Consider the following 56,322-nt stretch of genomic DNA (forward strand, 5'->3'; position numbering starts at 1 on the left):
CCCTGAGTTCGCTGAATGTCTTCAGTGAACTCAGGGGCCAGCGCAGCCTGCGGCAGCGGCTACGGGAGCGCGGTGTGGCTTAGAAGGTCATCTCGATCACATCATCCGGCACAATCAGCTTGCCGGCGGTCTTGGCGATAATTTCCTCGACGCTGATGCCCGGCGCGCGCTCGCGCAGGATGAACGCGCCGTTCTCGATCTCCAGGTACGCAAGGTCGGTCAGCACCTTGCGAATGCAGCCCGCGCCGGTCAGCGGCAGGCTGCACTGGGGCAGCAGCTTGGACTCGCCGTCCTTGGAGGCGTGGGTCATGGTGACGATGATGTTGTCGGCGCCGGCCACCAGGTCCATGGCGCCGCCCATGCCTTTCACCAGCTTGCCGGGGATCATCCACGAGGCGATGTTGCCCTGCACGTCCACCTCGAAGGCACCCAGCACGGTAAGGTCGACGTGGCCGCCACGAATCATGGCGAAGGATTCGGCCGAGTTGAAAATGGACGCGCCCGCCCGGGCGGTGACGGTCTGCTTGCCGGCGTTGATCATGTCGGCGTCTATGGTTTGCTCGGTAGGAAACTCGCCCATGCCCAGCAGGCCGTTTTCCGATTGCAGCATCACGTCGATGTCGTCGGGGACGTAGTTGGCCACCAGGGTCGGAATGCCGATACCCAGGTTCACGTAGTAGCCATCCTTGAGTTCGCGGGCCACACGCTGGGCCATTTGTTCGCGGGTCAGTGCCATGTGCAAAACCTCTTGTTGTTCTGGGCCGGGCCTCAGGCCTTGACGGTGCGCTTTTCGATGCGTTTTTCGAAGGTGCCGAGAATCACCCGGTCGACGTAGATGCCGGGGGTGTGAATCTGGCTGGGCGGCAGCTCGCCAGGGGCGACGATTTCCTCGACCTCGACCACGGTGATCTTGCCGGCGGCAGCGGCCAGCGGGTTGAAGTTCTGCGCGGTGTGGCGGTAGATGACGTTGCCGAAGTGGTCGGCCTTCCAGCCCTTGACGATGGCGAAGTCGCCGGTGATGGCCTCTTCAAGAATGTACTTGCGGCCGTTGAACTCGCGCACTTCCTTGCCGTCGGCCACCGGGGTGCCGTAGCCGGTGGCGGTGTAGAACGCCGGGATGCCAGCACCGCCAGCGCGCATTTTTTCCGCCAGGGTGCCTTGGGGGGTGAGTTCCACTTCCAGCTCGCCGTCCAGCAGCTGGCGTTCGAACAGGGCGTTCTCGCCCACGTACGAGGCGATCATCTTGCGGATCTGCCGGTCTTCCAGCAGCACGCCCAGGCCAAAGCCATCGACGCCGCAGTTGTTGGACACCACGGTCAGCCCGCGCACGCCCATGCGCTTGATCTGCGCAATCAGGTTTTCGGGAATGCCGCACAGGCCGAAGCCGCCGGACAGTACCGTCATGTTGTCGGTGAGGCCGGCGAGGGCCTCTTCCCAGGTTGCTACTCGCTTGTCGAGCCCAGCCATATCGATCCGCCTTGTTTTAATTATTGGACTAACGCCAGCTTAGCCCAGGAGCGTGTTTGGCCCATCTTCTCGCCAACGGAGTTATTTGTTAATTTTGTTTTTCTGATGGATTGATTGAGTTTGCAAAACAATGAACATCAAGCAGCTTCGCGCGTTCCTGGCCGTGGCCCAGGCCTTGAGCTTCGCCCAGGCCGGCGAGCGCCTGCACCTGTCGCAGCCAGCCCTGAGCCTGACCATCAAGGGCCTGGAGGAAGACCTGGGCGGTGCGCTGTTGATCCGCACCACCCGCAGCGTGGCCCTGACCCCCGAGGGCGAGACCCTGCTGCCCCTGGCGCGGCAGCTGCTGGCCGACTGGGACAACGCCGAGGAACTGCTGCGCCAGCACTTCACCCTGCAGACCGGCAAGGTCTCGATCGCGGCCATGCCCTCCTTCGCCGGCAACCGCCTGCCTGCTGCGCTGAAGACCTTCCGCGACCGCCACCCAAGGGTGAACGTGGCCGTGCACGACGTGATCAACGAGCAGGTGCTGGAAATGGTGCGCCACCGCCGCGTGGAGTTGGGCATCGGTTTCGAGCCCGAATCCACCCGTTCGCTGGTATTCACGCCGTTCTACCTGGACCGCTTCGTGGCAGTGGTGGCGGCCGATTCGCCCCTGGCCCAGCGTGACAAGCTCAGCTGGAGCGAGCTGTTGCAGGAGGACTTCGTCACCCTGCAACGTCCTTCGGCGGTACGCCTGATGCTGGAGCAGGACCTGGCCGATACCCACGGCAAGCTGTCTGTGGCCTTCGAAAGCCACCAACTGAGCACCGTCGGCCGCATGGTCGCCAGCGGCCTGGGCGTGAGCGCGGTGCCGTCGCTGTGCATCGAACAGATGGAGGAACTGGGCGCGCGTTGCGTGGCCCTGGATGAGCCGCGCATCGAGCGGCGCATCGGCCTGATGCGCCTGGCTGATCACAAGCTGTCGGCGGCGGCGCAGGCGTTGCAGGAAGTGCTGATTGAAACGTCCGCCCAACAGCAACCCACGCCATGACGGCTTCCACACGGATACCGCGGTGCTCCCGGACGCAGCCTTCGGCAGCTGCTACGCGAATCCTCCGTAGCAGCGGCCGCCAGGCCGCGTCAGGGAGTACCGTGCATCGACAGGCATACCGCGTAAGGACGCCGCCTGCGGCAGCTGCTACGGGGTGGGGGTGGTTTGGGGGATCAGCGGCAGGTCTTCTGCGACGTTGTATTGGCGGGGCAGGTTGACGGGGTGGTAGTCGCCGCTTTCCAGGCGCTGCAGGACTGAGCGGTGCAGCACCGCGCCCTCGGCGATGTAGCGCGGCCGTGGCTGGCCGAACGGCGGCATGCTGCCGATGGTGAACACGTGCTTGTGCAGCGTGTAGCTCCAGGCCCGGCGTGGCAGCCATTCGGCCAGCGGCCATGGCCAGGTCATGGAGTCGTGCAACTGCCCGGGGCCGCCGGCGTCCAGCAGTTGCAGTTCGCGGGCGCAGCCGTCGGGGTCCAGCGCCAGGCCCAGGGCCCGCGCCTCGCCCAGCATCCAGCGCAAGGCCAGCAACGCCGGGCCCGATTCGTCCACCGCGTAGCCACCGCCCACGTCGCTGTGTACCCCGGCGAACCACACCTGGCGCACGTCGGTGCCCTGCCCCGGGCGCTTCTGCCACAGGTTGGGGCGGAAGAAACAACGACGCTCGTCGATGGACAGCGCATGACGGACGTTCTCCACCATGGCGTTGCTGGCGGTGTACGGCAGCACCAGCGGGTCGTAGATCCAGCCCTCGGACTTGACCGTGTCGAACAGCCCCAGCAGGTGCACCTTCACCGGCCGGCCAAAGGTGGCCTTGAACGCGTCCTGCAGCTTGAAGTCCGGCTGCTTGTCGCTGTTGCGCGCCTGCAACATGGCCCAGGCATAGTCGAACAGATGCGCCTCGTGGCCGCGCACCAGGCCCACGGCGTCGATCAGCGCCGCCAGCGCGCGCACGGCGTAGGCGCCCCGGGAAAAGCCGAACAGGTAGAGCTGGTCGCCCTCGCGATAATGCCGGGCGAGAAAGCGATAGGCGCCGCCCACGGTCTCCTTCAAACCCCAGCCGAACGCCAGGCCGCACAGCCGCGAGGGCAGTTTCTGCCACTCGAACAGCGTCTCGCGCAGGCCGAAAGTGCCCACGCCCTGGTCGTAATAGGACATGACCCGGGCGGGATCATCGGGCAGGCAGCGGATCATCCGCAGTATATTGGTAGGTTGCAGGCTGAAGCGGTTGTTGGTGCCGTCCAGGCAGACCACGAGCTGTCGACCCATGCCGTTTCCTTGTGTTGAATGTTATTTCCCTAGCGTCGTCAGACTATAAGCCATCCATGTTTCAGGGAGTAGCCATGCGCCATCATCGACTCGCAGACACCTCCGTTTCCCTCATCGGCCAGGGCACCTGGCGCATGGGCGAAGACCCCGGCGCCAGGCGCCAGGAGGTCGCCGCCCTGCAACTGGGCATCGACCTGGGCATGAGCCTGATCGACACGGCTGAAATGTACGGCGAAGGCGGCGCCGAACAGGTCGTGGGCCAAGCCATCGCCGGGCGCCGCGAGCAAGTGTTCCTGGTCAGCAAGGTATACCCGCACAACGCCAGCCGCAGCGGCGTGGCGGCTGCCTGCGAGCGCAGCCTCAAGCGCCTGGGCACCGAGCACATCGACCTGTACCTGCTGCACTGGCGCGGCCAGTACCCGCTGGCGGAAACCGTGGAAGCCTTCGAACGCCTGCGCGAACAGGGCAAGATCGGCCGCTGGGGCGTGTCCAATTTCGACGTCGACGACCTGGAAGAGCTGGACGACGAGCGCTGCGCCACCAACCAGGTGCTGTACAACCCCGAGGCCCGCGGCATCGAATTCGACCTGCTGCCCTGGAGCCAGGCCCGCAGCCTGCCGACCATGGCCTACTGCCCCATCGCCCAGGGCGGCAAGCTGCTGCGCCATGCGGCGTTGCAGGCCATCGCCGACAAACATGGCATCACCGCCGCCCAGGCCTGCCTGGCGTGGGTGCTGCGCGAGGACGGGGTGCTTGCCATTCCCAAGGCCGTGCACCCCGACCATGTGCGGCAGAATGCAGCGGCAACCGCTATCCAACTGGATGATGAAGACCTCAAACAGCTGGATCTGGCCTGCCCACCCCCCAAGCGCAAGCAGCATCTTGCAATGGTTTGACGGCGAAATTTCCCTGCTGGCGGTCGGCCAGCGCGCTTTTCAAAGGCCGGCCCGCTGGCGGATAATGCGCCCCCATTGCACCCAGTCGCAGGCTCTGCATGGGCTCACCGTTCGAGGAAATATGGTTTCTGTCACCGTCACCGCCAAACAGCTGGAAGTCACCCGCATCGTCGACGTGCTGTCGCGCGCCATCGCCCAGCAACGCCTGCGCCCCGGCACGCGGCTGGTAGAGGCGCAGATCGTCGAGACCCTGCAGGCCAACCGCAACCACGTGCAGGTGGCCTTGCAGCGCCTGGCCATGCAGCACATCGTCACCATCGAGACCAACCGCGGCGCCATCGTCTCGCAGCCTTCGGCCCAGGAAGCACGGGAAGTGTTCGCCGCCCGTCGAGCCATCGAGCGCGCCATCGTCGAGGCCATCACCCCCGACGCCCTGGCCGCCAACGCCGACACCATCGCCGCGCAAATGCAAGCCGAACACCAGGCCTCGGCCAGCGGCGACCGCCGCGAGACCGTGCGTGTGCGCAGCGAATTCCACCTGATGCTGGCCGACCTGTGCGGCAATCGTTTGCTGCGTGAAATGCTCGGCAACCTGATCGTGCGCAGCTCGCTGATCGTCTCGCTGTACCAGCGCCTGGAAACCTCCTCCTGCCGCTGCGACGACCACCAGGCCATCCTCGATGCCCTGCAGTCGGGCAACAGCGACAACGCCATCCGCGCCACGCTGGACCACCTGGTCGACCTGGAAGGCCAACTGGACCTGGATGAACAGAGCGCGCCGGATGTGAACCTACGTGAAGCACTGGCCGACTTGTAGAAGAGGCCCTGCTCTACATACGCTGAAAGACAAAAATCCAATCACGATCGAGGATTTTTGCAACCCTTGGCATCGCAGTCCGGTTGAGCAGGGAAGCTCCTGACGCCGGACGACGAAACGGCTCGCCCTGATTTGTCCTGCTGTGCGCCGGCGATAAGTCCACCCAAAAACACGATATACGCCATGCTGAGATATTGCTGAACCAAATTGACCGGGGCACTGAACATGATTGAGCTAATTCCCTTCGAAGCATCTCGTTACCTTACTGATGAACACACCATGGCCGAATTTCTCAGCGCTGCGCTGGAGGATGAGAACCCTGATGTTTTTCTCAGGGCGCTCCAGGAAGTTGCCAAGGCACGAGGCACGAGCCAACTGGCTGCGGATGCCGGGCTTAACCGTGAAAGCCTTTACAAAGCGCTCGCCCCCGGGGCGAAACCACGCTACGACACCGTGCTGAAGGTTATCAACGCCTTGGGGCTGAAACTGTCGGCCCATCACCCTTGATCAAGTACCCATAGCATCCGCCGGGCGCCCATCCGCCAGGCGCGCCGCCTCGGTCTGCAGGCACGCGGTAAACGCCTCCACCAGCACCGACGCCGGGCGGTACTGGGGCTGGATCAGGCTGACGCTGAACGGCGCCGCCACCGCCAGCGGCCGCAGCACCAGGCCGCGGGCCGCCTCGTCCAGCGCGGTCAGCGGGTTGACGATGGCCACCCCCAGCCCCTGGCGCACCATGGCGCACACCGAGGCGGCGGTGCTGGTCTCGATCACCCCGTGCCGCTGCACGTTGGCGCGGCGGAACTGTTCGTCGAGCATCTTGCGGTACAGGTCCAGCCCGGACAGGTTGATGAACGCCTGGCCGTCGAAATCGCTCAGTTCCAGGCGCGCCTTCGCCGCCAGCCCATGGCCGGCCGGCAGCACTGCCACCATCTCGGCGCAAAACAGTTCGAAACCCCGGGTGCCGCGCGGCGGGTGGCGGCTTTCGATCAGGCCCAGGTCGTAGCGCTGGCCGCTGAGCGACTCTTCCAGCGCCGGTGACTCCTGGGCGGTGATGCTCACCGCCACGGCGGGGTACTGGCGGCTGAACGCCAGGCACGCCGCCGGCAGCAGCACCTGGGCGAACATCGGCAGGCAGGTGATGTTCAACTGGCCCTGGTCGAAACGGCGGATCGACTCGGCAACGCTGGCGATCTGCTCCAGCCCGACGTAGGCGCGCTGCACCTCCTCGAACAGCATCAGGCCCTGGGCCGTGGGCGTCAGCCGGCCGCGCTCGCGCACGAACAACGGCATGCCCAGCAGGCTTTCCAGCCGCGCCAGCTCGCGGCTGACCGTGGGCTGGGAGCTGAGCAGCAACTGCGCGGCGCCGGTGACGCTGCCGGCGTTCATCACCGCGCGGAACACTTCGATATGACGCAGGGATATGTCCATCGCAAAGACTCGAAATCAAACCTAAGCCATATCAAAACTGAATGGACAGAGAAAAAACAGATATTTTATTGAATAGAGATAATTGCGCATGATGGCCACCTTTCCCCTTCACGGCCACACCACCATGTTCGATCGCATCCTGCCCCTCGTTCAGCAACACGCCACGCCTTTCTGGACCTACGACGCCGCCATCATCCGCCAGCGCATCAGCCAGCTGCAGGGCTTCGACGTAATCCGCTTCGCCCAGAAGGCCTGCTCCAACGTGCACATCCTCAAGCTGATGCGCGAACAGGGCGTGCAGGTGGACGCGGTGTCGCTGGGCGAGATCGAGCGTGCGCTGCTGGCCGGCTACAGCCCCCAGGGCGAGCCGGCGGGCGTGGTGTTCACCTGCGACCTGCTGGACCGCGCCACCCTGGCGCGCATCATCGAGCTGGACGTGGAGGTCAACTGCGGCTCCATCGACATGCTGCGCCAACTGGGCCAGCAGCACCCCGGCCACCGCGTATGGATTCGCCTGAACCCCGGCTTCGGCCACGGCCACAGCCAGAAGACCAACACCGGCGGCGAGAACAGCAAGCACGGCGTGTGGCACAGCCAGCTGGGCGAAGCCCTGGCCGTGGTGCGCCAGTACGACCTGCAACTGGTGGGCCTGCACATGCACATCGGCTCGGGCGTGGACTACGCGCACCTGGAAGAAGTGTGCACGGCCATGGCCGACGCGGTGATCGGCATGGGCCACGACCTGGAGGCCATCTCGGCCGGCGGCGGCCTGTCGGTGCCCTACAAGGATGACCAGCAGCCGGTGGACACCGAGCGCTACGCCGCCATCTGGGACGCCGCCCGCCAGCGCGTGGCCGCCCACCTTGGCCACCCGGTGCGCCTGGAAATCGAGCCGGGGCGTTTCCTGGTGGCCGAGTCCGGCACCCTGGTGACCGAAGTACGCGCCATCAAGGACATGGGCAGCCAGCATTTCGTGCTCGTGGACGCCGGCTTCAATGACCTGATGCGCCCGTCCATGTACGGCAGCTACCACGGTTTCACCCTGCTGGACCGTGACGGCCAGCCACGCACCGGCGAGCTGCGCCCCACCGTGGTGGCCGGCCCGCTGTGCGAGTCCGGCGACGTCTTCACCCAGCACGAAGGCGGCCTGGTAGCCCCGCGCCCGCTGCCGCGCGCCGAGGTGGGCGACCTGCTGGTGATCCACACCACTGGCGCCTACGGCGCGTCGATGTCGTCGAACTACAACAGCCGCCCGCTGATTCCCGAGGTGCTGCTGGACGGTGACCAGGTACAGCTGATTCGCCGCCGCCAGACGCTACAAGAGCTCTTCGCCCTAGAGCTTGGCGCCTGACCCGTAGCAGCGGCCACAGGCCGCGTCCCAGGCCCCGCGATTCAGCTGGTACGCCGCGTGACGCAGCCTTCGGCAGCTGCTACGGGGGTTTCATGAAACTTCCCTCATGATCGCCACCCACTATTGTCGGGAGCAAACCCCAAGCGTATGCTGCGCGCGTTTTCAATCACCGCGGAGACCCCACGTGGGCACTTGTTCGAGCGACAGTAGTCGGCCGGTCATCGATACCGGCATTTTCTCGGCGAGATAACGCGCAGCTTCCCTGCCGTGTCTCGCCTTGACGCGAGAGACGGCAATCCTGCCGGCGCCCCCCATGCGGGGCGCCGCAGCCTTCCCTTCTCCACAGACTCCCCTGCCCCGGCCTGCAACGTTGCAGCCAGGACAGCGCACGTGCCTGCGCGATGGTCTCCCCACTGCCAACTGGGGAAAGCAGCGCCATGAATTTCACCCTGCTCAAAGAATTTTTCGCAGGCTTCCTGCGGACTCGCCACATCGCCCGGCATTTCCGCCGCCTGGCGCTGTTCGAAAGCCTGAATGACGCCAACGTCAGCCGCGAGATACCCCCCACCCTGGCCCACAGCCTGGTGGCGGCCGCGGGCGGTGACAGCCAGGCCCTGCTGGAACGCCTGGGCAGCCACGCCGATGGCCTCAGCGAAGCCCAGGCCCAGGACACCTGCGCCCGCGTGGGCCTCAACGAGGTGGAGCACGAGCAGCCGCTGGCCTGGCACGTGCACCTGTGGCAGTGCTACAAGAACCCCTTCAACCTGCTGCTGACCCTGCTGGCCATCGTCTCGTTCATCACCGAAGACATGAAGGCCACCCTGGTGATCGGCAGCATGGTCGTGCTCTCGACCCTGCTGCGGTTCTGGCAGGAGGCGCGCTCGAACAAGGCCGCCGACGCCCTCAAGGCCATGGTCAGCAACACCGCCACCGTGCGCCGCCGCAACGCCGACGGGCACCTGCGCGTGGAACTGCCGATCAAGCAACTGGTGCCCGGCGACGTGGTGATCTTCAGCGCCGGCGACATGATCCCCGCCGACTGCCGCCTGCTCAGCGCCAAGGACCTGTTCGTCAGCCAGGCCGCCATGACCGGCGAATCCATGCCCGTGGAGAAGTTCGTGCAGCTGCGCGACCCGGCCACGCGCAACCCCATGGAACTGGACAACATCCTGTTCATGGGCACCAACGTGGTGTCCGGCGCCGCCAGCGCGGTGGTGGTCGCCACCGGCAACGGCACCTACTTCGGCGCCCTGGCGCAACGGGTCGGCGCCACCGACCGTGCGCCCACGGCGTTCCAGACCGGCGTCAACAAGATCAGCTGGCTGCTGATCCGCTTCATGCTGGTGATGGCGCCGCTGGTGCTGTTCATCAACGGCTTCACCAAGGGTGACTGGATGGAAGCGGTGCTGTTCGCGCTGTCCATCGCCGTGGGCCTGACCCCGGAAATGCTGCCCATGATCGTCACCTCGACCCTGGCCAAGGGCGCGGTGTTCCTGTCGCGCAAGAAGGTCATCGTCAAGCGCCTGGACGCCATCCAGAACTTCGGCGCCATGGACGTGCTGTGCACCGACAAGACCGGCACCCTGACCCAGGACAAGATCTTCCTTGCCCGCCACGTCGACGTGTGGGGCCAGGAGTCCGATGAGGTGCTGGAGATGGCCTACCTCAACAGCTACTACCAGACCGGCCTGAAGAACCTGCTGGACGTGGCCGTGCTGGAACACGTGGACGTGCAGCGCGACCTGCAGGTGGCCACGGCTTTCCGCAAGGTCGACGAGATTCCGTTCGACTTCAATCGCCGGCGCATGTCGGTGGTGGTGGCCGAGCACGACCAGCACCACGTGCTGATCTGCAAGGGCGCGGTGGAAGAGATTCTCTCGGTGTGCCACCAGGTGCGCCACGGCGACCAGGTCGAGCCGCTGTCCGACAGCCTGCTGGCGCGCATCCGCCAGGTCACCGCCGAGCTCAACGCCGAAGGCCTGCGCGTGGTGGCCGTGGCCGCCAGCGAGCGCCCGCCTACCCAGGAAAACTATGGCATCCATGACGAACGCGAGCTGACCCTGATCGGCTACGTGGCCTTCCTCGACCCGCCCAAGGAGAGCACCGCGCCCGCGCTCAAGGCCCTGGCCGCCCACGGCGTGGCGGTGAAAGTGCTGACCGGCGACAACGAGCTGGTCACCGCCAAGATCTGCCGCGAGGTGGGCCTGGCCCAGCAAGGCCTGCTGATGGGCAACGACATCGAGGACATGAGCGACGCGCAATTGGCGGTGGCCGTGGAAACCACCAACGTCTTCGCCAAGCTGACGCCTGCGCACAAGGAACGCATCGTGCGCCTGCTCAAGGCCAACGGCCACGTGGTCGGCTTCATGGGCGACGGCATCAATGACGCCCCGGCGCTGCGCACTGCCGACATCGGCATTTCGGTGGACAGCGCCGTGGACATCGCCAAGGAAGCGGCCGACATCATCCTGCTGAAAAAGAGCCTGATGGTGCTGGAAGAAGGCGTGCTGGAAGGCCGTCGCACCTTCGCCAACATGCTCAAGTACATCAAGATGACCGCCAGCTCCAACTTCGGCAACGTCTTCTCGGTGCTGGTGGCCAGTGCGTTCATCCCCTTCCTGCCGATGCTGCCGATGCACCTGCTGGTGCAGAACCTGCTGTACGACATTTCGCAGATCGCCGTGCCGTTCGACAACGTCGACGACGAGATGCTGATGAAGCCGCAGCGCTGGCAGCCGGGCGAGGTAGGCCGCTTCATGCTGTTCTTCGGGCCGATCAGCTCGGTGTTCGACATCACCACCTTCGCGCTGATGTGGTACGTGTTCGGCGCCAACAGCCCTGAACACCAGACCCTGTTCCAGTCCGGCTGGTTCATCGTCGGCCTGCTGACACAGACCCTGGTAGTGCACATGATCCGCACGCCGAAAGTGCCATTCCTGCAAAGCCGCGCGGCCATGCCGTTGATGGTGATGACCGGGGTGATCATGGCCATCGGCATCTTCCTGCCCATGGGCCCGCTGGCGCACTACTTCAAGCTGCAGGCACTGCCGCCGCTGTACTTCGCGTTCCTGCCGGTGATTCTGGTGGCGTACGTGGCGCTGACCCAGGCCATGAAGCGGTTCTACATCCGCCGCTTCGGCTGGCAGTAATGTAGCCTGCGGCAGCGGCTACAGTTCAGTTGCCGGAAAAGCGCTCGCGGCTGTTGGTGAGGTGCAGCACCATCGCCGCCCGCGCGGCGTCCGGGTCCTGCTTGCGGATGGCGTTGAGGATGGCCTCGTGCTCCTGGTTGGCCAGGTAGCCCAGGCGCGCGAAGTCGGCGTCGCCGCGCTCATCGCCCTTGACCCGTGTGCGCGGGATCATGGTGTCGCCCAGGTGCTGCATGATCTCGGTGAAATAGGTGTTGCCGGTGGCCTCGGCGATCAGCTGGTGGAAGCGCTTGTCCTCTTCCACGCAGCTGTCGTTGTTGGCCAGCGAGGCCTGGTAGTCGTCCAGCGCCTGGCGCATGCGCCGCAGCTGTTCATCACTGCGGCGCACGGCCGCCAGGGCCACGGCCTGCACCTCCAGGCCCATGCGCAGCTCAAGAATGCCGCGCACGCTGGCGGCGGTGTCCAGGCTCAGGCGCAGCCCCAGTTGCGATTCGCGCTCCAGCACGAAGGTGCCGATGCCGTGGCGGGTTTCCACCAGCCCCGACGCCTGCAGCTTGGAGATAGCCTCGCGGACCACCGTGCGGCTGACCCCGTGCTCGCGCACGATGGTCGGTTCGGACGGCAGCTTGTCGCCAGGGCGGAATTGCCCCAGCAGGATCTGCTGGCGCAGCACCTCGACCAGGTCGTGGGCCAGGCTGGTGGCGCGCTTGCGCGTGGGGGCGTTGCTTGGGTCGTGCATGCCAACACATTCCGCGAAATAGTCAGCCCCAAGCTTACCACCGAACCCCCGTAGCAGCTGCCGCAGGCTGCGTCCGCCCCACGCGGTGTATCAGCCATAGGCCATGGCGTCCAGGACGCGGCCTGCGGCCGCTGCTACGGGTTCAGTAGCGCCGCGTAGGCCAGGGCCATCAGTGACCAGGCCAGCAGCGGGTGGAACACCAGCCGCCACGCCCGCGCCTGTGGGTCGAAGCCCACCCCGTGCACGTAGCCGGCGGCAATGCCCCACAACATCAACATCAGCACGCCGTGGCTGTACTGCCCGCGGCTGTCGAGCAGCAGCACCGGGTGCAGCAGCAGGATCAGGCTCAACGGCAGCACCAGTGCCAACGACAGCCAGCGGCTGGCGGGCCGGCGCAGCGGCCCCAGGGTTTCAGCGTGCACCGCTGCCCTCCTCGTCCAGCGCACCGGACGCCTCCAGCCACAACGCATTGATGATGCCGAAGCTGCACGCCAGCAGCACTCCCAGAATCCAGGCGAAATACCACATGTGTTCAATCCTCAGTAAAGGCCGTGGGGGTTGTCGTTGATGTGCGCGGTGGTGACGGTGCCCCACATTTTCGCGTAGCACCACAGCGTGTAGCACAGGATCAGCGGCACGAAGATCGACGCCGCCACCAGCATGATGACCAGCGTGGTATGGCTCGACACCGCGTCCCACACGGTCAGGCTGGACGCCGGGTCCAGGCTGGACGGCATCACGAACGGGAACAGGGCGAAACCGGCCGTGCACAGGGTGCCGACGATGGCCAGGCTGCTGCCCAGGAAGGCGATGCGTGGCCGGTCGCCCAGCGCCGCGATCAGCGCCAACAGGCCGCCGAATACCCCCAGCAGCGGCGCGATGGCCGTGATTGGGTAGGTCACGTAATTGCCCAGCCAGCCGGGGTTGCCCGCTGCAACGGTCTTGGCCAAGGGATTCAGCGCCACGTTGGGGTCGAAGCTGGAACTGATCACCAGGCCATTGATACCGCCGGTCGCAAGCCAGGCGCCGACGCCCAGGAACGCTGCCAGGTAGACGAAGGCCAACCCTTGCGAGACCTTGCGCGCCCGCTGGGCCATGACGCCCTCGGTGCGCATCATCAGCCAGGTGCCGCCGTGCAGGCACAGCATGCTCAGGCTGACCACCCCCGCCAGCAGCGCGAAGGGGCTCAGCAGTTGCCAGAACGAACCGTGGTAGCTGCTGCGCAGGCTGTCATCGAACTGGAACGGCAGGCCGAGCAACAGGTTGCCGAACGCCACGCCAAACACCAGCGACGGCACCAGCGCGCCAATGCACAGCGCCCAGTCCCAGCCCCGGCGCCAGCGGGTGTTTTCAAGTTTGCTGCGGTAGTCGAAGCCCACCGGCCGCACGAACAGCGCGAACAGCACCAGCAGCAGCGCCCAGTACAGCCCGGAGAACGCCGCCGAATACACCAGCGGCCAGGCGGCGAACAGCGCGCCACCGGCGGTGATCAGCCACACCTGGTTGCCGTCCCAGTGCGGCGCGATGGTGTTGATCACCACCCGCCGTTCCTGGTCGTTGCGGCCTACCAAGGGCATCAGCGCCGCGGCGCCCAGGTCGAAGCCGTCGGTCAGGGCGAAGCCGATCAGCAGCACGCCCACCAGCACCCACCAGACCAGCTTGAGGTTTTCATAGTCGAACATCACACGGCTCCTTGCAGCACGGGCGAATGGGCGGCGGCAGGTGCAGCGGCGGCGCCGTTTTCAAAGTGATACCGGCCGGTGTGCAGGCTGCTCGGGCCCAGGCGGGCGAACTTGATCATCAGGTACATCTCGATCACCAGCAGCACGCTGTAGAACGCCACCAGCGCCAGCAGCGAGCCCCACACGTCGCTTGCCGACAGGCTCGAGGCCGACAGGTGCACCGGCAGCACCTCGCCGATTGACCACGGCTGGCGACCGTGCTCGGCCACGTACCAACCGGTCTGCGTGCCCACCCACGGCAGCGGCAGGCTCAGCAGCGCCCAGCGCAGCAGCCAGCGCTTGCGGGTTTCGTTCTTGCGCGCCGAGGCCCAGAACGCACACACGAACAGCAACAGCATCAGGAAGCCGCTGAGCACCATCAGCCGGAAGGTCCAGAAGATCGAGGCCACGCCGGGAATGGAATCCAGCGCCGCCTGCTTGATCTGCGCCTCGCTGGCGTCCACCACCTGGTCGGTGTATTTCTTCAGCAGCAGGCCGTAGCCCAGGTCTTTTTTCACCGCGTTGAAGGCAGCCAGGGCCTGGTCGCTGTGGTCGCCGCCGCGCAGCCGTCCCAGCGCCTCGTAGGCAAGCATGCCGTTGCGGATGCGGCCTTCGTGCTCGGCCACCAGGTCCTTGATGCCGGTGACCTGCTTGTCCACCGAACGGGTGGCGATGATGCCCATCACGTAAGGGATTTTCACCGCGTAGTCGGTGCGCTGCTCGGCCTGGTTGGGCAGGCCGAACAGGGTGAAGGCGGCGGGCGCGGGCTCGGTGTCCCACTCGGCCTCGATGGCGGCCAGCTTGGTCTTCTGCACGTCGCCGATCTCGTAGCCGGACTCGTCGCCCAGCACGATCACCGACAGGATCGAGGCCATGCCGAACGCTGCGGCAATGGCGAACGAGCGCCGGGCGAAGCCGATGTCGCGGCCCTTGAGCAGGTACCAGCTGGAAATCGCCAGCACGAAGATCGAGCCGGTGACGTAGCCCGAAGCCACGGTGTGCACGAACTTCACCTGCGCCACCGGGTTGAGCAACAGCTGGCTGAAGCTGGCCAGCTCCATGCGCATGGTGACGAAGTTGAACTCGGCACCCACCGGGTTCTGCATCCAGCCGTTGGCGATCAGAATCCACAGCGCCGACAGGTTCGAGCCAATCGCCACCAGCCAGGTGACGCCCAGGTGCTGCACCCGGCTCAGGCGGTCCCAGCCAAAGAAGAACAGGCCGATGAAGGTCGACTCCAGGAAGAACGCCATCATGCCTTCGATGGCCAGCGGCGCGCCGAAGATGTCGCCCACGTAGTGGCTGTAATAGGCCCAGTTGGTGCCGAACTGGAACTCCATGGTCAGCCCGGTGGTGACGCCCAGGGCGAAGTTGATGCCGAACAGCTTGCCCCAGAAACGGGTCATGTCCTTGTACACCTGCTTGCCCGTCATCACGTAGACGGACTCCATGATGGCCAGCAGGAAGGTCATGCCGATGGTCAGGGGCACGAACAGGAAGTGATACAGCGCGGTCATCGCGAACTGCAGCCGGGATAGGTCGACGACTGATTCGGAAATCATTTCGGACTCTTCTCAAGGGGGGCGGAGGGGGTGCCGAACAGGTGTCGGCCAAGGTTCGTGCCGTCGTCCTTGACGTCAGCCGCCGGGCCAAACCACACCAGGCGGATCCCCACCAGCAGCACCAGCTTGAGCACCAGCACCAGGGTTATTTCCCGGGCCAGCGGCTTGTTCAGAAAGGCGAAATGAGCGGTCATGGCGGCTACTCGGTGGAGGTGCGCCATTCTTGTAGCGGGGCTGGTTGGCGAAATTGATCCAGATCAATTTCAAATGGCCATCACTGTGTGGCAAAGCGCCACACCACTTGTCAGCAACTCATCATACAAGTACGCGCTGTAGCCGCTGCCGTCAGGCTGCGCTGGCCCTGTTGGTCGCTGTAGATTTCCAGTGGTTGGAAGGGCCAGCGCAGCCTGGCGGCAGCGGCTACAAGCGAAGCGGGTTTTAGATCGGTTTCGTTGCCGCGACCGCGCTGGTTAGATCAACTCATTCCACGAAACCAATTGCTTCAATTCACCAGCACTTGTACGATGACTGTCAACAGGGACCACCCTGTCACCTACCCGCATAAAAATAATCAGTGGGAGATTTTGAATTGTGAGCAATTCAACGCAGTCCTCTGCCGTCGTCGACGGCGATCCGCTCCTGGCGCGCGCCGTCGCCAAAGTGAAGAGCCATGTGCTCCCACTCTTCGTCCTGATGTTCATCGTCAACTACATCGACCGGGTCAACATTGGCTTCGTGCGTACGCACATGGAGCACGACCTGGGCATCGGTGCCGCGGCCTATGGCCTGGGCGCCGGGTTGTTCTTCATCGGCTACGCGCTGTTCGAAGTACCCTCCAACATTTTGCTGCAGAAAGTCGGCGCCCGCGTGTGGCTGACGCGCATCATGTTCACCTGGGGCATCGTCGCCACGATGATGGCGTTCGTGCAGAACGAAACCCAGTTCTACATCCTGCGGGTGTTGCTGGGCGTGGCCGAAGCCGGCTTCTTCCCCGGCGTGCTGTACTACTTCACCCGCTGGCTGCCCGGCGCCGAACGCGGCAAGGCCATCGCCATTTTCCTCAGTGGTTCGGCCGCGGCCTCGCTGATCTCCGGCCCGCTGTCCGGCGCACTGCTGCAGCTGGACGGCCTGGGCCTGCACGGCTGGCAGTGGATGTTCGCCATCGAAGGCATGGTCTCGGTGCTGCTGGGCTTCTTCGTGTGGTTCTGGCTGGACTCCAAGCCCCATGACGCCAAGTGGCTGAGCCGCGAGGAGCAGGACAGCCTGGTGGCCGCCATCGACCAGGAACAGAAGGACCGCGAGGCGCTGCAAACGGTCAAGCCCACCCTGGGCAAGCTGCTCAAGGACGGCCAGATCCTGATCTTCTGCGTGCTGTACTTCTGCATCCAGCTGACCATCTACGCCGCCACCTTCTGGCTGCCCAGCATCATCAAGAAAATGGGTGACCTCAGCGACCTGCAGGTGGGCTTCTTCAACTCCATCCCCTGGCTGATCTCGATCATTGCCATGTACGGCTTCGCCGCGCTGTCGGGCAAGTTCCGCTTCCAGCAGGCCTGGGTGGCCACCGCGCTGCTGATCGCCGCCGCCGGCATGTTCCTGTCCACCACCGGCGGGCCGGTGTTTGCCTTCGTCGCCGTGTGCTTCGCGGCCATCGGCTTCAAGTCTGCTTCATCGCTGTTCTGGCCCATTCCCCAGGCGTACCTGGACGTGCGCATCGCCGCCGCGGTCATCGCCCTGATCAACTCCCTGGGCAACCTGGGCGGTTTTGTCGCCCCGGCCACCTTCGGCCTGCTGGAGCAGAGCACCGGCTCGATCCAGGGCGGCCTGTACGGCCTGACCGCCACCTCGATCCTGGCCGCGGTGCTGGTGTTCTTCGCCCGCACCCAGCCCAAAGCCCCGACCGCCACCCCAAGCGCGCCGCTGCACGGCACCGCGCTGGGCAAGGCCCACTGATTTCCCGAGCACACAGGAACCCGACATGAGCACTCAACGCACCCCCGTCGTCACCCAACTGCAAGTGATCCCCGTGGCCGGCCACGACAGCATGCTGATGAACCTCAGCGGCGCCCACGGCCCGTACTTCACCCGCAACATCGTGATTCTCACCGACAGCAGCGGCAACGTTGGCGTGGGCGAAGTACCGGGCGGCGAACGCATCCGCGAAACCCTGGAAGACGCCCGCAGCTTGGTAGTAGGCCAGCCCATCGGCCAGTACCAGCGCGTGCTCAACCAGATGCGCACCACCTTCGCCGCCCGCGACGCCGCCGGCCGTGGCCTGCAGACCTTCGACCTGCGCATCACCATCCACGCCGTCACCGCCATGGAGGCCGCCCTGCTCGACCTGCTGGGCCAATTCCTGGAAGTGCCGGTGGCCGCCCTGCTGGGTGAAGGCCAGCAGCGCGACGCGGTGAAAATGCTCGGCTACCTGTTCTACGTCGGTGACCGCAGCGCCACCAGCCTGGCCTACCGCAGCGAGCCCGACGCCAGCGACGAGTGGAGCCGCCTGCGCCACGAAAAGGCCATGACCCCCGAAGCCGTGGTGCGCCTGGCCGAAGCCGCCAAGGCCAAGTACGGTTTCAACGACTTCAAGCTCAAGGGCGGCGTGCTGCGCGGCGAAGAGGAAATCGAAGCCGTCACCGCCCTGGCCGAACGCTTCCCCGACGCGCGCATCACCCTGGACCCCAACGGCGCCTGGTCGCTGAAGGAAGCCATCGCCCTGTGCCGCGACCAGCACAAGGTGCTGGCCTACGCCGAAGACCCCTGCGGCGCCGAAAACGGCTACTCGGGCCGCGAAGTGATGGCCGAGTTCCGCCGCGCCACCGGCCTGCCCACCGCCACCAACATGATCGCCACCGACTGGCGCGAAATGGGCCACGCCATCCAGCTGCAATCGGTGGACATCCCCCTGGCCGACCCGCACTTCTGGACCATGCAGGGCTCGGTGCGCGTGGCGCAGATGTGCAACGAATGGGGCCTGACCTGGGGCTCGCACTCCAACAACCACTTCGACATTTCCCTGGCCATGTTCACCCAGGTGGCGGCCGCCGCCCCCGGCGACATCACCGCCATCGACACCCACTGGATCTGGCAGGACGGCCAGCGCCTGACCAAGGCGCCGCTGCAGATCGAAGGCGGCTTCGTCAAGGTCCCGGCCAAGCCGGGCCTGGGCGTGGACATCGACATGGACGCCGTGGCCAAGGCCCACGAACTCTACAAAGGCATGGGCCTGGGCGCACGGGACGACAGCGTGGCCATGCAGTTCCTGATTCCGGGCTGGAAGTTCGATAACAAGAAGCCGTGCATGGTGCGTTGATAGCGTGGTGTTCCGGACGCGGCCTTTGGCCGCTGCTACGCAGGTCAAGGCCGCGTCCGTTCCCCCCTCAATCCTCAACCCCCTGCTCCGGCACCCCTCGCTCCCCCTCCACCACATACCCGGTATCGATACTCACCACCACCGACATCCCCGGCCGCAGGCGTTGCGCCTCCGGCTGGTCCTTGTCGACGGTGATGCGCACCGGGATGCGCTGGGCGATCTTGACGAAGTTGCCGGTGGCGTTGTCGGCCTGCAGCAGGCTGAATTCCGAGCCGGTGGCCGGCGAGATGCGCTGCACGTGGCCGCGCAGGCGCAGGTGGTTGAGGGCGTCGACGGTGAAGGTGGCGGGCTGGCCGATGCGCACGTTGGCCATCTGGGTTTCCTTCATGTTGGCGATGACCCAGAGGTTGTCCGGCACCAGGGCCATGAGTTGGGCGCCGGAGTTGACGTAGGCCCCCAGGCGCACGCTGATCTGCCCCAGCTGGCCGTCGCGCGGCGCGGTGATGCGGGTGTTGGCGTAGTCGATGCGCGCCAGTTCCACGGCAGCCTCAGCGCTGCTGACGGCGGCTTCCAGGGAGGCGCGGTTGACGATGACGGTCTGCAGGTCCTGTTTCGAGATTTCCAGCGCGGCCTTGGCCTGGGCCAGGGAGGCGATGGCCGCGGCGTTGGCGGCGCGGGTCACGTCCAACTGGCTGCGGGACACCGAGCCATCGCTGATCAGGTCTTCGTTGCGGCGCAGGTCGGCGGCGCTCTTGCGCGCCTGGGCGTCGCTGTCGCCGATGGCGGCCTGGCGCTGGTCGATGGTGGCTTCGGCGCTGCGCCGCTGTTGCAAGTTGTTGGCCAGGGAGGCCTTGGCCTGGTCCAGCTGCGCCAGGGACTGGTCGACCTTCTGCTTGTAGATGCGGTCGTCGAGGCGCACCAGCAGGTCGCCGGTCTTGACGAACTGGAAGTCCTGCACCGGCACCTCGAACACGTAGCCGCTCAGCTGCGGGCCGATGATGGTGGTCTGGCCGCGCACCAGGGCGTCCTCGGTGCTCTCGATCTTGCTGCTGAACGGCGGCAGTTCCCAGGCGTACAGCACGATCAGCACGCCAACGATGGCGACGCTGGCGAACATCAGCGAGGAAATCACCCGCACCCGCAGCGAGCGTGGCGCCGTGGCCGGCGGGGCCACGCCCTCGGGGGTGGAGGCGATGGCGTTGGTGGTCGTGGTGGTCGGTTCGGTCATGAAGGGGGCGCGCCGCTGGCAGGTACGGAAGGCGGCGCCGGTGGGGCCGCCTGGGTGGTGGTGGTCAGCAGCCACAGGCTGCGGATGAAGATCCAGAGCATGGTCAGCACCGCGACGCCGGCGATGAACATGAACACGTCGTTGTAGGCGAGGATGTTGGCCTCGCGGGTGGCCACGGTGGACAACGCGCGGTAGCCCAGGTTGGTGCGCGCCGAGGGGTCGGCCACGGTGGAAGCATAGCTGGCCGCGCTGCTTTGCACGCGGGCCACCACCAACGGGTCCATCAAGGTGAGCTGCTCGACGATGACGCTGGAATGGAATTTCTCCCGCACGATCTGGTAGGTGCCCAGCAGCGCCGCGCCGATCAGGCTGCCCAGGTTATTGCAGATACCGAACAGCACGGAGAAGCTGATCAGGTTGCGCGGGTTGGTGATGACGTTGCGGGTGCCCAGGGCCATGGTCGGGCCGACGAAGAAGGTGCCGCCGAAGGCCAGCAGGAACTGGCTGAAGTACATGTTCCAAGGCCGCGTGAGGTTGTTGGAGAACGAATCCATGTACGACCCGGTGGCCATCAGCGCCAGGGACACGATCAGCGGCATGAACAGGTGCTCGGGGCGGATGGTCCAGGCGCTGACCGCCAGCCCCGCCACCGCGCCCACCAGCATCACGAAATACAGGCTGCGCATCTGCTCCTGGCTCATGTTCAGCGCCTGCAGGAAGCCCACCGCGCCGGTGGACTGTTCCGAAGCCACCATGCGGATCAGGATCACCCCCAGCGCCAGGCGGATGGCCACGCCGCTGCCCAGCCAGCGGGTCATGAGCATGGGGTTGCTGCGGTTATGCTCGATGGCAAGGCCGGTGAAGATCAGCACGATGGCCGCCGCCGAGGCCCAGCCGATCCATGGCGCGGCCAGCCACCAGTCGATGCGCCCCAGGGACAGCACCGCGCACAGCAGGGCGAAGCCGGTGGCGAGGATGCCGAAGGTGAGGAAGTCCAGCGGCTCGAAGGTCTTGAAGCGGTCGCCGGGGGGCAGCTTGAGCATGAACACGCAGCCCAGGGCGGTCAGCGCCAGGCCCAGTTCGAACAGGTAGAGCCCGCGCCATTCGGCGATCTGCAGCAGGTCTTCGGAGAACACCCGGGCCAGGGGCAAGGCCAGCTGCGATGAGCCCAGCCCCAGCACCAGGGCCTTGAGCCGCCATTTCGCCGGGAAGGCCTGGGTCATGTAATACAGGCCCAGGGAGCTGAGCGCCGCCCCCACCATGCCGTGGGCCGCGCGCACGGCAATGGCCGAGTCGAGGTCGTTGACGAACAGGTGGGCGAAGGTCACCAGGGCGTACAGCACCAGGAAGCCTTCGGTGAACGCGCGCAGGCCAAACTGCTGGCGGAACTTCACCAGCACCAGGTTCATGGAGATGTTGGTCATGACGTAGGCGGCGGGCAGCCAGGCCATTTCCGCCTGGGTGGCGCCCAGGGCGCCCTGCAGGAATTGCAGGTTGGCGGTGACCAGCGCGTTGCCCAGGCCGCCGGTGATGGCCACCAGCAGCCCGACCGCGCCGAAGGCCAGGCGCTTGGGCGTGGAATGCAGCGGCGTCGACGGTGAACCGGGCAGCGTCGGCTTTTCGTGGGGCAGCCATTGGTGGGGGGCGTAGCGGTCCATTGGCACCTGTTGGAGTCGGAAAAACGTTGACCCTATGAGGGTACCAGTAAATCCGACTGCAACGGGTTGCGCCAGTTCGCAGGCTCACCATGCAAATCCGTAGCCGCTACCGTCAGGCTGCGCTGGCCCCGGAGCACGCTGAAGATTTCCAGCGAGGCCAAGGGCCAGCGCAGCCTGGCGACAGCGGCTACGGGGTCAGCCGATACATACCTTGCCATCGAACAGCAACCGCGCCGTGCGCACCAGGCCACAGCTGATCACCTGGCCGTTATCGGTGTGCACCGCCACGGTGAACTCACCGGTGGGATGTTCCACCGCCAGGCGCTTGTGGGCGCCTGCGGGCACCACGCCAAGGCCATCGGCCACTGAGCCGGGGTACAGGCACGCCGTGGCGACGCTGACTGCGCCGAACACGCCGATGGACGCATGGCACTTGTGCGGGATGAAGCTGCGGCTGCTGATGGCCCCGCCCTGTTGCGGCGCCGCCACCAGGCACATTTTCGGCACGGTGCGCGCGCTGACGTCGCCCAGGTTCATGGCTGGGCCCGCCTGCAGGCGGATGGCCTCGATGCGCGCCTTCAATTGCGTGTCGGCGTCCAGCTCGGCGCGGCTTTCGTAGCCCGTGCGGCCCAGGTCGGCGGCGCGGATCAGCACCACCGGCATGCCGTTGTCGATGCAGGTTACCGCCACGCCGTCGAAGGTATCGACGACGTTGCCGGTGGGAAACAGCTCGCCACAGCTGGAGCCGGCAATGTCGTCGAAGTCGATGACAATGGCCGCCGAGGTGCCCGGCACGCCGTCGATACGGGTGTCACCGGCGTAGGCCACTTCGCCGCCCGGAGTCTGCACCTGGGCGGTGGCGGTCTGGCCGGTGTTCTCCATGAAGATGCGCACGGCGGTGACGTCGCCGGTGGCCTTGACCAGGCCGCGCTCCAGGGCAAAGGGGCCAACGCCGGCGAGGATGTTGCCGCAGTTCTGGCCGTAGTCCACCCGCGGTTCATCCACCACCACCTGGGCAAACAGGTAGTCGACGTCAACGCCGGGCCGCGTCGAAGGCTTGATGATCGCCACCTTGCTGGTCAGCGAGTCGCCGCCGCCAATGCCATCGATCTGCCGGGCATCGGGCGAACCCATGGCCGCCAGCAGCAGGCGGTCGCGGGCGGCGCTGTCGGCGGGCAGGTCGCTGGCCAGGAAGTAGGCACCCTTGGAGGTGCCGCCACGAATCATCAGGCAAGGAATTCGACGCTGGGCCACGGTGTCAGTCCTCCAGTTCGCTGGCGTCGTCCACGTAGCGCAGGCCCTTCTCGGCCAGGCGTGGGCGCATGTTGTAGATGTCCAGGCCCAGCTCGCCGCTGGCCAGGCGCAGGCGCTTGGCCTCTTCCAGGTCGGCGCGCTTGCGGGCGGCCTCGACCACGGCCGGCAGCTCGGCGCGACGCACCACCACCACGCCGTCGTCGTCGGCCAGCACCACGTCGCCCGGCTCTACCAACTGGCCGGCGCAGATCACCGGGATGTTAACCGAACCCAGGGTCTCCTTGATGGTGCCCTGGGCATGCACGGCCTTGGACCACACGTGGAAGCCCATGTCGCGTAGGGTGTGGGTGTCGCGCACGCCGGCTTCAAGGATCAGGCCGCGCACACCGCGGGCTTGCAAGGAAGTGGCCAGCAGGTCGCCAAAGTAACCGTCGGTGCAGGGCGAGCTGGGCGCCACCACCAGGATGTCACCGGCCTGGCACTGCTCCACGGCGACGTGGAACATCCAGTTGTCGCCAGGGGCCACCAGCACGGTAACCGCCGAGCCGCTGATGGCCACGCCTTGCTGGATGGGGCGCATGAACGGCGCCAGCAGGCCCTTGCGGCCCTGGGCTTCGTGCACGGTGGCCACGCCGTACTGGCGCAGCTCGTCGATCAGGGCGCTGTCAGCACGCTGGATATTACGGACTACGACGCCGGTCTTTCCTACGAGGCTCATCCCAGGTTCTCCGTCACGCGAGGGAAGATGCTCTGGTAGCCCTCGCCGTAGATGATGTCTTTCTTCGCGGTGATGCCGATGTTGCGCTTGGCCTGCACGCCACGTTGCAGGGCAACGCGGGTGTAGTACTCCCACAGGTGTTCCTGGCCGGCCATGCACTGAATGGCGGCGTACTTCTGGTCCCACACCTCGGTGATGTCCAGCAGCACGTCGGGCTTCCACTCGCACTGCTCGGGCTGGTGCGGCTCGAAGCTGTATACCGGCGGTGCGCCGACAATCTTCTCGCCCGGTTTGTAGCCTTCGGCCTGGGCGATGATGCGCGCTTCCTGGGCCAGGTGGGTAGCCAGCGGGTGGTCGTAGTTGTAGGGGTCCTTGAGCGAGTGGCTGAGCACAAACTCCGGCTGCACGCGGCGGAACACGTCGGCCAGGCGGAACAGGGTGTCGGTGTCGGCGCGCATCGGGTAGTCGCCGATGTCGAAGAACTCGACGGTGGCGCCCAGCACCTCGGCGGCGGCCTCGGCTTCCTGGCGACGGCCGGCCTTGACGATTTCCTCGGTCATGCCCGGGCCCTTGCGCCACATTTTCGCCGACTCGCCACGCTCGCCGAACGACAGGCAGACGATGTGCACGTCGTAGCCTTGCTTGGCGTGCAGGGCGATGGCACCGCCGGCGCGCCAGACGAAGTCGGCGGAGTGGGCGCTGACCACCAGGGCGGTCTTGTTGGTGTTGGCAGACATGGTGGGCTCCTGTGTTGGGAATGGCTTCATCCTGTCACCCGGCCTTGGCGGGGAATATTGCCTTCGGTTACGCTAGGTATACTTTTTATTTATCGGGACCTGCGCCATGGTCGACGAACTGCCCAACCTGCTGCAGGTCCGCGCCTTTGTGCGCGTGGCCGAACACGGCAGTATCTCCCGCGCCTCGACCCTGATGTTCCGCGCCCAATCGGTGGTCACCCGGGCCATTCGCGACCTGGAAGTGCGCCTGGACGTGCCGCTGTTCGAGCGCCACGCCAGCGGCATGCTCCTGACCGACCAGGGCAAGCGCGTGCTGGCCCGGGCACGGCGCACCCTGGCGGAGCTGGAGAGCGTGCCGGCGCTGCTGGGCAACGTCGCCGGCCATGCCGCCGAGCCGCTGTACCTGCTCAACGCGCGGCGCCTGGAACTGTTCATCGCCCTGTGCCAGACCCGCCACATGCAGACCGTGGCCAGCCTCTACGGCCTGACCCAGCCGGCGGTGAGCGCGGCGTTGAAGGTGCTGGAGGGCGGCAGCGGCTGCCTGCTGTTCGAACGCTCGTCCCGCGGCCTGCAACCGACCCGCGCCGCCAGCGAGATCCTCGCGCCGCTGCGCCGCGCCCTGAACGAGCTGCGCCACATCGACGCCGACCTGGCCGCCCTGCGCGGTTCGCTGCAGGGCACGGTCAACGTCGGTGCCCTGCCCTTGGGCCGCAACCGCCTGCTGCCAGCCGCCATCGTCGCGCTGACCGCCCAGCACCCGGGCGTGCGGGTGGCCACCAATGAAAGCCCGTTCGAGCTGCTGGCGTCGGAGTTGCGTGCGGGGGATGTGGATTTTGTCTTCGGCGCCCTGCGCCCGGCGGACTTCGCCAGCGACCTGCACGGCGAGGCGCTGCTGACCGAGGCCATGGTGCTGCTGGCCCGCCGCGATCACCCGCTGCAAGGCCAGGCCATCGGCCCGGCCGACCTGCAGAGCATGCGCTGGGTGCTGCCGCGCGCCGGCAGCCCGGCTCGCGGCCTGCTGAACAACCAGTTCGCCGCCTGGGGCTTTGCCGCGCCATTGCCGGTGGTGGAAAGCGCTGACCTGGCGATCATCCGCGGCCTGCTGCTGGGCTCGGACATGATCGCCGCGGTGTCAGCCCACCAGTTGGGCCACGAGATCGACAGCGGCGAGCTGCAGCCCCTGGACCTGGCGCTGCCGCTCACCGCCCGCCCCATCGGCCTCACCTATCGCAGCGCCGGCCTGCATGCGCCAGCGGCCCAGGCGTTGATGGAGCAGATTCGCGCCGAGGTGGCTCAGCGCTTGCCGGCCACCGAGTAAAGCACCTGCTGGTTGCGGGTCTTCTGGAAGTCTTCCAGCGACAGGCCACGGAAGGCTGCGTAGATGTGCAGGTTGGACACCCCCACCACCGCGCCCAGCTTCTCCAGCAGGAAGAAGATCACGCCGTACTGCAGCAGCCCCAGCCAGTCGCGGCGGCGCACCAGCTCGCGCTCTTCCTCGCTCAACTGGGCGTCTGCGAACAACGCCTCGGGGTCGGCGAGGAAACGCTCGCGGAACGCCGGCACGATCAAGCCGTGCAGGAAGCGGTTTAAGCGGTAGCCCTTGTGGCTGCGCTCCAGGGTGAAGGGGTAGGTGCCAGGCAGGTTTTCCACGCCCTTGAGCTGATGGTCGATGTGCTCGCGGTGGCGCGCCAGCACGTCCACCGGCACCTCGCGGGCCTGGTTTTCCAGGACCAGGGTGGCGATGCCGGTCATCGATGGCAGGTAGTAGCCCTCGTGGCGCTTGATGACGTTGGACGACAGCGCGCCGCGCATGATCAGCCAGGTGATCACCTCCGAGCCTTCCATGCCGCCCAGCTCGGCGTATTCGGCCAGGGTGATGTCGGTGAGGCGCTGCGGGTCGTTCACCAGCAGGTCGAGGAATTGCGCATCCCATTCCGGGTTATTGAAGCCGCAACGCTCGCCGTGCACCTGGTGCGACACGCCGCCGGTGGCCACCACGGCGACCTTGATGTCCTCGGGGAAGCTTTCGATGGCGCGGCGCAGGGCCTGGCCCAGCTTGTAGCAGCGCTTGGCGCTGGGGATGGGGAACTGCAGCACGCCTACGTGCAGCGGCACCACTTTCACCGGCCACTCGGTGTCGAACGGCAGCAGCGCCGACATGGGCGAGAACAGGCCGTGGTCCACGGGTTTGTCGCGGAAGAACGACATGTCGAATTCATCGGCCATCAGGCTGCGGCCGATGTGCCGCGACAGCTCGGCATGCCCGCCAATGGCCGGGATGGCGCGCTTGCCACCGCCTTCGTCGGCCACTTCGTAGCGCTCGTCCACGCCCAGGCAGAAGGCCGAGTAATGGTCGAAGAAGAACGAGGTCACATGGTCGTTGAATATGTAGAACAACACATCGGGCTGTTTCTCTTCGAGCCAGGCCTTGATCGGCTCGAAATCCTTGAAAATCGGCGCCCACGCCGCTTCTTCCTGCTTGTTGTTGTCTACGGCAAAACCGATGGTAGGCGTGTGGGAAACGGCGAGACCGCCAATGATGCGCGCCATGCAAACCTCTGCTCGCTGGAAATGAAATTCTTGTGATGAGGCAGGCTAACCCAGGCCCCGGCCAGCGTCGTCTGTGTAATGGTTATAGAGGGGTCGTTTTTGTTTATCGCCCTGGCGCATGGTGACTATTAACGCAAACGCTCTGGCCTGCGGCTTTGCTAACGCTTAGCCTTGGCAGCAGCAGACGCAGCCTTCGGCAGCTGCTACGGGTTTTCGTAGCAGCGGCCAAAGGCCGCGTCCCCGCTAATCCCCAGACATCGCCGCCGAGCCCCGCCCCATGACCAGCCTCACCGAGCCCGTGCACATGAAGCACCCCACGATGACCCGCGCCATGGTGGCGCTGTTCGCCTTCTGCTGCGGCGCCATCGTCGCCAACATCTACTACGCGCAGCCGATCATCGAGCTGATCGCCCCGGACATCGGCCTGTCGGCCCACGGCGCCAGCCTGATCGTGTCGCTGACGCAGATCGGCTACGCCGCCGGCATCTTCTTCCTGGTGCCGCTGGCCGACCTGCTGGAAAACCGCAAGCTGATGCTCGCCACCACCCTGCTCGCCACGCTCAGCCTGATCGGCGCGGCGCTGAGCCAGCAGCCCAGTGTATTTCTGGTGGTGTCGCTGCTGATCGGCTTCAGTTCGGTGTCGGTGCAGATGCTGATTCCGCTGGCCGCGCACATGGCCGACGAAAGCTCGCGCGGCCGCGTGGTGGGCAGCATCATGGGTGGCCTGCTGGTGGGTATCCTGCTGGCGCGGCCGCTGTCCAGCGTGATCGCCGACCACTTCGGCTGGCGCGCGGTGTTCTACGTCGCCGCCGTGGTAATGGTCGCGATCACCCTGGTGATGGCGCGTACCATCCCCCACCGCCAACCCGACCACAGCGCCAGCTACGGCCAGTTGCTGGCCTCGCTGGGCACCCTGGTGCGCCGCCATCGGCTGCTGCGCCAGCGCTCGCTGTACCAGGGCATGATGTTCGCCACCTTTAGCCTGTTCTGGACCGCCGTGCCGCTGGAGCTGTCGCGGGTGCACGGCCTGAGCCAGAGCCAGATCGCCATCTTCGCCCTGGTGGGGGCCATCGGCGCCATTGCCGCGCCGATCGCCGGGCGCCTGGCCGATGCCGGCCACACCCTCCGCGCCTCGCTGGTGGCCATGGTGCTGGCACCGCTGAGCTTCACCACCGCCCTGCTGCTGCCCGGCCATGCCGTGGTGGCCCTGGCCCTGACCGGGGTACTGCTGGACTTCGCCGTGCAGATGAACATGGTGCTGGGCCAACGCATCATCTACAGCCTGGACGCCAGCAGCCGCGCCCGTCTGAACGCGCTGTATGTGACCAGCATCTTCGTCGGCGGCGCGGTGGGCTCGGCCATCGCCAGCAGCCTGTACGAGGCCGGCGGCTGGGCGTTGATCGTCAAGGTGGGGTGTGCGATTCCACTGGTGGGCCTGGTGGCCTTCCTGTGGAACAGCCGGCTCAAGGCAGCAAAATGACCTTCTGGCTGCTGCCGCCGTTGACGTCGGCGTAGGCGGCCAGGCCGTCGGCCAGCGGCACTTCCAGCAGGTCCACGGGCAACGGCAGGGTGCCGTTGTCGAAGTGCTGGCCGAACTGTTCGAGCATGCGCGCACAGGCGGCGCAGTTGTACAGCAGGCTGTTGACGCCCACCAGCACGCCGCCCTTGCGGTACAGGCCCAGCGCCGAGAACTCCACCAGGCCGTTGACCGGCGCGGCAATGATGGCGATGCGGCCGAAGGTGGCCAGGGCGCCGACCGCGGCCGGCAGCCAGAAGCCGGTGGTGTCGAAGATCACCTCGGCGCCGCCGGGGAACACCGCCTCCACCTGGGCCGCCAGGGTCTCGGCCTGGTCCAGCAGAATCACCTCATAGCCCTGGGCCTGCAGCGCCTTGGCCTGCTCCGGGCGACGCACGGCCGCCAGCACCTGGGCGCCGCGCACCCGGGCCAGGGCCATGGCCGCCGTGCCCACCGCGCCGTTGGCGCCCAGCACCAGGAAGCGCGTGCCCTGGGTCACCTGGCTGCGTTCCACCGCATCCCAGGCCGTGGTGTAGGGCACGCCCAGGCTGGCGGCCTGGGTGAAGCTCAAGGCCTTGGGTTTCAGCGCCACGCCGTCGGCAGGCACGGTGAGGTACTGGGCGTGGCTGCCGTCGTGCTTGAAACCCAGGTCGCTGCCGGTGCCCCACACGTCCTGCCCCAGCAGGTGCTGCGGGCCTTCGATGACCACGCCGGCGAAATCGCGGCCCGGCACCCGGGGCAGCGTGGTGTAGGGGAAACGCCCGAGCACGTTCTTGACGTCGCTGGGGTTCAGGCCGGCGGCCTTGACCTGCACCAGCACCTGGCCCTGGACGGGCACCGGGGTGGGCAGTTCGACGACGTTCAGGTTGGCCAGATCACCGGTGCGGTTGAATTGCAGCGCTTTCATGGGGAACTCCCTGGGGTTGATGCCCGGCAGTCTATGGCCGACGCGGCCGGGGTGTCGGTCAAGCGCTTCATCCTGTCGGCCATCTTGGTGCTCATCGCGGATCATCTTCGTGCTTGCGGGCCAGCGCAGCCGTCGGCAGCGGCTACAAGCGGTGTAGCCGCTGCCTAAGGCTGCCGAGGCCGCCCCACCCCCCGAAAAGTTCAGGGGGGCGGGTAGAGGGAGGGCGCCACGCCCAGGGCGCGCTTGAACATGTCGCTGAAGCTGCTGGGCGAATAGCCCATGGCGCGGGCGATGGTGCTCACCGGCACGCCCTGGATCAGCTCGGCCGCCGCCGTCGCCAGCTGCACCTGCCGGCGCCATTCGGCAAAGCCCATGCCCAGGCTGGCCTGGAACAGCCGCGCCAGGGTGCGCACGCTGGCGCCGGCGCTGGCGGCGTGCTGCTCGAAGGAAACCTCCAGCGACGGCTGGGCCATTACTGCCTGGCACAGGTTCATCAGCCGCCGGTCGGAGGAATCGGGCAGCGGCACGCGCATGGCGCTGCGGCGGGCCTTGTGCAGCTCCAGCACCGCCAGTTGCGCCAGCGCCTGGTAATACTCGCCCTGGCGCTCCGCTTCATGGCCCACCAGGGTCAGGATCAGCTCGCGCAACAGGCTGCCCACCTCCAGCACCTGCACATGGCGGTCGAGGGTGGCGGCAATGGCCGGGCGCAAGTAGATATTGCGCATCTGCAGGTCGGTGACCACGCGAATGCCGTGGGGCACCCCGGGCGGCAGCCACACCGCGCGCTGCGGCGGCACCACCAGCGCCTCGGTTGGGGTTTCCACCCACATCACCCCGCTGACGGCGTACAGCAACTGCCCCCACACATGCTCGTGAGGCTCCACGAACAGCCCGCGCGGGTAGGTGCGCGCCAGCGGCTGCACGGGAATTTCGGTGTTGCTGAGGTCGGGCGGGGTGGCGATGGCCATGGCAGTGCTGACGCAAGAAGACAAGGCACCTAGGTTAACCAACCGCCCTGGCGGCGGCCAGTAGCCCTTCGGCGGGTAGCTTCGCAGATGAAAAATTCTTAACCTTTCCAGGTAGATAGTGCGACAGCCCGCCGCAGAGCGGCCGACTGGCCGATCATCGAACCGGTTCGTACATTTTGGCTTGACCCTGGGTAGCGGCTTCAATAGCCTGCCGGGCAACAACTACAAAGACGAGAATCACCCCATGCCTGATAACAACTCGGGCGCAGTGACGATCGCCGCCGCGACTCGTTCCGCTGCTGCCTCTGCCGTGCGCCCCAGCCGTGCCCGCTTTGTAATTTTGACCTTGCTGGCGGTCGGTACCATCATCAACTACCTGGACCGCAGCATCCTCGGGATTGCCGCCCCGACCATGACCGGCGAACTGGGCATCGACCCGGCGCTGATGGGCGTGATGTTCTCCGCCTTCGCCTGGAGCTACGTGCTGGCCCAGGTGCCTGGCGGCGCCCTGCTCGACCGCTTCGGCAGCGGCAAGACCTACTTCGTCGCCGCCAGCGCCTGGTCGCTGACCACCCTGCTGCATGGCCTGGTGAGCGGCTTCGCCTCGCTGATCGGCCTGCGCCTGCTGCTGGGCGTGAGTGAAGCCACCTGTTTCCCCACCAACAGCCGCGTGGTCGCCACCTGGTTCCCGCAGCAGGAGCGCGCCCGCGCCACCAGCATCTACACCGTGGGCGAGTACATCGGCCTGGCGTTCCTCAGCCCGCTGCTGTTCATGCTGCTGGCCCACTATGGCTGGCGCTCGTTGTTCGTGCTGACCGGCATCATCGGCCTGGTGTTCGCCCTGGTGTGGAAGATTCGCTACCGCGAGCCGCACGAGTGCACCAGCGTCAACCAGGCAGAACTGGACTACATCGAGGCCGGTGGCGGCCTGGCGCCGAAAGAGCAGAAGAAAACCCCGTTCTCGTGGGCCAGCCTGCGCAAGCTGCTGGGCTACCGGCAGATCTGGGGCGCCTGCCTGGGCCAGTTTGCCGGTAACTCCACTCTGGTGTTCTTCCTGACCTGGTTCCCCACCTACCTGTCCACCGAGCGCCACATGGGCTGGATGAAGATGGGCTTCTTCGCCGTGCTGCCGTTCATTGCCGCCGGCTGCGGTGTGATGCTGGGCGGCTGGTTCTCCGACCGCCTGATCCAGCGCACCGGCAACGCCAGCCTGGGCCGCAAACTGCCGATCATCGCCGGCCTGCTGATGGCCAGCAGCATCGTGTTGGCCAACTTCGTGCAAAGCGACCAGGCGGTGATCGCCATTCTGTCCATCGCTTTCTTTGGCCAGGGCATGGTCGGCCTGGGCTGGACGGTGATCTCTGACATCGCCCCGAAAAAACTCATCGGCCTGAGCGCCGGGGTGTTCAACCTGGTGACTGGCATCGCGGGCATCAGCACCCCGCTGGTGATCGGTTTCATCGTGTCCAGCAGCGGTTCGTTCACCGGCGCGCTGTGGTTCATTGGTGGGGTGGCGTTGGCAGGTGCGCTGGCGTACCTGTTCCTGCTGGGTGAAGTGAAACGCCTGGAAGTCTAACCCCCACACCGCTTGCGTAGCCGCTGCCGACAGGCTGCGCTGGCCCTGACGTACACTGGAGATGTCCGGCGTAGGTGATGGCCAGCGCAGCCTGCGGCAGCGGCTACGCATTTCAGCGTCGTAGGGTTAACTGCGGCCCATGTGCTGGACGATGTAATCGACGAAGCTGCGCAGCTTCGGCGACCGGTAGCGCTCCTGGGGGTAGACCAGGTGCATCGGCCGCACCGGCAGGTGCCAGTCCGCCAGCAACGGCAGCAGCCGGCCATCGTCCAGTTCCTCGCGCACCAGCGCATCGGGCAGCATCACGATGCCCAGCCCCGACAACGCCGCGCGCTTCAACGCCGGGGCGCTGTTGACGGCGATGCGCCCGCTGACATCCACCGTTACCTCGCCATCTGCCCCGGTCAACCGCCAATGCTTCTGCGTCCAGCGCCATTCGGTGCCGGCCGGGTAGGCGAACGCCAGGCAATCGTGCTCGGCCAGTGCCTGCACCGTTGTCGGCACGCCGCGCCGGGCCAGGTACGTTGGGGCTGCGCACAGGGTCAGGCCGTAGTCGTGCAGCGGCCGCGCCACCAGGCTGGAGTTCTCCAGGGTGCCCAGGCGAATGGCGGCGTCGAAGCCCTCCTCCACCAGGTCCACCAGCCGGTCAGTCAGCACCACGTCGAGGTTCACCGCCGGGTTGGCGGCCAGGTAGCCGGCCAGGCAGGGCATCAGGCATTCGGCGCCGAAAGTCGGCGGCGCGGTGACCCGCAAGGTGCCGTGGGGCACGGCCTGCACCTCCTCGGCCAACTGCTCGGCGGCGCTGACCTGGCCGAGTATGTCCAGGCAACGCTGGTAGTAGGCGCTGCCAAACTCGGTGAGGCTCTGGCGCCGGGTGGTGCGGCGCAGCAGGCTGACGCCCAGGCGTTGCTCCAGCGCGCGCAAATGGTTGCCCACCATGGTGGTGGACATGCCGCACGCTTCGGCGGCGGCGGTCATGCTCCCGCCCTCCACCACTTGGACGAATACGCCCATGGCCTGAAACAGGTCCATTAGCCACTCCTGCTTTAAAGTTCTTTCAGTGTAGAGCCGTTTATCCCGCCTTGCTGGATAAACATACTGAGCTGGCCCACTACAAGGAGACGGCCCCCATGAATGCCCCCCAAGCCCTGCCCGGCAACCACCCCAGTCTGATGAACAACTACCAGCCGCTGCCCATCAGTTTCACCCGCGGTGAAGGTTGCCGGCTGTGGGACAGCGAGGGCCGCGAGTACCTCGACGCCCTGGCCGGCGTGGCAGTGACCTCGGTGGGCCACAGCCACCCGCGCATCGTCGAGGCCATTCGCGAGCAGGCCGGCCTGCTGCTGCACACCTCCAACCTGTACCGCATCGACTGGCAGGTGCAGCTGGCGCAGCAGCTGACGGCGCTGGCCGGCATGCAGCGGGCGTTCTTCTGCAACTCCGGCGCCGAGGCCAACGAAACCGCGCTGAAGCTGGCGCGGCTGCATGCCCAGCGCAAGGGCATCCGCCAGCCGCTGGTGGTGGTGATGGAGAACAGTTTCCATGGCCGCACCTTCGCCACCCTGTCGGCCAGCGACAGCCCCAGCTGCCAGGCCGGCTTCGCGCCGCTGATGGACGGTTTCATCAAGGTGCCGTTCGGCGACGTGCTGGCCATCCAGGCCCTGGCGCAGAGCCACGGCCAACGCATTGCCGCCGTGCTGGTGGAACCGGTACAGGGCGAAAGCGGCGTGCAGGTGGCGCCCGGTGGCTACCTGGCGGCGTTACGGGCCCTGTGCGATGAACAGCACTGGCTGCTGATGCTGGACGAGATCCAGACCGGCCTGGGCCGCACCGGCCGCTGGTTCGCCGGCCAGCATGAAGGCGTGGTGCCGGACGTGATGACCCTGGCCAAGGCCCTGGGCAACGGCGTGCCCATCGGCGCCTGCCTGGCCGCTGGCCCCGCCGCCGAGCTGTTCGGCCCTGGTAGCCACGGCAGCACCTTCGGCGGCAACCCGCTGGCCTGCCGGGTGGCGTGCACGGTGCTGGAGATCATGGAACAGGAAGGCCTGGTGGCGAACGCCGAGCGCCAGGGGCGGCTGATGCTGGACGAACTGCGCACGGCGTTGAAGGGCCACCCCCAGGTGCTGGCGGTGCGCGGCCACGGCTTGATGATCGGTATCGACCTGGCATTCCCGGCGCGCCACCTGGCGGAGCTGGCGGCGCGTGAGCACGGCGTGCTGATCAACATCGCCCGCGGCCAGACCATCCGCCTGCTGCCGCCCCTGACCCTGGACGACGCCACTCGCCAGGCCATGGTCGCGCGGCTGCTGGGATTGCTGGAATCAGTGCGGTGAATGCCCCGGCGGGCCGATCAGTTCGCGGACCTTGGCCACCACGTCATCGATCTTGAACGGCTTGTCGAACACGGCGGCGAACAGTTGCGGGGTAGCACGGCCAATGCTGCCCTGGGCACCGCTCATCAGCAGGATGGGCATGTCCTTGTACAGCGCGTGCTCGCGGATCTTGCGGGCCATTTCCAGACCGTCCATCACCGGCATCATGAAGTCGGTGATCACCAGCGCCGGCCGCTCGCGCTCCAGCACTTCCAGGCCCTTGCGGCCATTGGCTGCCTTGACGACCTCATAGCCCTCATCCTCGAACGCCAGTTCAAGGATGTTGGCAATCATGAATTCGTCGTCGACGATCAGGATAGTGCTCATGTCAGCTCGACCGGGGCGTCTTCAAGGCTTGCTGACCGCCGAGGCGCTTCCGGATAACACTGCCTCTGCATGCTTGAACGCCTTCTTCAGATCGATGCCGCTTTCGTCGATGACCAGCTCCAACAGCGACGGGTCATAAACGCTGTCCCTTACTTTAAGGATGGACAGCAAGCGTTTTAGTTCAGCTTCATATTCCACGAACCGCAGCAGCAGGATGTTGTCGACGATGCTCGACAGGTCCGGCGTCGGCGACGTGATCTCGGGGCCGAACAAACCGCGGATCTCCCAGGTCACGAACACGGTCACGCCGCGGGCGCGCAGCTCGCCCATCAGGGCGCTGAAAAACTCGGTGAGGCGCGCCTGGTTGGTGGCGCAGCGGGTCATGCCGCCCAGGCTGTCGATCAGCACGCGCTTGATGCGGTGCTCGTCCACCTGCTTGAGCAGGCGTGCGCCCAGGCCGTCCACCAGCCCTTCGGTGGTGGGCTGCCAGGCCACGAACAGCGCGCCGGCGTCCTGCATGGCCTGGAAGTCGTAGCCCAGGGCCTTGGCCTTGATGGCCAGGCGTTGCGGCGACTCGTAGAAGCCGAAATGCAACGCCGGCTCGACGTGGCTGCCGGCGCCCAGGAAGTGAATGCCCAGGGAGGTCTTGCCGATGCCCGAGGGGCCCATGGCCAGGGTCACCGAGGAGCGCGGCAGGCCGCCGCCGATCAGTTTGTCCAGCGCCGGCACGCCGCTTGGAAGGCGCGTCAGGTCGGCGCTGTCGGGGCGCGACGGGTGGCTGTAGAGGCTTTCCAGGCGCGGGTACACCACCAGGCCGTCGTCGGTGATCTCGCATTCGTGCAGGCCCGACAGCGCGCCGCTGCCGCGGGTCTTGCGCAGCTGGATGCGGCGCACCGAACGGGTGCCGAACAGCTCTTCGCCCAGTTCGATGACGCCGTCGACCATGGTGTGCTCGGGGCTGCCGTCGTCCAGCCGCGAGCTGGTGAGGAACAGCACGGTGCAGCCGGCGAAGGCGGCGTGGCCCTGCAGTTCGGAGATGAATTTCTTCGTGTCGATCTGCGACTCGGCCTTGGAGCGCGCGTTGAGCAGGCCGTCGACGATCAGCACCGTGGCCTTCTGCCGGCTGATCTCGCGGCGCAGCAGCTTGACCACCTCGTCCAGGCCTTCGTTTTCCAGGGTGTCGAAGGCGCTGACGAACTGGATCTCGTTGCCGATGCGGCCAGCGTCGAAGAACCGCAGGGTCGACAGGTACTGGAAGAGCCGCTCGTGGGACTCGGCCAGCAGCGTGGCCACCAATACTCGCCCGCCATTGCGCACGTGGTTGAAGCCCAGCTGGTTGGCCAGGATGGTCTTGCCCGACCCCGGTCGCCCCTGGACGATATAGGACGAACCTGCGACCAGCCCGCCCTTCAACAGAAGGTCGAGCCCTTCAATACCGCTTTCAAGGCGTTTTAGCTGTTCCAAGATCCGGCCTGCCTTTCATGAATAATCGCCGAGATAGACTGCCCCGTGTACGGAACGTTTAATCTCTTGATGGATAAGGAATTCTATACCGCATCGCGAGCATGCAGAAAAGTTTATCTCAGCCTTCTGTAGCAGCGGCCGCCAGGCCGCGTCCCAGGCCCATCGACAGGGTCAATCGCGCTATCGAAACAAGCGATTAGACGTGCAGGCGTTGAGCCATTAGCTTTCGCGGCAATCAATGTCGCAAATCGTCGCAGGGCCAGGATGGCGCAGCGTAAGACAGCGCACCCTTTTTCCACCTGGCTCGCGAGTACCTTCCATGTCCTTGAACACCCCCCAGCAGATCGCCGAGATGGCCATCGAAACCGGCACCAAGAAAGCCCAGGCCTCGCTGCCCGCGATCCTGGTGCTGGGCTTCCTGGCCGGCGCCTTCATCGCCCTGGGCTTTTTGCTCGACATCCACGTCAGCACCATGATCCCCGGCGCCTGGTCGTCCCTGGGCAACCTGCTCGGCGCCGCCGTGTTCCCGCTGGGCCTGATTTTGGTGATCCTGGGTGGCGGCGAACTGCTGACCGGCAACATGATGACCCTGCCCATGGCCCTGTTCAGCGGCAAGATCAGCCTGGCCGCGCTGCTGCGCAACTGGCTGCTGGTGACCGTGGCCAACCTGCTGGGCGCGCTGTTCGTGGCCTACTGCTTCGGCCACGTGCTGGGCCTGACCGAAGGCCCGTTCCTGGCCAAGACCCTGGCGATTGCCAACGCCAAGGCCAGCGCCGACTTCACCCACGCGTTCGTCTCGGGCATCGGCTGCAACTGGATGGTGTGCCTGGCGGTGTGGCTGTCGTACGCCAGCAAGGAAGTCACCGGCAAGATCCTGGGCATGTGGTTCCCGGTGATGGGCTTCGTGGCCATCGGCTTCCAGCACGTGGTGGCGAACATGTTCGTGATCCCGGCGGCCATCTTCGCCGGTGCCCTGGACTGGAGCCAGTGCGCCAACAACCTGGTGGCGGTGTTCCTCGGCAACGCCGTGGGTGGCGCGGTGTTCGTGGGCCTGGCGTACTTCGTGGCGTTCGGCAAGCAGGCCGAGGCCGCTGCTACCCCGGTAGCTGAAGCCCACCGCTGAGGCAGGACGCGCGCCTGGGGGGAATCGCGTAACGGCCACCACCCGCCGTCCACACGGCGGGCCGCAGCCTTGCGGCAGCAGCTACATTTGTTGCAACGTGCCATGGCCTGATGGATCGGCGTTGGCTGAGGTGTTACAAAGACGTTTTCGTTACTGCCGCGCATCCCCCCATGAACATCGATGACAGCATGATCACCCGGGCGATCTTCGCCCTGCTCTCCCAACGCGCCCCCGAAGACTCCATCTGCCCCAGCGACGTCGCCCGCGTGCTCAGCGCCGACGAGGCGCTGTGGCGCGCGTTGATGCCGGACATCCGCCGGGTGGCCTCGTGCCTGGCCCAAGCTGACGTTTTGCGCATCACTCAAGGCGAAGCCACCCTGGCCCCGGACCGCATCGGCAGCGGCCCCATACGGCTGCGCCGCGGTCGACTGATGCGCTGAGTGATAACATCCGCGCATCAATACATCAGAAATATGCAGTTATCATTTCAAAATATTTCCGCGACCATCGTCCCCCTACAAAAAACCCATGTGCCCCGTTGCACGTGTCATAAAAATGATGGGAGATGCACATGCAGTCCTCACCCCAGGGCGCGTCCGCGTCCGCTCGCGCCAAAGCCGGCGCGGTATTCCGTGTTACCTCGGGCAATTTCCTCGAACAGTTCGATTTCTTCCTGTTCGGGTTCTACGCCACCCACATCGCCGCCGCCTTCTTCCCCGCCAGCAGTGAATTCGCTTCGCTGATGATGACCTTCGCCGTGTTCGGCGCAGGCTTCCTGATGCGGCCCTTGGGCGCAGTGATCCTTGGCGCCTACATCGACGACGTCGGCCGCCGCAAGGGCCTGATCGTGACCCTGTCGATCATGGCCAGCGGCACGATATTGATCGTGCTGGTGCCCGGCTACGAGACCATCGGCCTGCTGGCCCCCGCCCTGGTGTTGCTGGGCCGCCTGCTGCAAGGCTTCTCGGCCGGCGCCGAGCTTGGCGGCGTGTCGGTGTACCTGGCGGAAATGGCCACCCCCGGCAAGAAAGGCTTCTACACCAGCTGGCAGTCGGCCAGCCAGCAGGTCGCCATCGTCGTGGCTGCCGCGCTGGGCTACGGCCTGAACCAGTGGATGAGCGGTGACGACATCGCCGCCTGGGGCTGGCGCATTCCGTTCGCCGTGGGCTGCATGATCGTGCCGTTCATCTTCCTGCTGCGTCGCAAGCTGGAAGAGACCGAAGAGTTCAGCGCCCGCCGTCACCGCCCGGCCATGCGCGAGGTGTACAACACCCTGGTGGCCAACTGGACCATCGTGGTGGCCGGCATGCTGATGGTGGCCATGACCACCACCGCCTTCTACCTGATCACCGTGTACGCGCCCACCTTCGGCAAGAGCGTGCTCAACCTGAGCACCGCCGACGCGCTGATGGTGACCCTGCTGGTGGGTGTGTCGAACTTCATCTGGCTGCCTATCGGCGGCGCGCTGTCCGACCGTATCGGCCGCAAGCCGATGCTGATCGCCATGACCGTGCTGGCCATCGCCACCTCGTACCCGGCGTTGTCGTTCCTGGCCCAGGCGCCGAGCTTCGCGCACATGCTGGAAACCCTGCTGTGGCTGTCGTTCATGTACGGCATGTACAACGGCGCGATGATCCCGGCGCTGACCGAAATCATGCCGGTGGAAGTGCGCGTGGCCGGTTTCTCCCTGGCCTACAGCCTGGCCACCGCAGTGTTCGGCGGCTTTACCCCGGCCATCTCCACCGCGCTGATCCACAGCAGCGGCGACAAGGCCGCACCCGGCTACTGGATGAGCTTCGCCGCCCTGTGCGCCCTGTGCGCCACCCTGTACCTGTACCGCCGCGGCAGCGCCCAGCTGCGCGCCGCCGTGTGAGGGGCGTGGCCATGAAGAAATTGCTCAACAGCCTGGCCGCCCTGACCCTGGGGCTGGCCGCCGCGGGCCTGGCCCAGGCCCAGGACCTGACCGTGATGACCTCGGGCGGCTTCACTGCCGCCTACAAGATCCTCGGCCCGCAGTTCGCCGCGGCCCATGGCGACCAGCTGAACACCGTGCTGGGCCCGTCCATGGGCAAGGCCGCCGAGGCCATCCCCAACCGCCTGGCACGCGGTGAGCAGGCCGACGTGGTGATCATGGTCGGCTACGCCCTGGACGACCTGATCAAGCAGGGCAAGGTGCTGCCCGCCTCGCGGGTGGAGCTGGCCGACTCGCGCATCGGCCTGGTGGTGAAAGCCGGCGAGCCGAAGCCGGACATCAGCAGCGTCGCCGCCTTCAAGCAGGCGTTGCTGCAGGCCAGGTCCGTGGGTTATTCCGATAGCGCCAGCGGCGTCTACGTACAGGACCAGCTGTTCAAGCGCCTGGGCATCGAAGCCCAGCTCAAGCCCAAGGCGAAGATGATCGAGCGCATTCCGGTGGCCGGTGAAGTGGCCAAGGGCGAGCCGCAACTGGGCCTGCAACAGGTCAGCGAGCTGTTGCCCATCGCCGGCGTGACCTACGTGGGCAAGATCCCCGAGCCGTTGCAGTCGGTGACGCGCTTCGCCGCCGGCATCCCGGTGGGCGCCGCGCACCCGGCCGAGGCCAAGGCCCTGCTCGACTACATGGCTTCGGCCCAGGCGCAGTCGGTGGTTACCGGCACCGGCCTGGACTCAGTGCCTCACTGATCTTCCAGGGGTTTCTTGAACTCCCTGATCAACTGCTCCAGTTCCAGCGCCGCCGGGGTCAACAGCCGGCCCCGGCGACGGATCAACCCCACGCTGCGCAACACCTCGGGCTCCACCAGCGGGATGCTGGTCATCCACTGGTGCTCGCCCAGCGGCAAGGCCATGGACGGCACCGCCGCAATCCCCAACCCCGCCTCCACCAGCCCAAGCATGGTCGTCACATGGCGGGTCTCGCAGATGCTCGGCCGCGCCGGGCGGATGTGCAGCAACGCCTGGTCCAGCACGAAGCGGTTGCCGGAGGTCTTGTCCACCGAGATGTAGTCGTGCTGGAAATACTCTTCCCAGCTCAGCTGCTTGCGCCCGGCCAGGGGGTGGTCGCGGCGGCAGGCGGCCACGTAGTGCTCCTGCACCAGCAGTTCGAATTCCAGCTCCGGCGGCAGGTTGCCGGTGAAGCTCAGGCCCAGGTCGGCCTCGCCGCTGAGCACGGCCTGCTGCACGTCGTTGGCGCTGGCGTCGAGCACCTTCACGCGAATGCGCGGGTAGAGCTTGTGGTAGCGGGCCACCACCTTGGGCATGAAGTAATAGGCGGCCGACGGCACGCAGGCCACGGTGACGTTGCCCAGGCGCGTGGAGGCCACTTCGCTGATGCCCAGCAGGGCGATGTCCAGGTCATTGAGCAGGCGTTCGGCGCTGGGGGCGAAGGCGCGGCCGACCATGGTCAGGTTGACGCGGCGAGTGGTGCGGTCGAACAGCCGCACGTTGAGCGCGCTTTCCAGCTTTTCGATGCGCCGGCTCAACGCCGGCTGGGAGATGCTGATGGCCTCGGCGGCCTTGCGAAAACTGCCCTTCTCCACCACTGCGCGAAAGGCCTGCAGGTCGTTCAGGTCGAAATTGATGCTCATCCCGGTCACTCATGCCGAATTTTATTTATCCGATCAGCTTAATGCATGAATGAGCAAGATTGATGCTGGACCATAGTCGAAAGACCGTTCGTCGCCGGCGATGCACCAACACTGAAGCAGCGCAATCCACTGTAGGGAGCGGTGGTTCTCATCGCATGACTAACAATAACGACGGAGAATTCCCATGGACGCATTCAAAGCAGGCACGCTTGCCCTGGCCATTGCTCTGACCGGCGCACTTGCCGGCACGGCCTTCGCTGCCACCTCCAACGACTTTGTCAACGCGGCGGCGTCAGGCGGCATCACCGAGGTCGAGGCCGGGCGCCTGGCCCTGGAAAAAAGCAGCTCAGCCGACGTGAAGACCTTTGCCAACCAGATGATCAAGGACCACGGGGCGGCCAACGAAAAACTCACGGCCCTGGCGCAGAAGCTCGACATCGAAGTACCGGACAGTGCCACGCTGACCCAGCAGGCCAAGCAGAAAGTGCTGGAGATGCGCGATGACTCCTTCGACAAGGCCTACGCCGCCAACCAGGTCAAAGCCCACGAAGACACTGTGGCGCTGTTCAAGAAAGAAGCCGCGTCCTCCGACAAGCCGGAGTTGAAAGCCTTTGCGGAAAAAACCCTGCCTACGCTTGAAGAACACCTGAAAATGGCCAAGGCGCTGCAAGCCAAGCATCAGTAAAACCCGGTGCGCACGGCCGTGGATTTCCCACGGCCCTGCGCCAGCGTTTACCATGAGCGCTTTATGCCCTGCCAAAAGTCTTTCATGAACGCCGACGCCCTCGCTATATTGCAGCAACACCTCAGCACCGCCCTGCAACACCCGCCTGCCGAAACCCGCCGCCTGTTCCACGGCCGCGGCCGCTGCTGGCCGGGCCTGGAGCAGATCACCGTGGACTGGCTGCAAGGTGTGCTGCTGGTGTCGCTGTTCCGCGAACCCGCCGCCGACGAGCTGGCTGCGCTGAAGCCAGTGCTGCTGGCACTGGCCCAGGCCACCCCACAGGTGCACAGCCTGATCCTGCAACACCGCTACCTGCCCGACAGCGCCGCCGAGTGGCTGCTGGGCGAGCCGGTGGAGCAATGGTTCATCGACGAGGACGGCCTGCGCTACCAGCTGGACCTGGGCCGCAAGCAGAACATCGGGCTGTTCCTGGACATGCGCTACGGCCGCCAATGGGTGCGCGAGCACGCCGCCGGCAAGCGCGTGCTGAACCTGTTCGCCTACACCTGCGGCTTCTCGCTGACGGCCATCGCCGGCGGCGCCGAGCACGTGGTGAACCTGGACATGGCCCGCGCCGCCCTGAGCCGCGGCCGTGACAACCACCGCCTGAACGGCCACGACCTGGAACGCGTGAGCTTCCTGGGCCACGAGCTGTTCAAATCCTGGGGCAAGGTCAAGCGTGGCGGCCCCTATGACCTGGTGATCATCGACCCGCCGTCGTTCCAGCGCGGCAGCTTCGTGCTCACCCAGGACTACCGCAAGGTGCTGCGCAAGCTGCCCGAGCTGCTGACCGAACAGGGCGTGGTGCTGGCCTGCGTCAATGACCCGGCCATCGGCTCCGACTTCCTGATCCAGAGCATGGCCGAGGAAGCGCCGCAGCTGACCTTCCAGCACCGTCTGGAAAACCCGCCGGAATTCCCCGACGCCGAGGCCGAAGGCGGCCTCAAGGCGCTGGTATTTACCAGCGCATGAACCCCGCATGACTGCGTAGCCGCTGCCGCAGGCTGCACTGGCCCTTGCCCACGCTGAAAATCTCCAGCGTACGCCAGGGCCAGCGCAGCCTTGCGGCAGCGGCTACAGGGTTTGATCAGGGAAGGTGAACGGCAGGTTGCTCTCTTGGGCAATGCCACTTACCCTCTGCGGGCTTTTTCATGCGTGCAGCAGGAAGCCGGTGCAACTCCGGCGCGGTCGCGCCACTGTGTTCGGGCCTCCCGAAAGCCAGACCTTGCTGCCCGCCATTTCTTTCGCCCAACGGACGCGCCATCCCGGGAGCCGCTGCATGCTGTTACGCCGCCTTGCCTTTGCCTGCCTGTGTTTATCCGCCGCCTCGGCTTTTGCCGCCGCGCCGGCCAGCCACTACCCGCTGACCGTGCAGAACTGCGGCCACAGCGTGCGCATCGACGCCCCACCGCAACGGGCGGTCAGCCTCGGCCAGGCCAGCACCGAATTGCTGCTGTCCCTGGGCCTGGGCCCGCGCATGGTCGGCACCGGCGTGTGGTTCGGGCCGCTGCCGCCGTCGCTGGCCGCTGCCGGCGCCAAGGTGCCACGCCTGGCCGACAACGCCCCCAGCTTCGAAGCCGTGGCCAAGACCGCGCCGGATATCGTCGTGGCGCAGTACACCTACCACATCGGCCCCCAGGGCGAGGTGGCGACGCCCGAGCAGTTGCTGAAGCTGGGTATCCCCTCCTACGTGTCGCCCAGCGACTGCGACGGCAAGGGCGTGACCGCCACCTCCAACGCCGATGGCAGCCGCAGCCAGCTGTATTCCCTGGCCCTGGTGGACAAGGAAATCAGCGAACTGGCAGCTATCTTCGACGTGCCCGCCGCCGGCCAGGCCCTCAGCGCACACCTGCATGAACGCGTGGCGGCCGCCGTGAAACTGGCCAACGCCACCGCGCACCCACCGCTGTCGGTACTGTACTGGTTCTCCAGCACGCGCCTGGAAGGCGACCCGTGGGTGGCCGGCAAGCACGGCGCGCCGGGCTATATCTCCCAAGTGCTGGGCCTGCGCAACGTCATCGACAGCGATGAGGAATGGCCCGGGGTGAGCTGGGAGAGTATCGCCGCCCGCGACCCCGACGTGATCGTGCTGGCGCGCATGCAGCGCCGCCTCTACCCCGCCGACGACGTCGAGAAGAAGCTGGCCTTCCTGCGCAACGACCCGGTGACCCGCGAACTCAAGGCGGTGCGCAACGGCCGCCTGATCGTGGTCGACGCCAACACCCTTAACCCGTCCATGGGTGTGGTCGACGCCATCGAACAGATCGCCAAGGGCCTGGCCGACACGGGCAAGGCGCCTTGATGCCACTGGAAAGTTCCGGCCTCCGCCGTTGGGCCCTGGCCCTGCTGGCGCTGTTCAGCCTGGGCCTGTCGATTGCCCTGGCGGTGTCCCTGGGCGAGCTGGACATTCCCCTGGTCGTGACCCTCAAGGCGCTGCTCAACGGCCTGGGGCTGGGCGCCTATGACGTGCCGCGGATCCAGCAGGGCATCATCTGGGAATACCGCCTGAGCCGCGCGCTGGTAGCCGCCTGCTGCGGCGCTGGCCTGTCGCTGTGCGGCGCGGTGTTGCAGGCGCTGCTGCGCAATGCCTTGGCCGATCCGTATGTGCTGGGCATCAGCGCCGGTGCCTCCACCGGCGCGGTGTTGGTGATGCTGCTGGGCCTGGGCGGCGGCTTGATTGGAATCTCCCTGGGGGCTTTCCTCGGTGCCGCACTGGCGTTCGGCCTGGTGGTGTTGCTGGCCACCGGCATTCGCGGCGGCCCGGCCCAGGTGATATTGGCCGGCGTGGCCGGCGCGCAGCTGTTCAACGCCCTGACCGCCTGGATCGTCTCCACCTCGGCCAACGCCGAACAGGCGCGCAGCGTGATGTTCTGGCTGCTGGGCAGCCTGGGCGGCGTGCGCTGGGCGGACGTGGGCCTGGCGGCGGCGGTGGTGGGCGCCGGCCTGCTGGTGTGCCTGTACTGCGCACGCACCCTGGATGCCTTCGTGTTCGGCGACGACGCCGCCGCCAGCCTTGGCGTGCCGGTGGCGGGCCTGCGCTGGTTGCTGTTCGGGGTGACGGCGCTGATCACCGCCACCCTGGTGAGCATCGTCGGCGCCGTGGGTTTCGTCGGCCTGGTGGTGCCGCACATCGCCCGCCTGCTGGTGGGCCCGCGCCACGTACGGCTGCTGCTGGCCTGCGTGCTGATCGGCGCCAACTTCATGGTGCTGGCCGACATCGCCTCACGGTTGATCGTGCCCGGCCAGGTGCTGCCCATTGGCGTGGTCACCGCCCTGGTCGGCGCGCCGGTGTTCGCCGCCCTGCTCTACCGCAACCGGGCAGCGCCATGAGCCTGCGCGCCGACAACGTCGGCTGGAGCGTCGACGGCCAGGTGATCATCGACGGCATCAGCCTGGACCTGCCCGCCCAGGGCACCCTGGGCCTGATTGGCCCCAACGGCTCCGGCAAGTCGACCCTGCTACGCCTGCTGGCCGGCCTGCGCACGCCCAGCCAGGGCAGCGTCAGCCTCGACGGCCGCCCGCTGGCGCAATGGCCGCGCAAGGCTGTGGCCCGGCGCGTGGCGCTGGTGGAACAGCACGCCGGCACCGAGGTGAACATTCGCGTGCAGGACATCGTGCGCCTGGGCCGCACCCCGCACCGCGGCGCGCTGTCGGCCTGGACCCAGGAGGACCAGGCCATCGTCGAGCAGGCCCTGGCGCGCACCGGCCTGGGCGCGCTGCGGCTGCGCAGCTGGCACAGCCTGTCGGGTGGCGAACGCCAGCGCACGCAGATCGCCCGCGCCCTGGCCCAGGGCCCCAGCGAACTGCTGCTGGACGAGCCCACCAATCACCTGGATATCCAACACCAGCTGCAGCTGCTACAACTGATTCAGGGCCTGCCAGTGACCTGCGTGATGGCCCTGCATGACCTGAACCTGGCCGCGATGTTCTGCGACCGCCTGGTGCTGCTGCAACAGGGCCGGGTGGTGGCCAGCGGCAGCCCCGAACAGGTCCTCACCGCCGAGCGGGTCGCCCAGGTTTACGGCGTGCGCTGCGTGGTCAGCCCCTCCGCCCACCATGGCCGCCCGCACATTCAATACCTGCCCTGAGGCATGGCCCATGAAAACCGTCCTGGTCATCGGCATCGGTGCCGGCAACCCTGACCACCTGACCTTGCAGGCGCTGAAGGCGCTGAACCGCGTCGACGTGTTCCTGCTGTTCGACAAGGGCCCGGCCAAGCACGGGCTCAACGACCTGCGCCGTGACCTGTGCACGCGCCTGGCCACCGAGCGGCCCTGGCGCATGGTGGAAGCCGACAACCCGCCGCGCGGGCCTGACGGCGACAGCTATGCGGGTGCGGTGCGGCAGCTGAACGACGACAAGCAGCGGCTGATCGAGCGGCTGATCGCCGATGAAGTCGCCGATGGCCAGTGCGCGGGCATCCTGGTGTGGGGCGACCCGGCCCTGTACGACAGCACCCTGCGGATTTTGCAGGCGATCCTGGCCGCCGGCCGCGAGGTGTTCGAGTACCAGGTGATACCCGGCATCACCGCCGTGCAGGCGCTGGCCGCGGCCCATCGGGTGCCGCTGAACGAGATCGGTGGCTCGGTGCGCATCAGCCCGGGGCGGCAGCTGGGGAATGCGTTGGGTGCAGGTGACAGCCAGGTGGTGATGCTGGACGCCCATCAGGCGTTCAACCGCCTGCGTGGCCAGGGGTTGCATATCTGGTGGGGCGCCTACGTGGGCAGCGCCGATGAGATCCTGATTGCCGGGCCACTGGACGAGGTGGCCGACCAGATCGCGCACGCGCGCGAACAGGCACGGCTGCGCCACGGCTGGATCATGGATACCTACCTGTTGAAGCGCACCCCGTAGCAGCTGCCGCAGGCGGCGTCCGGGGCCATGCGGTATTCCAGGAACACCGTGGTGCTGGGGGACGCGGCCTGCGGCCGCTGCTACGAGGGCGGATCGATGGGGGGTATACATTCGCGTAGCAGCTGCCGCAGGCGGCGTCCGGGGCGGTGCGGTATTCCAGGAAGACCGTGGCGCTGGGGGACGCGGCCTACGGCAGCTGCTACGAGGGCGGATCGATGGGGGGTATACATTCGCGTAGCAGCTGCCGCAGGCGGCGTCCGGGGCGGTGCGGTATTCCAGGAACACCGTGGTGCTGGGGGACGCGGCCTGCGGCCGCTGCTACGAGGGTGGTACAGGGGACGCAGTATTGCGGCCGGGAAATGAAAAAGGCCGCTTGCGCGGCCCTTTTCAGGTGGGCAGCACGGCTTAGTAGCGCGTGATATCCGCCTTGGTTTCCAGCGCCTTGCGGTAGGCCGCGAAGTCCTGCTGGCCAGCACGCGAGGCCAGGAAGCGGCGGTATTGCGCTTTCTCGGCATCGGTGGCGGCAGCGGCTTCGTTGACACCGTTCAGGCGGACCAGCACGTAGCTGCCATCGGACAGGCTGACGCTGTCGTAGACCGGCTTGTCCTTGCCCACAGGCTTGGTCATGCGGAATACGTCCTGCAGCACGGTCGGATCGATACCTTCCTGGCTACGCGACACGGCTTCCTGGGTTTTCCAGGCCTGGCCTTCCTGCGTTGCAGCCAACGGGACCTTGCCGTCGCGCAGGCCGGCCACCAGGGCATCGACCTTGGCCTTGACCTGCTCGCTGGCCTTGACCTGCGCCAGGTGCTTGCGGATCGCGTCGGACACAGCTTCCAGCGGCAGTTGCGCCGGCTTGCGGTGTTCACGCACGTGCACCACCACGGTGGTCTCCGGGTCCAGCTCGATGGCCGAGCTGTTGGCGCCTTCGTCCATCACTTCCGGGCTGAACGCGGCTTGCACCACGGCACGGTTGGCGGTCACGCCTTCGCTGCCACCTTCGCGGCCAAACGGCGCGGAGGTCTGCACCTTCAGGCCCAGGTCAGCGGCTGGCTGCACCAGGTCGGAGGCTTCGTACGAGGAGTCTTCCAATTTCTTGGCAGCGTCCACGTACATCTGCTCGACCTGGGCGGTCTTGGCGTCACGGGTCAGCTTGTCTTTCAGGCTGGCGAAGGTAGGCGCCTGAGGAGCCTCCACACCCAACAGCTTGATCAGGTGCCAGCCGAACTGGCTGCGCACCGGCGCCGATACCTGGTCCTTGTTCAACGCGTACAGCGCCGTCTCGAAGGCAGGGTCATAGACGCCCTTGCCGGCGTAGCCCAGGTCACCGCCATTGTTGGCCGAACCCGGGTCCTGGGAGAACTCCTTGGCCAGCTTGGCGAAGTCTTCCCCCTTGGCCAGGCGCGCCTGGATCTCTTCGATCTTGGCCTTGGCCTGGGCGTCGGTGGTCTTGGCGTTGACCTCGATCAGGATGTGCGCGGCACGACGCTGCTCGGTGAGCGCGGCGGTCTGGGCCTTGTAGGCGGCCTGCAGGTCTTCGTCCTTGACGGTGACCTTGTCGAAGAACGACGACTTCTTCAGCTCGATGTAGTCAATCACCACCTGGTCGGGGCTCATGAACTCCTTGGCGTGCTCGTCGTAGTGCTTCTTCACTTCATCGTCGGTGACCTTGATGGCCGACGGGTCAGCTTTGAAGGTCAGCGAGGCGAAATCGCGCGTCTGCTTTTCCAGGCGGGCGAACGCCTGCACCTGGGCATCGGTGACGAAGCTGCTGCCGGCGACACCGGCGCGCAGTTGGCCGACCAGCATTTCCTGGGCCATCATCTGGCGGAATTGCAGGCGCGAGTAGCCCATCTGGCGGATCACGGCATCGAAGCGATCGGCGCTGAACTTGCCGTCCACCTGGAATTCAGGCGTTTGCAGGATCAGTTGGTCCAGCTCGGCTTCCGAGAAGCTGAACTTGGCATCGGTAGCGCCCTGGATCAGCAGCTTGCGGTCGATCAGGCCCTTGAGGGCCGCTTCACGCAGCATCTTCTCGTCGAGCATGGAGGCGTCGAAATCCTTGCCCAGCTGTTGCATCAGCTGGCGGCGTTGCATTTCGACCGCCTGGGCCAGCTCGCTCTGGGTGATGGCGTCGCCATTGACCTTGGCCGCGTCGGCGGTGTGGCTGGTGGCTTTGAAAATGGCATCGAAGCCGGTCAGTGCCATCAAGGCAACGATGACACCGATGATGGTCTTGGCAATCCAGCCTTGTGAATTGTCCCTGATATTCTGCAGCATGCGTCCCCCAGAAACGGTTGTACTGATTAAGCAACCGCGGAGAGTGGGTAGAATCCGGATAGAAGAAAGGCGCATCCGAGGATGCGCCTTCTCGTAACAGGCGGAGCAAGCGCCGGCGCCGTGCGTCGGCTTGAGACCAGCTCAATGGCTGCTCCGCTTCCAGGTCGGAAATTTTTCCCGCCCCGGTCGGGCAAAGGCGTGAAAGGCTTAGTTTACCGCTTCTTTCAGTGCTTTGCCGGCTTTGAAGCCAGGCTTCTTGGCAGCAGCGATTTCCAGGGTCTTGCCAGTCTGTGGGTTACGGCCAACGCGAGCTGGGCGGTCAGTCACAGAGAAAGTACCGAAACCTACCAGTACCACGGAGTCGCCAGCCTTCAGAGCGCCAGTGACGGATTCGATAACTGCGTCCAGCGCGCGGCCAGCTACAGCTTTCGGGATATCAGCAGATGCGGCGATAGCATCAATCAGTTCCGACTTGTTCACTCTTAAGTCCCCTTATATCTATATGAGTTTGTTTCTAAGTATGTGGTAAAGCTAAAACTGTGCCGGGAGGCTGCTGACACCGGTAAGTGCCGCTTTATAACAAGGGCCTGAAAAAGCTGTCAAGGAAGGCCCCCCGGCCGAAATACGTGCTAGTGCGTGCTGATTCTTTCCTTGGAATCCGTGTCGCGTTTCTCGTCCTTCGCGACTATCTCCGGAGCCACATCGGGCAAGGGCTCCGGGGCGTATTGCAGCGCAATCTGGAGCACTTCGTCAATCCATTTAACCGGTTTAATCTGAAGATCCTGCTTAATATTGTCAGGAATTTCCTTCAAATCACGCACGTTCTCTTCGGGAATGATCACTGTCTTGATCCCACCACGGTGGGCAGCCAGCAATTTCTCCTTCAGGCCACCGATTGCGAGCACTTGGCCACGCAGGGTGATCTCGCCGGTCATGGCCACGTCGGCACGCACTGGAATCTGCGTCAGGGCCGAGACCAGGGCGGTGCACATGCCGACACCGGCACTTGGACCATCCTTGGGCGTGGCACCTTCAGGCATGTGGATGTGGGTGTCGCGCTTCTCGTGGAAGTCCAGGGGAATGCCCAGGCTCTTGGCACGGCTGCGCACCACGGTCAGCGCGGCAGTGATGGATTCGACCATCACGTCGCCCAGCGAACCGGTCTTGATCAGCTGGCCCTTGCCCGGTACCACGGCGGCCTCGATGGTCAGCAGTTCGCCGCCCACCTGGGTCCACGCCAGACCCGTCACCTGGCCGATCTGATCCTGCTGCTCGGCCAGGCCGTAGCGGAACTTGCGCACGCCCAGGAAGTGCTCGAGCGAGTCGGAGGTCACTTTCACCGAGAAATGCTTGTCGCGGGCGTGCTCCTTGACCACCTTGCGGCAGACCTTGGCGATCTGGCGCTCGAGGCCACGCACACCGGCTTCGCGGGTGTAGTAGCGGATGATGTCGCGGATGGCCGCCACTTCCAGCTCCAGCTCACCCTTTTTCAGGCCGTTGGCGGTGATCTGCTTGGGCGACAGGTACTTGGTGGCGATGTTGATCTTCTCGTCCTCGGTGTAACCCGGCAGGCGGATCACTTCCATCCGGTCCAGCAGCGCTGGCGGGATGTTCATGGAGTTCGAGGTGCAGAGGAACATCACGTCCGAGAGGTCGTAGTCGACTTCCAGGTAGTGGTCGTTGAAGTTGTGGTTCTGCTCGGGGTCGAGCACTTCCAGCAGCGCCGACGCCGGGTCGCCACGCATGTCGCTGCCCATCTTGTCGATTTCGTCCAGCAGGAACAGCGGGTTGCGCACCCCTACCTTGGTCATCTTCTGGATCAGGCGGCCAGGCATGGAGCCGATGTAGGTGCGGCGGTGGCCACGAATCTCGGCCTCGTCACGTACACCACCCAAGGCCATGCGCACGAACTTGCGGTTGGTGGCATGGGCGATGGACTCGGCCAGCGAGGTCTTGCCCACGCCAGGCGGGCCTACCAGGCACAGCACCGGGCCACGAATCTTCTTCACGCGCTTCTGCACCGCGAGGTACTCAAGGATACGCTCCTTGACCTCTTCCAGGCCGTAGTGGTCGGCGTCGAGAATGTCCTCGGCGCGCGCCAGGTCCAGGCGCACCTTGCTCTGGGCCTTCCACGGCACTTGCACCAGCCAGTCGATGTAGGAACGCACCACGGTGGCCTCGGCCGACATCGGCGACATCTGCTTGAGCTTGTTCAGCTCGGCAGTGGCCTTGGCCAGGGCATCCTTGGGCAGGCCGGCGGCGTCGATGCGCTTTTTCAGCTCTTCGACTTCGTTGTGGCCTTCGTCGCTGTCGCCGAGCTCTTTCTGAATGGCCTTCATCTGCTCATTCAGGTAGTACTCGCGCTGGCTGCGCTCCATTTGTTTCTTCACGCGGCCGCGGATGCGCTTCTCGACCTGCAGCAGGTCGATTTCGGCGTCCAGCAGGGCCAGCACGTGTTCGACCCGGGCGGACAGGTCGATGATCTCGAGGATTTCCTGCTTCTGCTCGATCTTCAGCGCCATGTGCGCGGCCATGGTGTCTACCAGGCGGCCAGGCTCATCGATGCTGTTCAGCGAGGACAGGACTTCGGCAGGGACTTTCTTGCCCAGCTGCACGTATTGCTCGAACTGCGCCAGCAGGCTGCGCACGAACACTTCGGACTCGCGGTCCGGGGCATCGACTTCGTCGATCAGCTGCACTTCGGCGCGGCAATGGCCGTCAACTTCCATGAAACTTTCGACGGTGCCGCGCTGCTCGCCCTCGACCAGCACCTTGACGGTGCCATCAGGCAGCTTGAGCAGTTGCAGCACGGTAGCAACGGTACCCACGCGATACAGGGCGTCTTCGCCTGGATCATCGTCGGCAGGATTCTTCTGGGCCAGCAGCAGGATCTGCTTTTCGCCCGTCATCGCGGCCTCGAGGGCTTCGATGGATTTCTCGCGCCCCACGAACAGCGGGATCACCATGTGCGGATACACGACGACATCACGCAATGGCAGGAGAGGCAATTCGATGGTGGTCTTCATGATTTCGCCTCTACAGCGGCCCTAGGGCCGTAGACAGTGGAATTGAGCTTGTAGTCAATGTGGGGGCAGCCCCCAAAAAAAACAAGCGCTGCGGGGCAGGAAAAGCAAAGGGGCCCGAAGGCCCCTTCCTGTTTCAAGCCGCAGTACGACTTATGCGTCTGGCGCAGCCTTGGCCGGCGTCTCACTGTTTTCGTAGATTAACAGTGGCTTGGACTTTCCTTCGATGACGCTTTCGTCGATCACCACTTTGCTGACGTCTGTCTGCGAAGGGATCTCGTACATGGTGTCCAGCAGCACGCCTTCCAGGATGGAACGCAGGCCACGGGCACCGGTCTTGCGCTCCAGCGCACGATGGGCCACGGACTTCAGCGCGTCGGCACGGAACTCCAGGTCCACGCCTTCCATCTCGAACAGCTTGGCGTATTGCTTGGTGAGGGCGTTCTTGGGCTCGGTCAGGATCTGCACCAGGGCAGCCTCATCGAGCTCGTCCAAGGTGGCCAGCACCGGCAGACGACCCACGAATTCCGGGATCAGGCCGAACTTGACCAAGTCGTCAGGCTCGACTTCACGCAGGGACTCGCCCACCTTCTTGCCTTCCTGCTTACTGCGCACTTCGGCGTTGAAGCCGATGCCGCCAGCCGTGGAACGGTTCTGGATGACCTTTTCCAGGCCCGAGAACGCACCACCGCAGATGAACAGGATGTTACGGGTGTCTACCTGCAGGAACTCCTGCTGAGGGTGCTTGCGACCGCCTTGTGGCGGTACCGAGGCAACGGTGCCCTCGATCAGCTTCAACAGTGCCTGCTGCACGCCCTCGCCCGACACGTCGCGGGTGATGGACGGGTTGTCGGATTTGCGCGAGATCTTGTCGATTTCGTCGATGTAGACAATGCCCATCTGGGCCTTCTCGACATCGTAGTCGCATTTCTGCAACAGCTTTTGAATAATGTTCTCAACGTCTTCACCGACATAACCCGCTTCGGTCAGCGTGGTGGCGTCGGCGATGGTGAAGGGTACGTTGAGCAGGCGCGCCAGGGTTTCAGCCAGCAGCGTCTTGCCCGAACCGGTCGGGCCGATGAGCAGGATGTTGCTCTTGCCCAGCTCGACGTCGTCACCCTTCTTGTCACGTTGATTGAGGCGCTTGTAGTGGTTGTACACCGCTACCGCCAAAACCTTTTTAGCGCGTTCCTGACCAATCACGTACTGATCAAGGATGCCGCTGATTTCTTTGGGCGAAGGCAATTTATGCGCGTTGCTCTCGGCCTGGGCTTCTTGCACCTCCTCGCGGATGATGTCGTTGCACAGGTCGACGCACTCGTCGCAGATAAAGACCGAGGGGCCGGCAATCAATTTGCGCACTTCATGCTGGCTTTTGCCACAGAAGGAGCAATAGAGCAATTTGCCGTTGTCCTCGCCGTTGCGGGTGTCAGTCATTCGATCGATCCAAATCCGATAGGCTTGCAACACAAGATGAAGGCAATCGCGGGGTTTTTCAAGTCCACAGGTGGCTGGTTGTGCCAACCACCTGGCATTTGCTCCGCTTAGGCAGGCATCTGACGCTTGTTGATCACGGAGTCGACCAGGCCGTACTCGGCCGCGCGGTCGGCGCTCATGAAGTTGTCACGATTGGTGTCCTGCTCGATCTGCTCGAGGGTCTGGCCGGTGTGGAACGCCAGCAGCTCGTTCAGGCGGTGACGGATCGAGAGGATTTCGCGGGCGTGAATGTCGATGTCCGACGCCTGGCCCTGGAAACCGCCCAGTGGCTGGTGAATCATCACGCGCGAGTTCGGCAGGCAGTAACGCTTGCCCTTGGCACCACCGGCCAGCAGGAAGGCGCCCATGCTGCAGGCCTGGCCGATGCAGGTGGTGGACACGTCCGGCTTGATGAACTGCATGGTGTCGTAGATCGACATGCCTGCAGTGACCGAGCCGCCAGGGCTGTTGATGTAGAGATGGATATCCTTGTCCGGGTTCTCGGCTTCGAGGAACAGCAATTGCGCGCACACCAGGTTGGCCATGTAGTCTTCTACCGGGCCAATCAGGAAGATCACTCGCTCTTTCAACAGGCGCGAGTAGATATCGTAGGCGCGTTCGCCACGAGCCGATTGCTCGACAACCATCGGGACCAGGCCGCCAGCGGCCTGGATGTCAGAACTGTGCTGAATATAAGAATTGCGGGACATGTCTCGCACTCACTCCCAAATAGTCAAGTCTTGAATACGCATAAGCCAGCGCGAAGGCTGGCTTATGGTGGTGTTCCAACGCTGGAAGGAATCAGTCGGCTTGTGGTGCTTCGGCCGGCTTGACTGCTTCTTCGTAGGAGACCGCTTTGTCGGTCACACTAGCTTTCTGCAGAACAGTATCCACAACTTGCTCTTCCAGCACAACCGAACGGACTTCGTTCAGTTGCTGGTCGTTCTTGTAGTACCACGCCACGACCTGCTCTGGCTCCTGGTAGGCCGAGGCCATTTCCTGGATCATTTCACGTACGCGGGCTTCGTCCGGCTTCAGCTCGTTGGCCTTGACCACTTCGGCGACGATCAGGCCCAGTACCACGCGGCGCTTGGCTTGTTCTTCGAACAGCTCGGCCGGCAGTTGATCAGGCTTGATGTTGCCACCGAACTGCTGAACGGCTTGAACGCGCAGGCGGTTCACTTCGTTTTCCAGCAGGGCCTTTGGCACTTCGATCGGGTTGGCAGCCAGCAGGCCGTCCATGACCTGGTTCTTCACCTTGGTCTTGATCGCCTGGCGCAGTTCGCGCTCCATGTTCTTGCGAACTTCGGTGCGGAAGCCTTCCAGACCAGTTTCCTTGATGCCGAACTGATTGAAGAAGGCTTCGTTCAGTTCAGGCAGGGTCGGTGCGGCAACGCTGTTGACGGTCACGGTGAACTCGGCGGCCTTGCCGGCCAGGTCCAGGTTCTGGTAGTCCTCTGGGAAGGTCAGGGTCAGCACGCGCTCTTCACCCGCCTTGGCGCCCACCAGGCCTTCTTCGAAGCCTGGGATCATGCGGCCGGAACCCAGCACCAACTGGGTGCCCTGGGCCGAACCACCGGCGAAGGCTTCGCCGTCGATCTTGCCGACGAAATCGATGTTCAGCTGGTCTTCGTTTGCAGCGGCACGGTCGGCAGCTTCAAAGCGAACGTTCTGCTTGCGCAGCACTTCCAGCATTTTGTCCAGGTCGGCATCAGCCACTTCGGCGCTCAGGCGCTCGACGTTGATGGACTCGAAACCTGCAACAGCGAACTCTGGGAATACTTCGAAAGTAGCGATGTATTCCAGGTCCTTGCCCTTTTCGAACACTTTAGGTTCTACAGCCGGGGCACCGGCTGGATTCAGCTTCTGCTCAACCACGGCTTCGTAGAAAGTCGCCTGGATCAGGTCGCCCAGGGCTTCCTGACGTGCGGAATCTTCGTAGCGCTGACGAATCACGCTCATCGGCACTTTGCCAGGACGGAAGCCTGGAACCTTAGCGCGACGGGCAGTCTGTTGCAGACGCTTGTTGACTTCGGTCTCGATGCGCTCGGCAGGCACGCCGATGGTCATGCGGCGCTCGAGAGCGGAAGTGTTTTCAACAGAAACTTGCATGGATTTTCCTCGTTGCACAGACGTTAGCCGGCCATTTCCGACCCCAATCAAGGGCATGCATTCTAGAGGGTCGAACACAAGAAGTCACCCTGTGCAAGACAGCTTGAAACAAGGAATGGCAAAACCGCCGCAAAAGCCCGCCTGCAAAGGGCTTGGCAGGGCCATGGACGGTGTTTTCAGCGCCCTCGCCCATGCGACCGACGGCATTTCCACAAACACCACGCACTGATATCGCGCACGCGGATCTTTGCAAAATATTTACGTTCGTAGACAAACAGTTACAAAATTTCGATGTCTGATACATCAGAACGGGCGCATTACCCCCGACATCAGGAGACAACCGTGTTCAACAAACTCACCAAACTTACCGTGGCAGCCCTGGCAGCCGTCGCCATCCTCAGCACTTCCGGGTGCATCATCTTCCCGGACCACGGCCACGGCGGTGGCGGCTACCATCGCGGCTGGTATCGTTGATCGCTGAAGGAATAAAGAAGCCCGCCTTTCGCAAGAAGGCGGGCTTTTTTGTGGCTGGTGAAAAGTCCTGCCGCCCATTGACCCAAAGCGGGCAGACAAGGCCAGCGATGCCTCTCCACTTGGCCATGGCACGTTGCAACGAATGTAGCAGCTGCCGCCAGGCTGCGTCGCGCCGCGCGGGCGGCGCTCGACCCCAACAGCAACTAAACAACATCGGCGAGCATCCGGTGAGCGCGACGCAGTCCCCAGCGGGGACCTTCAGCCCCCTCCCCGCCACACCCGGGGTGAAATCGCGCCATGCCTCAAAGGGGCAGGCCCTGATTCTTCTACCGCTCTTGAGATCGAGCGCCGCCCACGCGGCGCGACGCCGCCTTGCGGCAGCTGCTACAGTTTTTGCGCTGCACCATGGCCTGACGGCGTGAGACGAAGGATCAAGCCACACTTAATCTCACGCAAACAAAAAAGGCGCCTGATTCGCATCAGGCGCCTTTTTCACGAAATATGGGGTGGACGATGGGGATCGAACCCACGACAACAGGAGTCACAATCCTGTGCTCTACCAACTGAGCTACGCCCACCATAAAACGGTGTTGCAGTGCCCCACTACAAACGGGGCGATACAGCTTGAATGGTGCGGACGAAGAGACTCGAACTCTTACAGCTTGCGCCGCTGGAACCTAAA

51 protein-coding genes and 2 tRNA genes (1 of these 53 only partly in view) are annotated in these 56,322 nt (G+C 65.3%); 23 read left to right on the top strand and 30 right to left on the bottom strand.

The genetic code is table 11. From position 1 onward, the window contains the following. Positions 1–79: 79 nt before the first annotated feature. On the bottom strand, positions 80–736 hold the full coding sequence (locus tag AC0Z2B_RS25390; RefSeq protein WP_476300301.1) for a CoA transferase subunit B: 657 nt from the start codon (positions 734–736) through the stop codon (positions 80–82). A 32-nt stretch (positions 737–768) separates the two neighbouring features. Then, positions 769–1,467, bottom strand: a complete 699-nt coding sequence (locus AC0Z2B_RS25395) for a 3-oxoacid CoA-transferase subunit A (protein ID WP_473003740.1) — start codon at positions 1,465–1,467, stop codon at positions 769–771. 130 nt (positions 1,468–1,597) lie between these two features. On the opposite strand from AC0Z2B_RS25395, the gene AC0Z2B_RS25400 reads away from it, so the two are divergent. Next, positions 1,598–2,497, top strand: a complete 900-nt coding sequence (locus AC0Z2B_RS25400; RefSeq protein WP_476300304.1) for a LysR family transcriptional regulator — start codon at positions 1,598–1,600, stop codon at positions 2,495–2,497. A 147-nt stretch (positions 2,498–2,644) separates the two neighbouring features. Here the strand turns inward: AC0Z2B_RS25400 and AC0Z2B_RS25405 are convergent, their stop codons facing one another. Then, a complete protein-coding gene (locus tag AC0Z2B_RS25405; RefSeq protein ID WP_476300306.1) occupies positions 2,645–3,763 on the bottom strand; it encodes a DUF2235 domain-containing protein in 1,119 nt (372 codons plus the stop codon). Positions 3,764–3,837: 74 nt separating this feature from the next. On the opposite strand from AC0Z2B_RS25405, the gene AC0Z2B_RS25410 reads away from it, so the two are divergent. The 3 genes from AC0Z2B_RS25410 to AC0Z2B_RS25420 all read left to right on the top strand — a co-directional run bounded on the left by AC0Z2B_RS25410 (position 3,838) and on the right by AC0Z2B_RS25420 (position 5,983). Beyond that, the gene (locus tag AC0Z2B_RS25410; protein WP_476300309.1) at positions 3,838–4,659 is read left to right on the top strand and encodes an aldo/keto reductase; all 822 of its coding nucleotides are present in this window, start codon (positions 3,838–3,840) and stop codon (positions 4,657–4,659) included. Positions 4,660–4,780: 121 nt separating this feature from the next. Then, positions 4,781–5,476 carry a GntR family transcriptional regulator gene (locus AC0Z2B_RS25415; protein ID WP_416425744.1) on the top strand — a complete coding sequence of 232 codons (696 nt, stop codon included), beginning with the start codon at positions 4,781–4,783 and terminating at the stop codon, positions 5,474–5,476. Positions 5,477–5,701: 225 nt separating this feature from the next. After that, positions 5,702–5,983, top strand: a complete 282-nt coding sequence (locus AC0Z2B_RS25420; RefSeq protein ID WP_476300311.1) for an addiction module antidote protein — start codon at positions 5,702–5,704, stop codon at positions 5,981–5,983. Here the strand turns inward: AC0Z2B_RS25420 and AC0Z2B_RS25425 are convergent, their stop codons facing one another. Continuing rightward, the gene (locus AC0Z2B_RS25425) at positions 5,984–6,907 is read right to left on the bottom strand and encodes a LysR family transcriptional regulator (RefSeq protein WP_476300313.1); all 924 of its coding nucleotides are present in this window, start codon (positions 6,905–6,907) and stop codon (positions 5,984–5,986) included. 124 nt (positions 6,908–7,031) lie between these two features. Between AC0Z2B_RS25425 and lysA the strand changes: the two genes are divergently transcribed. Together lysA and mgtA are read left to right on the top strand one after the other, a co-directional pair. After that, the gene (gene lysA, locus AC0Z2B_RS25430) at positions 7,032–8,258 is read left to right on the top strand and encodes a diaminopimelate decarboxylase (protein WP_476300316.1); all 1,227 of its coding nucleotides are present in this window, start codon (positions 7,032–7,034) and stop codon (positions 8,256–8,258) included. Between the two features lie 437 nt (positions 8,259–8,695). Next, the gene (mgtA, locus tag AC0Z2B_RS25435) at positions 8,696–11,407 is read left to right on the top strand and encodes a magnesium-translocating P-type ATPase (RefSeq protein ID WP_476300318.1); all 2,712 of its coding nucleotides are present in this window, start codon (positions 8,696–8,698) and stop codon (positions 11,405–11,407) included. A 25-nt stretch (positions 11,408–11,432) separates the two neighbouring features. Here the strand turns inward: mgtA and AC0Z2B_RS25440 are convergent, their stop codons facing one another. The 6 genes from AC0Z2B_RS25440 to cydP all read right to left on the bottom strand — a co-directional run bounded on the left by AC0Z2B_RS25440 (position 11,433) and on the right by cydP (position 15,620). Next, positions 11,433–12,143, bottom strand: coding sequence for a FadR/GntR family transcriptional regulator (locus AC0Z2B_RS25440; RefSeq protein WP_476300320.1), 711 nt, complete (start codon positions 12,141–12,143; stop codon positions 11,433–11,435). Between the two features lie 134 nt (positions 12,144–12,277). Further along, the gene (locus tag AC0Z2B_RS25445; protein WP_476300322.1) at positions 12,278–12,565 is read right to left on the bottom strand and encodes a cyd operon YbgE family protein; all 288 of its coding nucleotides are present in this window, start codon (positions 12,563–12,565) and stop codon (positions 12,278–12,280) included. Further along, a complete protein-coding gene (gene cydX / locus AC0Z2B_RS25450; protein WP_416425753.1) occupies positions 12,555–12,671 on the bottom strand; it encodes a cytochrome bd-I oxidase subunit CydX in 117 nt (38 codons plus the stop codon). Before cydX ends, AC0Z2B_RS25445 begins: the two co-directional genes overlap by 11 nt. A gap of 11 nt (positions 12,672–12,682) precedes the next feature. Continuing rightward, positions 12,683–13,825 carry a cytochrome d ubiquinol oxidase subunit II gene (gene cydB, locus AC0Z2B_RS25455; protein ID WP_476300325.1) on the bottom strand — a complete coding sequence of 381 codons (1,143 nt, stop codon included), beginning with the start codon at positions 13,823–13,825 and terminating at the stop codon, positions 12,683–12,685. Next, a complete protein-coding gene (locus AC0Z2B_RS25460; RefSeq protein ID WP_476300327.1) occupies positions 13,825–15,426 on the bottom strand; it encodes a cytochrome ubiquinol oxidase subunit I in 1,602 nt (533 codons plus the stop codon). The genes cydB and AC0Z2B_RS25460 overlap by 1 nt, the downstream gene beginning before the upstream one ends. Continuing rightward, entirely contained in the window at positions 15,423–15,620 is a 198-nt protein-coding gene (cydP, locus tag AC0Z2B_RS25465; RefSeq protein WP_416425757.1) for a cytochrome oxidase putative small subunit CydP, read from the bottom strand. Before cydP ends, AC0Z2B_RS25460 begins: the two co-directional genes overlap by 4 nt. A gap of 478 nt (positions 15,621–16,098) precedes the next feature. On the opposite strand from cydP, the gene AC0Z2B_RS25470 reads away from it, so the two are divergent. Beyond that, the gene (locus AC0Z2B_RS25470) at positions 16,099–17,379 is read left to right on the top strand and encodes an MFS transporter (protein ID WP_476300329.1); all 1,281 of its coding nucleotides are present in this window, start codon (positions 16,099–16,101) and stop codon (positions 17,377–17,379) included. A 25-nt stretch (positions 17,380–17,404) separates the two neighbouring features. Further along, a complete protein-coding gene (gene gudD / locus AC0Z2B_RS25475; protein WP_476300331.1) occupies positions 17,405–18,739 on the top strand; it encodes a glucarate dehydratase in 1,335 nt (444 codons plus the stop codon). Between the two features lie 67 nt (positions 18,740–18,806). Here gudD and AC0Z2B_RS25480 read toward each other — a convergent pair whose 3' ends face one another. The 5 genes from AC0Z2B_RS25480 to galB form a co-directional block, all read right to left on the bottom strand. After that, the gene (locus AC0Z2B_RS25480) at positions 18,807–19,967 is read right to left on the bottom strand and encodes an HlyD family secretion protein (protein WP_476300334.1); all 1,161 of its coding nucleotides are present in this window, start codon (positions 19,965–19,967) and stop codon (positions 18,807–18,809) included. After that, positions 19,964–21,625, bottom strand: a complete 1,662-nt coding sequence (locus AC0Z2B_RS25485) for an MFS transporter (protein WP_416425784.1) — start codon at positions 21,623–21,625, stop codon at positions 19,964–19,966. The genes AC0Z2B_RS25480 and AC0Z2B_RS25485 overlap by 4 nt, the downstream gene beginning before the upstream one ends. A gap of 195 nt (positions 21,626–21,820) precedes the next feature. Next, on the bottom strand, positions 21,821–22,879 hold the full coding sequence (locus AC0Z2B_RS25490) for a 4-oxalomesaconate tautomerase (RefSeq protein WP_476300336.1): 1,059 nt from the start codon (positions 22,877–22,879) through the stop codon (positions 21,821–21,823). A gap of 4 nt (positions 22,880–22,883) precedes the next feature. Further along, positions 22,884–23,597, bottom strand: a complete 714-nt coding sequence (locus tag AC0Z2B_RS25495; RefSeq protein WP_476300338.1) for a 4-carboxy-4-hydroxy-2-oxoadipate aldolase/oxaloacetate decarboxylase — start codon at positions 23,595–23,597, stop codon at positions 22,884–22,886. Beyond that, positions 23,594–24,334, bottom strand: coding sequence for a 4-oxalmesaconate hydratase (gene galB / locus AC0Z2B_RS25500; protein ID WP_416425788.1), 741 nt, complete (start codon positions 24,332–24,334; stop codon positions 23,594–23,596). The genes AC0Z2B_RS25495 and galB overlap by 4 nt, the downstream gene beginning before the upstream one ends. Before the next feature lie 106 nt (positions 24,335–24,440). Between galB and AC0Z2B_RS25505 the strand changes: the two genes are divergently transcribed. Beyond that, on the top strand, positions 24,441–25,652 hold the full coding sequence (locus tag AC0Z2B_RS25505; protein WP_476300340.1) for a LysR family transcriptional regulator: 1,212 nt from the start codon (positions 24,441–24,443) through the stop codon (positions 25,650–25,652). Here the strand turns inward: AC0Z2B_RS25505 and AC0Z2B_RS25510 are convergent. Further along, the gene (locus AC0Z2B_RS25510; protein ID WP_476300343.1) at positions 25,628–26,884 is read right to left on the bottom strand and encodes a gallate dioxygenase; all 1,257 of its coding nucleotides are present in this window, start codon (positions 26,882–26,884) and stop codon (positions 25,628–25,630) included. The two genes, AC0Z2B_RS25505 and AC0Z2B_RS25510, sit on opposite strands and share 25 nt — an antisense overlap. A 277-nt stretch (positions 26,885–27,161) precedes the next feature. On the opposite strand from AC0Z2B_RS25510, the gene AC0Z2B_RS25515 reads away from it, so the two are divergent. Further along, positions 27,162–28,364 carry an MFS transporter gene (locus AC0Z2B_RS25515; protein WP_476300346.1) on the top strand — a complete coding sequence of 401 codons (1,203 nt, stop codon included), beginning with the start codon at positions 27,162–27,164 and terminating at the stop codon, positions 28,362–28,364. On the opposite strand, the gene AC0Z2B_RS25520 is transcribed toward AC0Z2B_RS25515, so the two are convergent. Together AC0Z2B_RS25520 and AC0Z2B_RS25525 are read right to left on the bottom strand one after the other, a co-directional pair. Further along, entirely contained in the window at positions 28,348–29,307 is a 960-nt protein-coding gene (locus AC0Z2B_RS25520) for a quinone oxidoreductase family protein (protein ID WP_476300348.1), read from the bottom strand. The genes AC0Z2B_RS25515 and AC0Z2B_RS25520 overlap by 17 nt on opposite strands. A gap of 200 nt (positions 29,308–29,507) precedes the next feature. Continuing rightward, on the bottom strand, positions 29,508–30,275 hold the full coding sequence (locus tag AC0Z2B_RS25525) for an AraC family transcriptional regulator (protein ID WP_476300350.1): 768 nt from the start codon (positions 30,273–30,275) through the stop codon (positions 29,508–29,510). 310 nt (positions 30,276–30,585) lie between these two features. On the opposite strand from AC0Z2B_RS25525, the gene AC0Z2B_RS25530 reads away from it, so the two are divergent. Next, positions 30,586–31,851, top strand: coding sequence for an MFS transporter (locus tag AC0Z2B_RS25530; RefSeq protein WP_476300382.1), 1,266 nt, complete (start codon positions 30,586–30,588; stop codon positions 31,849–31,851). Positions 31,852–31,977: 126 nt separating this feature from the next. On the opposite strand, the gene AC0Z2B_RS25535 is transcribed toward AC0Z2B_RS25530, so the two are convergent. Continuing rightward, the gene (locus AC0Z2B_RS25535) at positions 31,978–32,883 is read right to left on the bottom strand and encodes a LysR family transcriptional regulator (RefSeq protein WP_476300352.1); all 906 of its coding nucleotides are present in this window, start codon (positions 32,881–32,883) and stop codon (positions 31,978–31,980) included. A 98-nt stretch (positions 32,884–32,981) separates the two neighbouring features. Between AC0Z2B_RS25535 and AC0Z2B_RS25540 the strand changes: the two genes are divergently transcribed. Then, positions 32,982–34,184, top strand: a complete 1,203-nt coding sequence (locus tag AC0Z2B_RS25540) for an acetylornithine/succinylornithine family transaminase (RefSeq protein WP_476300354.1) — start codon at positions 32,982–32,984, stop codon at positions 34,182–34,184. Here the strand turns inward: AC0Z2B_RS25540 and AC0Z2B_RS25545 are convergent. Both AC0Z2B_RS25545 and AC0Z2B_RS25550 read right to left on the bottom strand, forming a co-directional pair. Further along, on the bottom strand, positions 34,173–34,550 hold the full coding sequence (locus tag AC0Z2B_RS25545) for a response regulator (RefSeq protein WP_416425800.1): 378 nt from the start codon (positions 34,548–34,550) through the stop codon (positions 34,173–34,175). The genes AC0Z2B_RS25540 and AC0Z2B_RS25545 overlap by 12 nt on opposite strands. Positions 34,551–34,571: 21 nt before the next feature. After that, the gene (locus tag AC0Z2B_RS25550; RefSeq protein WP_476300384.1) at positions 34,572–36,017 is read right to left on the bottom strand and encodes an ATPase domain-containing protein; all 1,446 of its coding nucleotides are present in this window, start codon (positions 36,015–36,017) and stop codon (positions 34,572–34,574) included. A gap of 316 nt (positions 36,018–36,333) precedes the next feature. On the opposite strand from AC0Z2B_RS25550, the gene AC0Z2B_RS25555 reads away from it, so the two are divergent. The 4 genes from AC0Z2B_RS25555 (at position 36,334) to AC0Z2B_RS25570 (ending at position 39,795) form a co-directional block, all read left to right on the top strand. Next, complete coding sequence (locus AC0Z2B_RS25555) at positions 36,334–37,137, top strand: formate/nitrite family transporter (protein ID WP_473003782.1); 804 nt, start codon at positions 36,334–36,336, stop codon at positions 37,135–37,137. Positions 37,138–37,307: 170 nt separating this feature from the next. After that, the gene (locus tag AC0Z2B_RS25560) at positions 37,308–37,577 is read left to right on the top strand and encodes a DUF3253 domain-containing protein (RefSeq protein ID WP_416425804.1); all 270 of its coding nucleotides are present in this window, start codon (positions 37,308–37,310) and stop codon (positions 37,575–37,577) included. Positions 37,578–37,708: 131 nt separating this feature from the next. Then, positions 37,709–39,010: an MFS transporter gene (tcuC, locus tag AC0Z2B_RS25565; RefSeq protein ID WP_416425806.1), complete on the top strand. Its 1,302-nt coding sequence runs from the start codon at positions 37,709–37,711 to the stop codon at positions 39,008–39,010. Positions 39,011–39,021: 11 nt separating this feature from the next. Further along, a complete protein-coding gene (locus AC0Z2B_RS25570) occupies positions 39,022–39,795 on the top strand; it encodes a substrate-binding domain-containing protein (RefSeq protein ID WP_416425807.1) in 774 nt (257 codons plus the stop codon). Here AC0Z2B_RS25570 and AC0Z2B_RS25575 read toward each other — a convergent pair. Then, positions 39,789–40,697, bottom strand: a complete 909-nt coding sequence (locus AC0Z2B_RS25575) for a LysR family transcriptional regulator (RefSeq protein ID WP_416425808.1) — start codon at positions 40,695–40,697, stop codon at positions 39,789–39,791. The genes AC0Z2B_RS25570 and AC0Z2B_RS25575 overlap by 7 nt on opposite strands. Positions 40,698–40,881: 184 nt before the next feature. Here AC0Z2B_RS25575 and AC0Z2B_RS25580 point away from each other — a divergent pair, with 184 nt between their 5' ends. The 6 genes from AC0Z2B_RS25580 to cobF all read left to right on the top strand — a co-directional run bounded on the left by AC0Z2B_RS25580 (position 40,882) and on the right by cobF (position 46,275). After that, positions 40,882–41,382, top strand: a complete 501-nt coding sequence (locus AC0Z2B_RS25580) for a DUF4142 domain-containing protein (protein WP_476300359.1) — start codon at positions 40,882–40,884, stop codon at positions 41,380–41,382. Between the two features lie 84 nt (positions 41,383–41,466). Then, complete coding sequence (locus tag AC0Z2B_RS25585) at positions 41,467–42,393, top strand: class I SAM-dependent methyltransferase (RefSeq protein ID WP_476300360.1); 927 nt, start codon at positions 41,467–41,469, stop codon at positions 42,391–42,393. Positions 42,394–42,700: 307 nt separating this feature from the next. Then, positions 42,701–43,723, top strand: coding sequence for an ABC transporter substrate-binding protein (locus AC0Z2B_RS25590; protein WP_476300363.1), 1,023 nt, complete (start codon positions 42,701–42,703; stop codon positions 43,721–43,723). Further along, on the top strand, positions 43,723–44,751 hold the full coding sequence (locus AC0Z2B_RS25595) for a FecCD family ABC transporter permease (protein WP_476300365.1): 1,029 nt from the start codon (positions 43,723–43,725) through the stop codon (positions 44,749–44,751). The genes AC0Z2B_RS25590 and AC0Z2B_RS25595 overlap by 1 nt, the downstream gene beginning before the upstream one ends. After that, positions 44,748–45,509: an ABC transporter ATP-binding protein gene (locus tag AC0Z2B_RS25600; RefSeq protein WP_476300367.1), complete on the top strand. Its 762-nt coding sequence runs from the start codon at positions 44,748–44,750 to the stop codon at positions 45,507–45,509. Before AC0Z2B_RS25595 ends, AC0Z2B_RS25600 begins: the two co-directional genes overlap by 4 nt. Positions 45,510–45,519: 10 nt before the next feature. Further along, positions 45,520–46,275 (top strand): precorrin-6A synthase (deacetylating), encoded by a 756-nt coding sequence (gene cobF, locus AC0Z2B_RS25605; RefSeq protein ID WP_476300369.1) that lies wholly within the window; start codon positions 45,520–45,522, stop codon positions 46,273–46,275. Between the two features lie 405 nt (positions 46,276–46,680). Here cobF and AC0Z2B_RS25610 read toward each other — a convergent pair whose 3' ends face one another. The 6 genes from AC0Z2B_RS25610 to tig all read right to left on the bottom strand — a co-directional run bounded on the left by AC0Z2B_RS25610 (position 46,681) and on the right by tig (position 55,166). Continuing rightward, positions 46,681–48,555 carry a SurA N-terminal domain-containing protein gene (locus AC0Z2B_RS25610; protein ID WP_476300372.1) on the bottom strand — a complete coding sequence of 625 codons (1,875 nt, stop codon included), beginning with the start codon at positions 48,553–48,555 and terminating at the stop codon, positions 46,681–46,683. A gap of 207 nt (positions 48,556–48,762) precedes the next feature. Continuing rightward, a complete protein-coding gene (locus tag AC0Z2B_RS25615; RefSeq protein WP_166359462.1) occupies positions 48,763–49,035 on the bottom strand; it encodes an HU family DNA-binding protein in 273 nt (90 codons plus the stop codon). A 149-nt stretch (positions 49,036–49,184) separates the two neighbouring features. Next, complete coding sequence (gene lon / locus AC0Z2B_RS25620; RefSeq protein ID WP_416425823.1) at positions 49,185–51,581, bottom strand: endopeptidase La; 2,397 nt, start codon at positions 51,579–51,581, stop codon at positions 49,185–49,187. A gap of 150 nt (positions 51,582–51,731) precedes the next feature. Continuing rightward, on the bottom strand, positions 51,732–53,015 hold the full coding sequence (gene clpX, locus AC0Z2B_RS25625; RefSeq protein WP_416425824.1) for an ATP-dependent Clp protease ATP-binding subunit ClpX: 1,284 nt from the start codon (positions 53,013–53,015) through the stop codon (positions 51,732–51,734). Positions 53,016–53,122: 107 nt separating this feature from the next. Next, complete coding sequence (gene clpP, locus AC0Z2B_RS25630) at positions 53,123–53,764, bottom strand: ATP-dependent Clp endopeptidase proteolytic subunit ClpP (RefSeq protein WP_416425826.1); 642 nt, start codon at positions 53,762–53,764, stop codon at positions 53,123–53,125. A 91-nt stretch (positions 53,765–53,855) separates the two neighbouring features. Beyond that, positions 53,856–55,166: a trigger factor gene (gene tig / locus AC0Z2B_RS25635; protein WP_416425828.1), complete on the bottom strand. Its 1,311-nt coding sequence runs from the start codon at positions 55,164–55,166 to the stop codon at positions 53,856–53,858. A gap of 342 nt (positions 55,167–55,508) precedes the next feature. On the opposite strand from tig, the gene AC0Z2B_RS25640 reads away from it, so the two are divergent. Continuing rightward, entirely contained in the window at positions 55,509–55,640 is a 132-nt protein-coding gene (locus AC0Z2B_RS25640) for a hypothetical protein (protein ID WP_416425829.1), read from the top strand. A gap of 502 nt (positions 55,641–56,142) precedes the next feature. On the opposite strand, the gene AC0Z2B_RS25645 is transcribed toward AC0Z2B_RS25640, so the two are convergent. Beyond that, a tRNA-His gene (locus AC0Z2B_RS25645) sits at positions 56,143–56,218 on the bottom strand. A gap of 51 nt (positions 56,219–56,269) precedes the next feature. Next, a tRNA-Leu gene (locus AC0Z2B_RS25650) sits at positions 56,270–56,322 on the bottom strand; it runs 32 nt beyond the window's last position.

The sequence above is a fragment of the Pseudomonas sp. GYB4201 genome (assembly GCF_056312595.1).

Coding starts and splice junctions, on each gene's coding strand:
- AC0Z2B_RS25400 (WP_476300304.1), top strand. CDS start 1,598: ATGAACATCAAGCAGCTTCGCGCGTTCCTGGCCGTGGCCCAGGCCTTG.
- AC0Z2B_RS25535 (WP_476300352.1), bottom strand. CDS start 32,883: ATGGACCTGTTTCAGGCCATGGGCGTATTCGTCCAAGTGGTGGAGGGC.
- AC0Z2B_RS25580 (WP_476300359.1), top strand. CDS start 40,882: ATGGACGCATTCAAAGCAGGCACGCTTGCCCTGGCCATTGCTCTGACC.
- AC0Z2B_RS25395 (WP_473003740.1), bottom strand. CDS start 1,467: ATGGCTGGGCTCGACAAGCGAGTAGCAACCTGGGAAGAGGCCCTCGCC.
- cydP (WP_416425757.1), bottom strand. CDS start 15,620: ATGACCGCTCATTTCGCCTTTCTGAACAAGCCGCTGGCCCGGGAAATA.
- mgtA (WP_476300318.1), top strand. CDS start 8,696: ATGAATTTCACCCTGCTCAAAGAATTTTTCGCAGGCTTCCTGCGGACT.
- AC0Z2B_RS25590 (WP_476300363.1), top strand. CDS start 42,701: ATGCTGTTACGCCGCCTTGCCTTTGCCTGCCTGTGTTTATCCGCCGCC.
- AC0Z2B_RS25415 (WP_416425744.1), top strand. CDS start 4,781: ATGGTTTCTGTCACCGTCACCGCCAAACAGCTGGAAGTCACCCGCATC.
- cobF (WP_476300369.1), top strand. CDS start 45,520: ATGAAAACCGTCCTGGTCATCGGCATCGGTGCCGGCAACCCTGACCAC.
- AC0Z2B_RS25440 (WP_476300320.1), bottom strand. CDS start 12,143: ATGCACGACCCAAGCAACGCCCCCACGCGCAAGCGCGCCACCAGCCTG.
- galB (WP_416425788.1), bottom strand. CDS start 24,334: ATGTCTGCCAACACCAACAAGACCGCCCTGGTGGTCAGCGCCCACTCC.
- AC0Z2B_RS25480 (WP_476300334.1), bottom strand. CDS start 19,967: ATGACCGAACCGACCACCACGACCACCAACGCCATCGCCTCCACCCCC.
- AC0Z2B_RS25540 (WP_476300354.1), top strand. CDS start 32,982: ATGAATGCCCCCCAAGCCCTGCCCGGCAACCACCCCAGTCTGATGAAC.
- AC0Z2B_RS25405 (WP_476300306.1), bottom strand. CDS start 3,763: ATGGGTCGACAGCTCGTGGTCTGCCTGGACGGCACCAACAACCGCTTC.
- AC0Z2B_RS25595 (WP_476300365.1), top strand. CDS start 43,723: ATGCCACTGGAAAGTTCCGGCCTCCGCCGTTGGGCCCTGGCCCTGCTG.
- AC0Z2B_RS25515 (WP_476300346.1), top strand. CDS start 27,162: ATGACCAGCCTCACCGAGCCCGTGCACATGAAGCACCCCACGATGACC.
- AC0Z2B_RS25485 (WP_416425784.1), bottom strand. CDS start 21,625: ATGGACCGCTACGCCCCCCACCAATGGCTGCCCCACGAAAAGCCGACG.
- AC0Z2B_RS25420 (WP_476300311.1), top strand. CDS start 5,702: ATGATTGAGCTAATTCCCTTCGAAGCATCTCGTTACCTTACTGATGAA.
- AC0Z2B_RS25610 (WP_476300372.1), bottom strand. CDS start 48,555: ATGCTGCAGAATATCAGGGACAATTCACAAGGCTGGATTGCCAAGACC.
- AC0Z2B_RS25425 (WP_476300313.1), bottom strand. CDS start 6,907: ATGGACATATCCCTGCGTCATATCGAAGTGTTCCGCGCGGTGATGAAC.
- AC0Z2B_RS25600 (WP_476300367.1), top strand. CDS start 44,748: ATGAGCCTGCGCGCCGACAACGTCGGCTGGAGCGTCGACGGCCAGGTG.
- AC0Z2B_RS25555 (WP_473003782.1), top strand. CDS start 36,334: ATGTCCTTGAACACCCCCCAGCAGATCGCCGAGATGGCCATCGAAACC.
- AC0Z2B_RS25560 (WP_416425804.1), top strand. CDS start 37,308: ATGAACATCGATGACAGCATGATCACCCGGGCGATCTTCGCCCTGCTC.
- AC0Z2B_RS25575 (WP_416425808.1), bottom strand. CDS start 40,697: ATGAGCATCAATTTCGACCTGAACGACCTGCAGGCCTTTCGCGCAGTG.
- AC0Z2B_RS25495 (WP_476300338.1), bottom strand. CDS start 23,597: ATGAGCCTCGTAGGAAAGACCGGCGTCGTAGTCCGTAATATCCAGCGT.
- AC0Z2B_RS25570 (WP_416425807.1), top strand. CDS start 39,022: ATGAAGAAATTGCTCAACAGCCTGGCCGCCCTGACCCTGGGGCTGGCC.
- AC0Z2B_RS25505 (WP_476300340.1), top strand. CDS start 24,441: ATGGTCGACGAACTGCCCAACCTGCTGCAGGTCCGCGCCTTTGTGCGC.
- AC0Z2B_RS25390 (WP_476300301.1), bottom strand. CDS start 736: ATGGCACTGACCCGCGAACAAATGGCCCAGCGTGTGGCCCGCGAACTC.
- AC0Z2B_RS25545 (WP_416425800.1), bottom strand. CDS start 34,550: ATGAGCACTATCCTGATCGTCGACGACGAATTCATGATTGCCAACATC.
- cydX (WP_416425753.1), bottom strand. CDS start 12,671: ATGTGGTATTTCGCCTGGATTCTGGGAGTGCTGCTGGCGTGCAGCTTC.
- gudD (WP_476300331.1), top strand. CDS start 17,405: ATGAGCACTCAACGCACCCCCGTCGTCACCCAACTGCAAGTGATCCCC.
- AC0Z2B_RS25585 (WP_476300360.1), top strand. CDS start 41,467: ATGAACGCCGACGCCCTCGCTATATTGCAGCAACACCTCAGCACCGCC.
- lysA (WP_476300316.1), top strand. CDS start 7,032: ATGTTCGATCGCATCCTGCCCCTCGTTCAGCAACACGCCACGCCTTTC.
- tcuC (WP_416425806.1), top strand. CDS start 37,709: ATGCAGTCCTCACCCCAGGGCGCGTCCGCGTCCGCTCGCGCCAAAGCC.
- cydB (WP_476300325.1), bottom strand. CDS start 13,825: ATGTTCGACTATGAAAACCTCAAGCTGGTCTGGTGGGTGCTGGTGGGC.
- AC0Z2B_RS25520 (WP_476300348.1), bottom strand. CDS start 29,307: ATGAAAGCGCTGCAATTCAACCGCACCGGTGATCTGGCCAACCTGAAC.
- AC0Z2B_RS25525 (WP_476300350.1), bottom strand. CDS start 30,275: ATGGCCATCGCCACCCCGCCCGACCTCAGCAACACCGAAATTCCCGTG.
- clpP (WP_416425826.1), bottom strand. CDS start 53,764: ATGTCCCGCAATTCTTATATTCAGCACAGTTCTGACATCCAGGCCGCT.
- clpX (WP_416425824.1), bottom strand. CDS start 53,015: ATGACTGACACCCGCAACGGCGAGGACAACGGCAAATTGCTCTATTGC.
- AC0Z2B_RS25460 (WP_476300327.1), bottom strand. CDS start 15,426: ATGATTTCCGAATCAGTCGTCGACCTATCCCGGCTGCAGTTCGCGATG.
- AC0Z2B_RS25410 (WP_476300309.1), top strand. CDS start 3,838: ATGCGCCATCATCGACTCGCAGACACCTCCGTTTCCCTCATCGGCCAG.
- AC0Z2B_RS25510 (WP_476300343.1), bottom strand. CDS start 26,884: ATGGCGCGCATCATTGGCGGTCTCGCCGTTTCCCACACGCCTACCATC.
- tig (WP_416425828.1), bottom strand. CDS start 55,166: ATGCAAGTTTCTGTTGAAAACACTTCCGCTCTCGAGCGCCGCATGACC.
- lon (WP_416425823.1), bottom strand. CDS start 51,581: ATGAAGACCACCATCGAATTGCCTCTCCTGCCATTGCGTGATGTCGTC.